Consider the following 57,671-nt stretch of genomic DNA (forward strand, 5'->3'; position numbering starts at 1 on the left):
TCTTTAGAGGGCCACCACTAGAGAAAGACCCTTATAGGGTCAGAGCAAACCACCCATTTTACGGGTGGTTATGATTTTTACATATAGTTACGTTATAATAAATGAAATTGTTCTTGTTTGTGGAGTGTGAATAGGATGTATGAAATCGTAAATGAACCCAATTTAATAATTGCTTTTGATATGGATACAGAATTATCTCAATTTGGTGTATTTGCCAAAGTTTATTGAGTTCTTTAAAGTGTTTTTAGAGAAAGAGCCGAAATAAAAAGAGTCACATCAAAGGATGCGACTCTTTTTTCTGTACCCAGTTTCTATTTACAATTATTTTTTAACAACTTTAAGATCTACAGGGATTTTAGCTTCTACAGTTTCGCCTTTGATAACTTTTTGAGCTGTATCGATAGCGATTTTACCCATTTGGTCTGGTTGTTGAGCAATTGTTGCAGCCAATGTGCCGTCTTGAACAGCTTTGTCTGCGTCAGCAGTACCGTCGAAGCCTACGATGAAGATTGCTTTGCCTGCGGATTTAGCTGCTTGGATAGCACCCAATGCCATTTCGTCGTTATGAGCGAAGATAGCTTGTACGTCTGGGTTAGCTTGCAAGATATTTGTTGCTACGTTCAAACCTTTTGTGCGGTCGAAGTCAGCGCTTTGTTTTGCTACTACTGTTAAGTCTTTGTCAGCTACGTTATGGAAACCTTGGCCGCGTTCACGAGTTGCGGAAGCACCAGGGATACCTTCGATTTCAGCTACTTTTGCAGCTTTGCCTACTTTATCAGCGATCAGTTGAGCTGCCATTTCGCCACCTTTTACGTTATCGGAAGCGATGTGAGCTACTACTTTGCCTTTGTCAGCAGAACGGTCAACAGTGATTACAGGAATGTTTTTAGCATTTGCTGCTTCTACGGAAGTAGAGATAGCTGCAGAGTCTACAGGGTTGATGATCAATACGGAAACACCGCTTTCAAGCAAGTCAGAAATATCGTTTGCTTGTTTTGCAGGGTCGTTTTGAGCATCAACGATTTTAACTTTAAGACCAAGCGCTTTAGCTTGAGCCTCAACGCCTTCCTTCATAGTCACGAAGAATGGGTTGTTCAATGTGGAAACAGAGAAGCCGATGGTGCCGGATTTTTTGTCGCCGCCGTTATCAGCGCTTTTACCACAGCCTGCTACAAGACCGATAACCATGATAGCCATCGCCAACAGTAACAATAGTTTTTTCATAGGAACCTCCTAGGCTTTCTTGCGATCTGCAAGAACCGCCAATAAAATGACAATACCTTTTACGACTTGTTGATAGAAACTGGAAACGTCGAGAATATTTAACCCATTGTTGAGGGTACCGATAATTAGGGCACCAATTAATGTGCCAACGATATGTCCACGACCACCAGCTAGGCTTGTTCCGCCAAGAACTACCGCCGCGATAGCGTCCAGTTCGTAGCCTGCACCTGCTGTAGGTTGTGCAGAGTTAAGACGAGATGTGATGATTGCACCGGCGATACCACAGAGCATACCCGTTAAGGCATACACGAAGATTTTAACACGGTCAATCTTAATACCAGCAATGTAACTAACCTTTTCACTACCACCTACGGCGTATGTTTTACGACCCAAGGAGGTGCGGCTCAATACGAACCAGAGGATGATGAAAGCTAGGAACATTGTGATAGCTGGAACTGGAAGGCCTGCGATGTCCCCTTGGCCAAAGCCGTGGAATAGAGGGTCTTGTGTAAGGCCGGAGATTGGGTTACCGTCTGTGAATACTAGCGTTGCACCACGGTAGATGGTCATGGTTGCCAAGGTAGCAATAAATGGAGCTACGCGACCATAAGTAATAACGAGACCGTTAATACCGCCCAATACGAGGCCTGCACCTGCCGCTAATACGATAGCCAATACAGGGTCAGTACCAGTTACGATGAGGTTGGCCATCACTGCACTGGAGAGGGCAAGGATAGAACCAACGGATAAGTCGATACCGCCAGTTAAGATGACAAAAGTCATACCAAAGGCGATGATCGCATTGATGGATACTTGGCGTAACAAGTTACGCAAGTTAGAAAATTCAAGGAAACTGTCGTTCATGACAGAGATAATGATAAATAATAGGATGAGGCCGATGAGGGGGCCTAATTTTTTTACATATTGCAGAGCTTTGCTGTCCATTATTGTCCTCCTGTGGCTAATGTCATAATCGATTCCGGTGTTGCATCGCTGCGGTCCAAGATGCCTGCTACGCGGCCTTCATGAATGACCATAATGCGGTCGCTCATGCCCAGCACTTCAGGTAACTCAGAGGACACCATGATAATGGACACACCATCGTTCGTTAATTCGTTCATTAAATCATAAATATCACGTTTCGCGCCGATATCGATACCGCGTGTCGGTTCGTCCATGATGATAATGGATGGCTTTTTACCAACCCATTTCGCGATAACCACCTTTTGTTGGTTACCACCGGATAGGGACGATGCCGGTTCGTGAATAGATTGTGTTTTAACGCCTAGCTTTTTAGACAATTCGTCAGCAAAGGAATTGAGCTTGCCCTTATCCAGTACATGAGATGGACAAATTTCGCCAAGGTTCGGTAATGTAATATTGGAACCGATGGAGAAATCGAGAATCAAGCCTTCGCTCTTTCTATTTTCTGTGATGAAAGCAATGCCGGCTTTGATGGCATCTTCAGGTTTTTTACAGTTGAGAACGGAGCCGTTAACTGTTACGGTACCGCCATTGTGTTTATCTACACCAAAGATAGCACGCATGATTTCTGTACGACCCGCGCCCATGAGGCCTGCTACGCCGAGAATTTCGCCTTTGCGCAAGGAGAAGGAAATGTCGTTGTCAAAACCTTCTGGTTTAAGGTTGTCGATGCTCATTACTACTTCGCCTGGTGTTGTGGTACGAGCAGGGTAGAACTCGTCGATAGAACGACCTACCATGTGACGTACTACTTCATCTACAGAAATTTCAGCAGTGGACTTCGTAATAATTGTGTGACCGTCACGCATAACCGTTATAGTGTCACACTCGCTAAACACCTCTTCCATACGGTGAGAGATATATACGATAGCCACGCCGCAGGCTTTCATTTTGCGCATCATTTTGAACAATGTCGCCGTTTCACGCTCTGTGAGGGCTGCTGTCGGTTCGTCCATGATGACTACCTTGGCATCTAACATCAAGATACGAAGGATTTCTGTCATCTGTTGGTGACCGACGGAGCAAAGGCCTGCTTCCGTTGTGAGCGGCAATTCGATGCCTAATTCACGGCAGGTGTTTTCTGCCTCGGCGAGCATCGCCTTTTTATCGAGCATACCGAATTTATTGCGTTTCGGTCTCATTAAATATAGATTTTCTAACAATGTTAGATTGGGCCAAATGTTGAGCTCTTGGTGGATGAAAGCCACGCCGTTTAGCTCGGCCTCTCTCGGGTTCGAGAAAGTGCGCTCTACACCGTCGATGGTGATCGTACCAGCGTCAGCCTTGTGAATACCGGTGAGGATATTCATGAGGGTAGACTTACCGGCGCCGTTTTCGCCCATCAAGGCGTGAACCTCGCCCTCCTTGAGGGTAATACTTACATCGCGCAGCACTTGGTTTGTACCAAATGCTTTCGCAATGCCTGACATAACAATTTCCATAACTACTCCTATATGACTGGTGAAAGTATCTCTAATCTATTGCTCTATGGACGATCGCTGAAAATACAATCGGCACGTAAGATAATGTTCGCATACGGAGATGCTTCACCAGTTCTAATAATGCATTTGCATTGTTTTGTGGCTTCTTTGAAAGCATCGTGGCTCGTTTCAATCCATTCGTATTGATCAGATGGGAAGGTAGATTCCAAGAAGTCATAAGCCTTAGGATTGTTTTCTTTAATTTCTGTTGCCACATGAATCGCTTCGGATTTCATATGCTTAGCGATGATGGATACTACCTGCTCAAAGCTCGGTACGCCAAAATCCAAAGCTAAGTCGATTTTTTGAACCCCTTCAGGTACCGGTAAGCCACAGTCAGCGATACAAATCGTATCTGTGTGACCGAGATCTGCTAGAACCTTAGCGATATGACTATTTAAAATGCCCTGTCGTTGCATAGATAACTCCTTTTTCTATTCTAATGAATGAGGTTTTAACGCTTCATTCATTAACTCTCTCTGTTATATAGAGGGCAGATGCATTCGTTACATAAGAATGTATAGCTTGTATTCAATATGTTAATTCTCTGCTAAGAATGCAGCGACCTCGTCCTTTGTTGGCATGCCACCTTGGGCACCTAAGCGTTGGATGGAGAGGGCCGCTGCTGCATTGCCGTAGTGTAGAGCGTCGGCTAAGCTTTTACCATTAACGATAGCCGTTGCAAAGGCACCGTTGAATGTATCGCCTGCGCCTGTTGTATCTATGGGCTCAACCTTGAAGCCAGGTACAATGTGAATTTCACCGTTATCGGCATATCCTACACCCTTGCTACCAAGGGTAACGATGATTTTGTTTTCGTTAGCTAGTAAAGTCTCTTCTGTAGTTTGGTTAGGGTAGAGTGCAGATAGCTCATGTTCGTTTGGCGTAATATAGGTTGCCAATTCTAACCACTCCGGATCAAGGTCGGCTGCTGGAGCCGGATTTAAGAGGACTTTCACATTAGCCTCGTGGCAACGACAAACGATGTATTCAATAGTTGGAATAGAAATCTCGTTTTGCACCATCACAAGATCGGCTTGCTCGATAGCAGACCAAGCATTATCGACTACGCTTTGGTCTACCTTAGCATTAGCGCCGGTAATAACGATGATACTGTTATCACCTTCCGCCAATGTAATGTGGGCTGTACCAGTCGTTGTATCTGGAACAGTGACGATGTAATCCGTGTTGATATGATTTTCTTTTAGATTATCTAAAATCATTTGGCCATACGCATCTTCACCGATGCAACCAACCATGGTAACCTCTGCACCTAGACGAGCAGCTGCTACCGCTTGGTTTGCACCTTTGCCGCCGTGAGCGATGTGCAATTCGTTGCCCATGATTGTTTCGCCTGCAGTAGGGCGTTTGTCCGCGAGGACTACAATATCCATGTTGCAACTGCCAATAACAACAATGCGATTCATAATAACTCCTTGATTCGCCTCCGCCCTAACTGGGACTAAAAATGACTATCATTTATTTTTATACATAAAATCTAAGGTGTTTTATACAATAAGTTGCATATATAAATATAATTGATAACCGAAGAGGCATTTGCTTTCACATACCTATAAGTGTATATTAATCATTTATTAGTATAGCCTAAATACGCGAGTTTATCTATATAAATATCTATAAAATGTAGGAATAAAAAAGGTATATCCAAAATCTATGTTACATGAGTAAAAATGTACCGATTAGATTTAGGATATACCACTTTGAAGGGTATTTAATTTTTAAAGAAGCACTGGTTTAGTTCAAATGTTATAATCCGTTTAGTATATTTACATAATCCTGTCGTTGATCAAGTATAGAGATTAAATAAATAGTTCTAGTTTCCTCTACAACTGTGTAGAAAATAATAAGCTTTTCTAAAATCAACATTCGAAAGTCACTGTCATTAAGTGCTCTAATTTTAGGTGTAGTCCCCATATATGGATGATTCATAAGATTTGAAATTGAATTTTGAATATTTTCTTTGACTTGTATAGCTGTTTCTTTTGAAAACTGCATAGCTACATAAAGTATTTGCTGATGTAGCTCTTTATTGAACTTTTCAGTAGGAATGATTGTGTAGGTTTGGGAGTCCATAGATTTACCCCATTTGCTCTAGCATTTTATCAATACTGTTGAAAGTTTCATCAAGTGTAGTGGTACGACCTTGAATGATATCGTTTTGCCCTTCTACAAGAGAGGATAGTAATTCTATTTTTGACTTTAACATATTGTAAGTATTATAGCCGAGACTTACGGTGTCTCCACGACCATTTACAGTAATAATAGCAGCCTCATCTTTAAGCTGTAAGGATTTAGAAATTTCAGGATACTTATTTCGTAAATCAGAGGATGGACGTATTGTTTCACGTAATATTCCCATAGTTATCTCCTTATAGTTTTAAAAGTGTTAGTTCATTATTTATATACCATAATTATATCATTTAAACGATATAATTGCAGTATATAAATATATATGAGGTATTTATTTAAAGGGTTTTAACTAGATACTTTAATCATAAAATGATATATAAAAAGACTATCTCCATATGTATTGGAGATAGTCTGATATTGGTATATAGTATTTTCTCTTTTCTACTAAATTTAATGTTATATATTAGTGAAAGCTTGGTTTATCGAAGTGTGTACCTGGCTCACCTACGCCGATGCTTGTGCGGTGGAAAGGAGTTTCATCCGCAGCATGTAAGATATCAAAGATGGCTTTTACCACAGCTTCGCGTGAAACTTGGGCGTCGTTGAATTGAGAGCCTTCAGGGATGAGTTCGTAATCGGTTTTTTCTGGATCATTGTAAAGCCATGTGAGACGCAAGATAGTGTAATTTAAATTGGATTCGCGCAATACGTTACGAGCTTGGCGCTCACCTTGAACATAGCTAATAGGTAAGTTATCGAAGGTCCATTTTTCGAGTGCTACAGGGAATTCACCAGAAAGGCCAGCCATGGAAACACCGATAACACGGCGTACATTTTTACGACTCAATGCTTTCACGATGGACGCCATATCACTGCCGGACTCCATAGAACCTACAAATACAACCTCCGCATTTGTTACAGCTTGTTCTAACTTAGCAGGGTTTTGAAAAGAACCTTCAATCACTGTAACACGTTCATGGTCGATAATCTCTGGAGGTATACGTGTTTTCAACTGACGACCATATAATGTAATGTGCATATCTGTATATGTTAATAGTGTAGCAGTCAACTTTTGAGCTATTTGGCCCGCAGCTCCTAAAATCGTAATATACTTATACATAAAAAAGACCTCCTATGTTCGGGCATAAATATTTGATGAAATTTTAACATACATATATGACAAATACGTGAGAAAAATTATAGAAATCTTTATAAGATTTTCATAATTTAATTGATGCTTAAAGTTTCTTTTGTTGTTTTTAACTGCGCAAATCGATTTCGCCAAATCTTTTCTTTGTAAAAGGATAGGATTTTATCGGCTGGTAGATGCTCATTGTCAAAGGTTGAGATAGCATCTTCGACGATGGTAATTTTATAACCATATTCAAAGCCTACTTTTACAGATGTATCGATGCAAAATTCCACTTGCATTCCTACGAATGTTAAATCGGTAATACTTTTGCTATCTAAATATTCCTTTAACTCACTATCTTTGAAGATGCTATTGTAATATTTGTTGAAAATCTTTTCGTTTTCTTGCGGTTTTAATTCGTGATAGACTTGCCAATTATCGCTACTTGTTGCTAATAAACCTTCATCTTCAGAGTGTCTGATAAAAACTACTTCTATATTTTGATCTCTGAAATGTTGAATGATTGCTTTTGTATTAGTGATAAGATTTTTGACATCATAAGGGTTTTCGTTAACTAAGCCTTCTTGTATATCGATTACGATTAATGCTTGTGCCATGAGGAACCTCCTTGGTAAGGTAAATAATGAGCTCATTATAATTATAGTTATAATTAAATAATAAATAGTATATGGAAATTATAATAATTATACACCAAGATAGTGGACGTATTTATTTTGTGTGCATTAATTTATTATTTAATATTAGTAGTTGAAATATTATTGACCGTAGTCAATAGCGTGTGATATAGTAATGTAAAAATAAAGGCATAATATGGAGGAGGTCTATTATGAGAGAGCGCTTATCTCCAGAGGAACGGCGAAAGCAGCTGTTAGAGGTCGCTTTTGAGTGTTTTTCGGAGCAAGGCTATGTGGCGACTACTGTTACGGATCTGGTTAAACGTGCGGGTGTAGCAAAGGGAACATTCTTTTATTATTTTCCAACGAAAGAGGATGCTCTTGTTGCCTTGATGGAAGAAGAGTGTATTGTTATTATCGATAGAGTAAAACCTCAACAGGTTGGATTAGGTGCTATCGATCGAATGAAACAATTATTGGCCTTGATTGATGAACCAAATCGATTAGAACCCATTTTTACTAAACTGTGTGAATGTGGCGAAGTGCGCATCATGCAAAGATTGTGGAAGGTATTACAAAATGCATTTTCTCCCGTCTTAATGGAGTGTATTGAATTAGGTATTGCTGAGGGGGGTATGCATTGTCAAAATGTCGAAGTAACTATTACTTATTTTTGGTCTATTATTGACTGTTTATACATCTGTAAAGAAGATGAGCAGTTAATGCGCGTATATGATGAAGGTAAGCGCATGGGATATGGTCTCATTGAACATGTTCTTGGTATGGAATCAGGTGTACTCCTATAAGTATGTGCAGTAATTTTTACTGCACATATATTTTTAAATTATACTGACCGCAGTCAATAAAGGTAATAGAAATAGATTTTGTAGAAGTTATACATGACATAGTTTGGAGCTCAGGTATATGCATAAAGAGAAAGGGTAGCTATGAAAGATTGTAAAAAATTAACGAAATGGATTGCCATTGGTGTGATTACAATAGTGTTTATTGGTATGTTGGTAAGCCGTGTAGTAGATTTGTTTGATGAACCAGATACGCAACAACAACCATTAGCAGTACATACACAGGTAGTAAAAGAAGGGGACTTGAAATCAGAGGCTATGTTGACGGGGTCCATAGAGGGGGCTACTTCATCTATTATCAGCAGTCCTATATCCGGTCAGGTTGTACAAATTTATGTGGATGATGGCTCCATGGTTTCTGTAGGTGATCCTCTCTTTAAACTTGATACGGTGGAGCTCAATAATGTGGTAATTGCTGCTAATAATGCACTTTATCAAGTAGAGGCAAAATATGACCAAGCGAATACCAACTTTCACCGATATGAAACCCTCGTTCGGCAAGGCGCGATTTCTCAGCAACAAATGGACGCAGCACGGACCGACCTCATAGCGGCCCAAACTGAAGTGGATTCCGCCCGTGCTAATGTGAGTACGGCTGCAAAACGCGTGGATGATGCAACGGTACGGGCCTCATCCGACGGTGTGGTGGCGAATCGAAATCTTACGATCGGTCAAAATGTAGGTGCTGGTGTTCAGGTCATGACTGTAGAGGCTATCAGTACTGTAAATGCAGTGATACAGATTCCGCAAAAATGGATGAAAGACATCAAGATAGGTGATACCGTAGATATTACAATTGATACCTATCCGAACCGTGTATTTAAGGGCACCATATCGGTTATTAATCCGGTGGCAGGTGTTGAAAATCGGATGTTCCGTGTAAAAGTGACCATTCTCAATTCGGAAGGCCTCATTAAACCGGGGATGTTCGTATCTGTAAAAATGACGGATGAAACACCAGTGAAAGCTATCATGGTCCCTAAGACCGCCATTGTTCAAGAAAAGGGCTTATCCTATATCTTTGTTGTGGACGGAAATCAGGCAAAACGAGTTTCTGTTGAGGTCGGTGAGCTACAAGCGGATAACATTCAAATCGTAAAAGGCTTACATGTGGGGGATCGCATCATTTTAGATCAGACAGATCGATTGCAAGATAAAGCCCTTATTTCATGGAAGGAGGAGGGCTAATGAACTTACCTGAAATAAGCATTAAACGCCCTGTCTTTGCAACGGTCCTCCTCCTAGCGCTTATTGTGCTAGGTATTATGGGGTATCAAAAGATGAAGGTAGAAGAAATGCCTGATATGGCATCTCCGTTTGTGGTGGTAAATATCACTTATGAAGGGGCCCAACCGGAGCAGGTAGATTCACAGGTCGTACAAAAGGTTGAGGATGCTCTGGCAGAGGTAAAGGGGATTAAACATATTGAATCTGTTTCCAATGAAGGCTATGCAACTATAAATGTGGAGTTCAACTTTGGTATTGATCCGAATCAAGCGGCCCAAGATGTACGGGATAAGGTAAACTCAGTTCGCGATGACTTACCTACAGGTGTTAAAGAACCTGTGATCGCTAAGTATGATTTGAATGCAACGCCTATTATGGCATTGGCCATTACAAGCGAAAAGGCGAGCATACGTGAGTTGAGTATTTTCACGAAAGATGTATTAAATCTACGCCTTCAAAAGGTGTCGGGTGTAGGTAAAATTCGTATTGTCGGACAAGAGGAACGAGAAATTCAATTGTTGCTTAACTTAGAGCAGTTGAATGGCACGGGCTTATCTCTGACCGGCGTAACTGAGCGATTGCAATGGGCAAATCAGGACATACCGGCTGGTAAGCTAGGGCAAGAGTCCGGTCAACTATCTTTGCGCAGTAATAATAAATTTACTTCGGTTGACCAATTTTATGATGTGACCGTTGGTGAACGGAGTGGTGTAGCCATTCCATATTGGCAAATAGGAACTGTGAAAGATGGTATCAAAGAACGAACGGATTTAGCCCGTTATGATGGTAAGCCGGCTATCGTTATCGAGGTGGGGAGACAGTCCGGTGCTAATACGATAGATGTGGCAAAAGGCGTTAAAGCTGAATTGGAATCAATGAAAGAATCTCTGCCAGAGGGCGTAGAAATTCATATGGTTCGTGATGATTCGGAACGTATTGTAGAGTCAATTGAGGATGTATGGTTTGACCTTACCGTAGGTGGCTTTTTTGCGGTTATAATCGTATGGTGGTTTCTCGGCGATTGGCGAAGCACGATTATCAGTGCCATTGCCATCCCTGCATCTATCGTGAGCGCTTTCTTCTTTATGAAATTGATGGGATTTTCTATTAATACTATATCCCTTTTAAGTATGTCCTTATCTGTAGGTCTTCTCATTGACGATGCCATTGTAGTTATTGAAAATATCATCCGTCATCGTGAGTTAGGAGCGGACTCATTTACAGCCACTCTCGAGGGCGCTAAAGAAATTACACTCGCCGTATTAGCTACAACTTTTACAGTTGTGGCTGTATTCTTGCCGGTAGGGATGGTAGATGGTGCTGATGGTGAACTTTATAAGCAGTTTGGTATTACCATTGTTTTTGCAGTACTCGTGTCTCTATTTATTTCCTTTACGCTGACGCCGATGATGGCGGCACGGTATTTGCCTGTTGGTGAAGCTTCGATGCCAAGACAGCTGAAGCCTTTATGGAATCGATGGAATCATTGGTTTGATAGAACTACAAAATTGTATGGAAAAACATTGGATGTGATTTTACGGACTCGTAGAAAAACGGTCCTTTTAACAGCAATCGGTCTTTTTGTAGCGAGTATGGGGCTAATACAATTGATGGGTTCATCCTTTATTCCGTCGACGGATCAATCTCAGTTTATAGTGACCGTACAAAACTTGCCGGGCGCATCTGTACAGGTATCTGATGAACGGGCGAAACAATTAACGGATATTGTGAAAACTTTGCCCGAGGTCAGTCATGTATATGCGACAGCAACAGCAGAAAATCAGCAATTATATGTACGTCTTGTTCCCAAAAAAGAACGCACTAAATCCCAAAGTGCGGTCGCCAGCGATGTTCGTGCCGCTATTAACGCAGTACCTGGTATGCGAGCCGATATAAGGGAAGGCGAAGGTAAACCTGTTGCCATTTCCGTGACCGGTCCTAATGTACATACCTTGCAAGGTGTATCGCGAGATGTGGCCGATACAATGGGTACGATTCCTGGCGTTCGAGATGTCTTGCGTAGTGGGGGTGTTATTGTCCCTGGGATGACTGTAAAAGTAGATGATAGAAAAGCTGATGATCTTGGGATATCTTCTGCAATAGTGGGGAACACATTACAAACCATGTTCTATGGTAATATTGTAGGCAAATATCGAGATGGGAATGAATTGAATGATGTGCGGCTTAAACTTGATAAAGAGGCACGTGAAAATATGAACTCTTTACAATCGGTATACGTAGCAAGCTCTAAGCTTACGGCAGATGGGAAAACACAAATGTTGCCGCTATCTCAAATATCATCTTGGAATTACTCTCAAGAACCAAGTGAGATTAGACGTTATGACCGTCAAAAAGAGGTGCGTATTACGGCAAATCTTGAAAAGACGGATTTAGGTAAATTCGGCGAAATCTTTACTGACAAAACCAAAGCCATGCAGTTGCCAGTAGGCTACCAAATCAGACAAACCGGTACGGCTACCGATATGGATACCGCTTTTGGTAACATGGGGACCGCTCTCGTGGTAGGTATTTTATTTATCTTTATGGTTATGGCTGCTCAGTTTGAAAGCTGGTCAGAGCCGATAGCGATCATGCCTGCATTACCATTAGCGGCAATCGGGGCTATTCTATTTCTATTTTTAGGGAACTATGATATTAGCTTGATATCTTTAATTGGTATTATGATGCTCATGGGACTTGTTACAAAAAATGCGATTCTTCTCATAGATTTTGCAAAACAACAAATCGGGAAGGGCCATTCTGTACATGATGCGCTCATCGAAGCTGGGCAGGTGCGGCTTCGTCCCATTCTTATGACAAGCCTTGCTATGATCTTCGGGATGATTCCAATTATGCTCGGCCTTGGACCAGGCGCTGAAACAAGAGCTCCGATGGCTTTTGCCATTGTCGGCGGCGTGTTGACATCAACGCTGCTAACACTGTTTGTAGTGCCTGTGTGCTATACTTTTATTAAAGGGGAGAAATGATTTAGCTCTGAGAAGTAATAAGAGCCTGAATCAGTTGTATATAATATCAATATTACCAATATTTTGGAGATGAATTAATGTTGAGAAAAGAGGCTACTTGGGTAGCCTCTTTTAATTTACTATCCATACCCTAGCACGTGCAAAAGTCTTCGAAGAATGTTACAATAAACAGTATATATTCATTTTTAGAAAAGAGGCTATTATGGAACGGATTCAAGATCTTGTGTATACGCATGTGCAGGGTGGCCAGTTTAGATGGGTTACTGTCAGCACATTGATGCTCGCATTGGGCACGATTTTGCATTTGGTGAGCCCTAGTGTGGCTGGGGTAACGCCGAACTGGACGATTGCTACGTACTGCGTAGCTATTTTATTAACTCGTCCTAGTTTGAGTCAAACTTTGGGGATTGGCCTCGTGGCGGCCCTCATCAATGTATTGACGTCTAAGTCAGCGTTCCCTTATGGCAACTTGTTGTCTGAGCCAGGTGGTGCTTTGACGGCGGCTCTCGTAACGCGCGCTATGTTGTCCATGAAGTTCCGTAAAATTGGTGGTTTTGATTTAACGCCTGTCGTGTCTGGTTTTTTAGCAACTGTTGTATCTGGTGGTATCTTTGTTACCATTTTGTGGCAAGTGCTTGGGTTGCCAAATAATGTGTACATGTACGGCATGTGGCCATTGGTACTCATCATAGGTGCCTTGAATGGTGCCATTACGCCAATTTTGTATATTCCGGCACAACGTCTATTTTCTAAACGTGGCATGTTGCCAAATGCGGATCAATTGACATCTGACCATAGTCGCTTGACTATCTTGCCTGAGCGCCAAGCTAAAATCTCTATTGAACACGTTAATTACTATCATCCAAAGGCGACTACCCCATCCCTTGAAAACATCAATCTCGATGTAAATGAAGGAGATTTCCTCGTTGTTACAGGTCCTGCCGGTTGTGGTAAAAGCACCCTTTGTATGGCGATGGTAGGGGCGGTGCCTAAATTCTATGGTGGACGCTTAGAAGGCATGATTTTTGTAGATGGTCATGCGACCACACAAATGGAAATCCCAGAACTAGCGAACCATATCGGTGTAGTTCTCGCCGATTACGATACACAGCTCGTAACGATGACGGTTCGTGAAGAAGTGGCCTTTGCCATGGAAAACCGTGGTTACGACCGTGAAACGATTACCTCTCGCTCTCAAGAGGTGTTTGAACAAGTTGGTCTTGTGGGATTAGAAGACCGCAAGATTACAAGTTTATCTGGTGGTCAACGCCAACGTTTGGCGATTGCTTCCGTATTGGCTACGAATCCAACTGTACTTGTTCTTGATGAACCGACTAGCTCCCTTGATCCAGATGGGACCGCCGAATTATATCGCCTCGTAGGTGATTTGAACCAAAAACACGGTATCACCGTTGTCGTTATCGACCATGATTTGCATGCTGTATTGCCGTACGCTAACCGCATGGCTCTCATGGTAGATGGCTCTATCGCATGTGATGACGATGTACCTACTACGCTTCGTTACATGTACGAGCACAACATTCACGTCGATGCATTGCCATCTGTATTTACAACCTATATGGAACTAGAACAAGCCGGTTTCCACAGTGATGAACCTTGGCTCAGCATCGAGTCTGCTATCAAGGGCTTGCATCAAATTGAAATGGCTCATGCTATTCAAACCGAGGTACATGGTAAAAGCAACTCTCCAGCTAATCAAAGAAATTTAGTAGATAATTTTGCTGATCATTCTAATATAGTAGAAAATAGACAACCAGTTCAACGTGTTGATGATGTACAAGGAAAGGACGGTGGTGCTCATGCTTAAGGTTGAAAACATCCGCTTTGGCTATGTGCCATCCGTAGATATTTTCCGAGACGTGACTTTCACCATCGAAGGAGGCGAATATATCGCCATCGGTGGTCGTAATGGTTGCGGTAAAACGACCATAACTCGTTTGCTCGTAGGCCTCGAAAAGGCTAGCGAAGGCCGCATGTATTATAACGGTAGGGACATTACGTCCATGCCGCCGTCTAAACGGGGGCAATTTATCGGCTATGTATTCCAACAGCCAGATCGTCAAATGTTTAGACCCACTGTAGCCACTGAGGTTGCCTTTGGCCCTGAGTCTTTGGGTCACACTAAATCCGAAGCGAAACGCATCGTCGATGAAGTATTGAAACGTACAGGTATTGCCCACTTGCGTGAAGCATACCCTCCGACATTGCGCCGTGGTGAAAAGCAACGCGTAGCTATTGCTTCCGCCTTGGCTATGAAGTCTAAAATCCTCATCCTTGACGAGCCAACAAGTGGTCAAGATGGTAAGGAAACAAAAGAGCTATTAGCATTATTGCGTCAGCTCAATGCAGAAGGTATCACGATCCTTCTCATTACTCATGATATGGAAATCATGGCTAGCGAATGTAGCCGTGCTATCATCATGGGCAACCAAACCGTAGCCTTTGATGGCAGTCCAGAAGAATTATTTAAAAAGTCTACGGATGAATTGCAAGATTTAGGCCTTACGAAACCGCCAAGTGTGGAACTTTCACTAGCGGTACCATCCTTGGGCTATTGCAAATCTATGGATGAATTGAAATCTAAGTTAGTGGCTCAGTTGAGCGGAAAATAGGAGGGACATATGGAACGTTTAGTACCGTTAACAAAAATCTTGATGACCCTCGCCGTATCCGTGTGGGCCATCCTGTTGCGCGACTGGGTATCGCTATTGGCATTAGTCGTAGTAGAACTTGGTGTATTGTTTGTGGCAGGGTTGCTGTTCAAACAACACAAAGCAGTGTTGGCATTAACTAGCTTCGCTGTATTCCTTGGTCTCATCCAATTCCTCGGCAGCGGCGATGTAACTTCTGCCATCGTATCTGGCTTGCGAATGCTCGCTATGACATTGATATTCATCTGTCTGTTGGCAACTACAAAATTGCAAGATCTTACAGCTGCACTCGTAACACAATGCAAAATTCCTTACGAATATGCATTTATGTTTACTGCTGCTCTTCGCTTCGTGCCTGATTTCATTGCTGAAAGCCATGCTGTACAAGAGGCTCAAGCCTGCCGTGGTTTGTCTTTAGAAGGTAACTTCATTAAACGAATCAAATCCTATGCGTCCGTTATCCAACCATTACTGCTAAAATCCTTGGGACGCTCCGAAACAATGGCGTTGTCCTTGGAACTACGGGGCTTTGGTGGTCCAACACACAGCTTTGCTGCATCCGTAGGATTGAAAAGAATAGACTATAGTGTGATTGGTGCTTTAATTGCTATTACAGTACTTTTATTCTTAGTTGTTTAATCTTTTTATAAATTAAGCAAGCGTTTAATTTTGATCTTATAGAAGTGTATTAGTTCTAATAGTTATAATAAAAAATATGATGAAAGTATATAAGTAAAATAAGAGCTTTTTACTTATATATACTTCAAAATGCATAAACTGAGTGGTAAAAATCGTTGTTTTTACCACTCAGTTTTGTTATATTGGGTGTATAAAGGTAAAATTTACAATTTTTACATTTTAATGGATTGTGAAAGGTGAAAAGCTATGTCATATGAACCTTTATATCAAGTGTTTTATAAATGCGAAGAAAAGTGGCAAGAGATTCTTGATGCACGATATACATCTGAAAATACGCAACATATAAGTATATCAATAGCACAAATCAATAGAAAAAAGAGTTTTTCTGCTTTTTTTATGTATCATAAGGATATTCTTGATATAATGATCCAATTAGAGCGGAAACATTCAGCTTTTTTAGATTTATTAAAGCAAGTTCCGTTAATTATGCATCCTCACTTACTAAACACATTTTTGGTAGAAGAAATCAAGGCTAGTAATGATATTGAAGGTGTTCATAGTAGCAGAAGAGAGATTCAAGAGGCTATTGATACAAATGTTACTGAGGTAAAAAGGTTTAGTAGCATTGTTTCAAAATACAGAGATATATTAAATACATCAGGGAAGAAAGAGTTTTATATAAATGAAGATATTAGAGCTCTATATGATGAGTTAGTATCAAATGAAATTGAAGAGAAAAATAAACTAGATGGAGTGATTTTTAGACGCGACTCTGTTTCAGTTTATGATGGTTATGATAGAGAGATCCATATAGGAACTACACCGGAATCACAAATCATCAAACTTATGACCGTAGCACTAGAATTTTTGAATAATGATGAGATACAATTACCAATTCGTGTGGCGGTATTTCATTATATGTTTGGTTATATTCATCCTTTTTATGATGGTAATGGCCGTGTGAATAGGTATATTTCTTCTTCGTATTTATCAAAGGAGTTTCATCCATTGGTAGCCTTGCGTTTATCCGCTTTAATAAAGGCTAATCGTTCTAAATATTATAAAAGCTTTGTTAATACTACGTCAGAACGCAACGGAGGTGATTTGACTCCTTTTATTATTCAGTTTCTAACTTTTTTAGTTGATACAGTTGATAATTTAAGTGAATTGCTTAATACACGGTTAGAACGATTACGTAATGCCTGTGATCAATTAGATCAGTTTTTTATAAACCAAGGAATTACAGATGAACTGGTTCAAGATATATATTATATCTTATTACAGACATCTTTATTTATGATTGGACCAGGAATTACTAGAGAAGAATTATGGAAAAATTTAGGTAAGAGTAAAAAGACCGTGTATGAACGTATTAAACATATACCACGTGAACATCTTAAAGTTCAAAAAGTGGGTAAAACAGAGCATTTTAAGTTAAAGAAATCTATATTGAGTTCTGTTCAGTAATCTATGAAAGAAGAGTTACTATGAATAATTTGAATATTCGTCGTGCTAGAATTGATGATGTACCTCTTTGTTTAATTATTTATAATTACGAGGTTGTAAACGGTGTAGCAACGCTTGATCTTGAACCGCGCACGTTGTCAGAGTGGCAGGAGTGGTATGAGAGTCATCAAAGCATTGAACACTGCATTTTTGTAGGTGTTGTGGATGACGTGGTGGTAGGCTATGCATCGCTTTCACCATATAGAACAAAAGATGCTTTCAAAAGTACCGTAGAATTATCTATTTACATCCACCAAGATTATCGTGGTAAGGGCGTAGCATCTAAGTTGATGGCATATATTCTAGAGCATGCCAAAGCGACTGACACATTACACACAGTGGTGTCCGTTATTACTGCAGGAAATGCGGCAAGCACAGCGCTACATGAACGATTTGGATTTACCTATTGTGGGTTAACGCCGCAAGTGGGATTTAAACATGGTAAATATCAGGATACCGAAACATACGCATTATTGGTATAATAATTAGTATAGGAAATCATAGATATTAATACGTTATACTAATAATGTATAGATTATAGATAAGGGTTCGCCAGGGGTTAGGGCGAATAGGGGTGATTGAATGAACATGAAAGATGAACGGCAGTTCGTTGGATACAGTAAGTATCGCAGCCGTCTCGTGGACGGTCATGTACATACGGAGTTGTGTCCACATGGTAGTGGGGACCGAACTGCGATGATGATTGAAAAGGCCATCGAGTTGCGTATCGAAAAGGTATGCCTTACAGAACATGCACCATTGCCAACAGCCTTTGCTGCAGAATACGGTGGTGATAAAAAGGCCTATGACACAGCCTCTTTGAAATTGAACCAAGTAGATGCCTATTTAGAGCTGGGCCGTCAATTACAACGTGCCTATGGCACACATATCGATATCTCTCTTGGTTTTGAAGTTGATTATATTCCAGGCTTTGAATCAGATATTCAAGAGTTCTTGGATCGCTACGGTCCGTTGACAGATGATAATATTTTATCCGTTCACTTTATGGAAGGTGTTAATAATGCCTTTTTCTGCTTAGACTACAGCCCTCAAGAATTTGAAAAAGGTTTCGGACCGTGGATTGAAAAGCAATATGAGTTGTACTACAAGTATTATTCCACAGTGCGCCAAGCCGTGAGAGCTGACCTCGGTGAATATACACCTAAACGCATTGGTCACTTTGATTTAATCAAGAAATACCAACACCACTTTAACTTTGAACGCCATTTAGATCGTCGCAATGCGCAGGTGGTGAGCGATATTTTGCATATCATGCGCGTCCAAGGTCGCGAGCTAGACTACAACATGAGCGGCTTCTTCAAACCAGACTGCCGTGAAATGTACCCAAGCCGCTTTATTCAAGGCATGGCGGCTATCATTGGTGTGCCATTTGTATTGGGATCTGATGCACATAGCGTGGCGGATATAGAAAATGTTTGGGGATAGCATCTAATCATTATTATAGTAAATACATGAAATTATAACGGTTCTATTGACAATTCTATAGAACCGTTATATTATGATTTCATACTTTAATAAAGTAAAGTGATAAAATAGAAAAAGTATCGATATAGGTAAATTTTTTCTCATAATAAACTGAATAGCTAGATGACTTAAACCGTCATATAACTTAAATGGTTAATACAGATGATATATAGCTTTCAAAAATATGAGAAATGATATAAATGAATTGACAGAAAGGATGTTTACGATGGTACAGCAGCAATTACCTACGGGTTTCCGTGATGATATAGGGATCGTAGCAGAGCGTAAGGATGATGTGAGTCAATATGTGCTCGGTCTTTGTCGAAATCGTCAATATACAAAGATTTCTACGCCTCTCGTAGAGTATAAAGATGTATTCAATGGCTATGCAATGGGGCGCGGTCAACATATGTACGAATTCATAGATAGTTCTGAAGCGTCCGTCGTAATTCGTCCCGATTTGACCATGCCTATCGGTCGTTTCTTGGCGACCACAAATATAGAATTGCCTCGCACGTTCTATTACTTGGGCGATGTGTTCATGAAAAATAAAAAGCACCGCGGCGATGTGAACCAAGTGACGCAAGGTGGTATCGAGATGGTGGGCTATGATGGGATTGAGGCAGAGCAAGAGTGCTTCAAGATCATTAAAGAGGTAAATGAAACTCAGCTAGGTGGTAGCTTGTTACTCGAAATTGGTGATGCTCGATTCTCTCGTGCTATCACTGATGCGCTAGGGCTCAGTGATGAGGAAAGAACAGAACTCCTCGAGGCTTTGTTCACCAAATATTTACCTCGTTACAACGAGTTGATTGCTGACTTTAAAAACAGTGCGTTGTTCCCATTCCTCAATGTGTGGCCTCGTTTATTTGGTACGGTTCAAGATATCAAGGATGAGCTGAACCAAATCATCTTGCCTGCAGCGGCACAGCGCATTTTAGATAATCTCGTAGATATGGCAAACCAAGTGGAGCAAACAGGGCAACAGGTTCGCATCGATGTGTCTACAGAACCGCCTCAATCTTATTACACAGGCATTACCTTTAGGGGTTATGTGGACGGCGTGTCTCAATATATCGTCAGTGGTGGTCGTTATGACGGACTGTTATCTAGCTTTGATGGTACACCGATGCCGGCTGTTGGGATGGCTTTCAACATTGACGTTTTGACTGAGATTACCTTGCAAGGTGAAAGCAAAGTTCAAGATAACGATACATTACGTATCGCTCTTACGAAGGGGCGCGTAGAAAAGGATTTTATTCCACTCCTAGAAGCATGTGGCGTTGATTGCGAGCCATTACATAATAAGGCGCGTAAGCTCATTATCTCTTTGGGCGATTTTATGGAGGTCATCCTCGCAAAGGGGCCGGATGTAACGACGTACTTGAAAAACGGCGTTGTGGACCTCGGTATCGTGGGTAGCGATGTCTTAGATGAACAAGACGATACGAGCTATGAAATGCTTGATTTACAAACAGGTAAATGCCAATTTATCTTAGCATCCTTAGCGGGCTACGACCCTAAAGAAGGTCGTCGACAACGAATTGGTACGAAATATCCAACTGTTACAAAACAATACTTTGGAGCTCAAGATGTGGAAATCATTAAAATTGAAGGCTCCGTTGAGCTGGCTCCACTTGTAGGATTAGCGGATGCTATCGTAGATATTACGGAAACGGGTACTACTTTGCGTGAGAATAATTTAGAAATTTTTGACTGGTTGCAACCAATTTCTACACGCCTCGTAGCCAATCCATTAGCTTTAAAACAAAAGAGAAATACTATTTTTAAACTCATTGATCAGCTTTCAGAAGCAATTAATAAATAAGATGTAGAGTGAATCATATATTCGGCTAGTAAGATTTAGGATTAATTGTAGATAGAACTATTAATATATGGAATGAATAATAGATTTAACTAGTGATACTGATAGCTCAAGTAGGAAGAAGGACGACAGATGAAAATATATAAAGAATCACTAGAGGCGATGCTTGCCATCGTACGGGATTATACACAGCAAACTACAGATATGGAAATTGAACGTCGCGTGTACGATATCATCGCTGATGTCCGCACTAATGGTGATGCGGCGCTCAAAGCGTATTCTGAAAAATTTGATGGCGTATCCATCGAAGATTTTAAGGTGTCTCAAGAGGAAATCGATGCAGCCTATGAGTCTTTATCTGATGAGTTGAAAGCCGCATTATTAAAGGCAAAGGCTAACATTACAGAATTCCACAGCCGTGAAATCGAGCAGGGCTTTGTGGACATGGATACACCGGGTATCATCCGTGGTCAAAAGGTGACTCCCTTGACTCGTGTTGGTCTCTACGTTCCTGGCGGCACTGCAGCATATCCATCTACCATTATCATGACTGCATTGCCAGCCAAAATTGCAGGGGTAAAAGAAATCGTCATGGTGACGCCTCCTCAAAAGGATGGTATTAGCCCTGCTGTACTTGGTGCGGCAAAGCTTGCCGGTGTTGATGCGGTATATCAAGTGGGGGGCGCTCAAGGAATAGCGGCATTGGCGTATGGTACGGAAACGATTCCAAAGGTAGATAAAATCGTAGGTCCTGGCAACATTTACGTAGCCACAGCGAAACGCCAAGTGTTTGGCCAAGTCGATATCGACATGATTGCAGGCCCAAGTGAAATCGGTGTTATCGCCGATGACAGTGCTAATCCAGTTCACCTTGCAGCAGATCTCTTATCCCAAGCGGAACATGATCCTCGTGCGCGCGCTATTATGGTGACTACCAGTGAAAGCTTAGCTAATGCCGTATCCGATGAGGTGGAACGTCAACTTAAAATGTTACCTCGTGAAAGCATCGCTCGTCCAGCCATTGAAAATAACAGTTATATTGCCGTTATGGACAGCGTGGAAGATATGTTTACCGTAATGAACGAAGTAGCGCCAGAGCATTTGGAAATCCAATTGCCAGACCCAATGAACTACATGAGCCTCGTTCAAAATGCGGGCTCTGTATTCCTCGGTGCTTATGCATCTGAACCGTTGGGCGACTACTTGGGCGGTACAAATCACGTATTACCTACTAGTGGTACGGCGCGATTTTCGTCTCCGCTCGGCGTATATGATTTCGTGAAACGTACGTCTTTCACACAATTTACAAAAGAACGTTTAGAAGAAGTGGCAAAACATATTACTACGTTGGCTCGTACGGAAGGGCTCGAAGCGCATGCTCGTGCCATCGAAGTACGATTTGAAAAATAGTTTATAAAAAATATTAGAAAATAGATTTGGTATATATTTGGCATCTATATTTATATGTATATTTTAAATATAGGGTGGAAATATAGATTACAGAAATAGATTTGGAGTATAGAGGTCGTTATGATACGCACAGGCACGGTGCAACGCACCACTCAAGAAACAGACATTACAGTAGAAATTACCCTTGATGGGGCACAAACGAGCTCCATCTCGACCGGAATTGGCTTCTTTGACCATATGTTGACGCTATTGGCGAAACACGGCCGTTTTGGCCTTGTGGTAGAGGCAAAGGGCGATACCTATGTGGATGCTCATCATACGGTTGAGGACGTTGGACTTGCCTTAGGGCAGGCCTTGGTGAAAGCCCTTGGCGACAAGGCCGGCATTGAGCGTTACGGCGATGCGTGGGTTCCTATGGATGAAGCATTGACGCAAGTTGTAATCGATTTGAGCGGTCGTCCGTACCTCGTTTTCCAAGGGGAATGGAGTACGCCGGTTTTAGGTGGCAACTTTGAAACAGAGCTGGTGGAGGATTTCTTCCAAGCTCTTGCTATGAGCGCCGCTATGAACTTACATGTGCGCAATTTATATGGTCGCAATACACATCACATTATTGAAAGCATATTTAAGGCAACGGGCCGTGCGTTGCGCAAGGCAGTTACTATTAACCCAGATATTCAAGGCGTAAATTCTACAAAGGGCGTTATTTAATACAGTTATTTAATAAAGGAGAACCTATGATTTTTCCAGCTATAGATTTACAAGAGGGGCGCAGTGTTCGTCTTTATAAAGGCGATTTCGCACAGGAGACGGTCATCAATCCTGATCCAGTAGATCAAGCGAAACAATATGAAGCAGCTAAGGTGGGGGCTTTGCACCTCGTCGATTTAGATGGCGCCAAGGCGGGCAAGCCTGTAAATGTAGACATTGTAAAAGCAGTGCGTGCAGTTTTCACAGGCATCCTTGAAATTGGAGGCGGCATCCGAGATAAAGAGGCCGTTGACCTCTATTTAGGCATGGGCGTAGATCGCGTTATCTTAGGATCTGTAGCTCTTAAAAATCCGGAACTTACAAAGCAGGTTATCGCTGAATACGGTGCGGAGCGCATTGTTATCGGTGTAGATGGAAAAAATGGCAAGGTTGCCGCTGAAGGTTGGCTCGATCAGTCCGACGTGCCGATGACCGATTTAATCGGTGCCATGGTTGAAGGTGGCGCAAAGTATTTTATCGTTACCGACGTAGACAGGGACGGTACGATGCAGGGCGCCAATGAAGAGTTACTTGGGAATTTGCAAAAAGAATTTCCTACAGCACGCATCGTTGCTTCTGGTGGCATTTGTAATCTAGGGGATATTAAATCGCTTGAACAAAAAGGCGTTATGGATAGTATTGTTGGTAAGGCTCTGTACGAGGGCACGATTACGCTAGAGGAAATCGGCGAGTACAATCAGCAGAAATAATAGAAATGACTGTGATGCTCTTAAATTAATTATTGGCTGTAACCAATGGAATATTGTGCATAATCAATAAATATATTGTACATGGTCAATGAAATATGTTGAGTATAACTGTTGAAATGTATTGGGCGTAACAGCTGAATTATATTGAGTGACACTCGATGGAAAGGAGCTTTATGTTAGCGAAACGGATTATTCCCTGCCTAGATGTAGATGATGGGCGCGTAAAAAAAGGGGTTAACTTTGTTAATCTCGTAGATGTAGGCAGCCCCGTAGATATTGCGGCATCCTATGAGCAGCAACAGGCAGATGAGCTGGTATTCCTAGATATTACGGCCACCGTTGATGCACGGACCACTATGCGCGATGTGGTACAAGAAATCTCCACACAAGTATTTATGCCACTCACCGTGGGTGGTGGGATCAAGAGTGTTGATGATATGACTGCTTTGTTGAAAGCTGGTGCGGACAAGGTATCTTTGAACTCTGCGGCTCTTGCTAATCCTGAGCTCATCACAGAAGGGGCTCAAAAGTTTGGCAATCAATGTATGGTGGTAGCCATTGATGTGAAAACAGATGAAGAAACTGGCGAATGGTATGCCTATACTCACGGTGGTCGTAAGCGTACAGAATGGAAAGCTTTAGATTGGGCAAAAGAGGCCGTAATTCGTGGAGCAGGGGAATTGCTGGTGACGAGCATGGACAAAGATGGTACAAAATCCGGTTTTGATATTGAACTATATAAGGCCATAGAGTCTGTCGTAAATGTACCTATCATAGCATCTGGAGGTGCGGGTACCGTGCAAGATTTTGTAGAGCTCTTTGAAAAAACAGGCGTTACCGGTGCTTTGGCAGCATCTATATTCCACTTTGGAGAAATCAAAATTCCTGAACTCAAGCAAGAGCTACGAGCTCACGGAATTACAGTGCGCTAAAATAGATCTAAAAAATTACTATCTCTCGTAAATCCTTTGCTAATCTATATGTTCAGAGTTAGTTAAATAGTTTGTTTATAGATAAACAGAAAATAGAAATAGCAGTAGATAGAGATACAAGCTGATATAGGATAACGGATTAATGATTACTTTTAATAAAGGGAAGAATATGAAACCAGATTTTGAAAAAGGGAATGGCTTACTGCCAACGGTTGTGCAAGATGCGGAGACTAAGGATGTCCTCATGGTGGCGTGGATGAACGAAGAAAGCTTTCACAAAACATTAGAAACAAAGGAAACGTGGTTTTGGTCTCGGTCTCGTGAGGAGTTATGGCATAAGGGTGGGTCTAGTGGCAATGTGCAGCGTGTGGTGAGTATGGCCCTCGATTGTGATGGAGACACCTTGCTCATTCAAGTTAAGCCTGAAGGTCCTGCCTGTCATACCGGGCGTACAAGCTGTTTCTTTAATGAAGTAGAGTCATAGTATTCGATAAGATCAGCATAATGGCAATGAATAAGAGAAGCTTAATAGAATGCAAATTATAAGAGGTATAACGGAGTAAGTTATGGCACAGCAAACACTGAACGAATTATATGAAATTATTAAAAATCGCAAGGCACAGCCAAAGGAAGGTTCTTATACGAATTATTTATTCGACAAAGGACTCGATAAAATCTTGAAAAAGGTGGGCGAAGAGGCTACAGAGGTAGTAATCGCCGCAAAAAATGATGATCCTCAAGAACTGATTTACGAAACAGCAGACGTGTTATATCACTTGCTCGTGTTATTAGCGGAGAAAAATATTCCTTACGAAGCCATTGAAGCTGAACTAGCGAGCCGTGAAGGAGTTGTTAGCAAGACTACGGATCGCCCAGAAATTACAAATTTATAATATATATCCTATTATGAGCTCGGACATATGAGCTCTGGTGGAGTTCATATGTGTTTTTTATGTGTTATATGAGTTATATGCGTTAAGAAAATAGTTAGAAAGGACAGCCTATGAAAGAGATAATTCGCACATTGAAACCCTATATACCTGAGGAGCCGGCTGAAGCGGTGAAAGAACGCCTTGGTATCGACAGATTGGTGCGTTTGTCGGCGAATGAAAATCCATACGGCACATCGCCATTGGTACGGGAGGCTATCCTTAGTTATGTAACACATAATGATGCCAACTACTATCCGGATGGTAATGCTACCGATTTGCGCATGAAATTAGCGAATCACTGGCAGGTGCAACCTGAGCAACTCGTCATCGGCGTAGGTCTCGATGAGGTCATCGCCATGGTCAATAAAACATTGATTACCGCTGGTGACTCTATCGTAGTAAGCGTGCCAGCCTTTTCGGAATATGCCTTGAATGGCCTCGTGGAAGGCGCTGAGATTCGCGAGGTGCCAGCTGATTTTGAAACGGGGCAGTATGATTTTTCTGCTCTCGTGAAAGCTGTAGATGAAACGACACGCCTCGTGTGGATCTGTAATCCTAATAACCCAACGGGCACCTATGAGTCTGTTGAAGATATCCGCAAATTTGTAGCAGCTGTACCAAAGGAAACCTTGGTTATCATAGACGAGGCGTATATCGATTTTGTTACCTCCGTAGCAGTTCCTACGGCACGTGCTCTATTGGATGAATTTCCTAATGTGACTATCATGCGTACCTTCTCGAAGGCCTATGGCCTTGCTAACTACCGTGTAGGCTACATGATGACACCTTTAGAATTGGCCAATTATATGCAAACTATTCGCTTGCCGTACAATTTGAATACCTTATCTCAAGTGGCTGCAGAAGCTGCTTTCGATGATCAAGAATTTGTGGCGAGAACGGTCTCTCAAAATGCAGAAGAGCGAACAAAATGGGAAAGCCTCTTTGATGAGCTAGGTATTCACTACTATAAAAGCGAAGCAAATTTTATCTTCTTTGCATCGCCTGATGCGGAAGGTCTTGCAGATGCTTGGCTCAAATCAGGTTATCAAGTGCGCCGAGGTCAACGAGAAGGATGGTTACGCCTTACAATTCCAATGCCTCAAGATGGGGATATTATGCGCAAGATATTAAGAGATTTCATGAATTAATTTGTACAGAATAAAGTATAATTTGTAATATGTTTTATTTTATCTTATCGTGTTTTACCCTATAGACTGGAGTTTATTATGATTGCCATTATAGATTATGATGCAGGGAATACCTTCAATGTCCAGAAAGCCTTAGCTTACATCGGTCTTGAGGCAGTGCTAACGGCAGATCCTGAGACCATACTAAATGCTGATGGCGTTCTCTTGCCAGGTGTAGGCGCATATGCGCCGGCGATGGCAGTTCTAAAAGAGCATGGTTTAGTTGATGTCATTTATGAGGTAGTAAAGCGTGAAATTCCTTTATTAGGTATTTGTTTAGGAATGCAACTTTTATTTGAAGAGTCTGAAGAATACGGCCCAACTCCCGGTTTAGGCCTTATTCCTGGTAAGGTAAAAGAAATTCCTAGCAACCTTGGTCTTAGCGTGCCTCATATGGGTTGGAATAAAAATGTAGTACACCAGCCTCATAGTGCTTTTAGCAATGTAGATGATCAATATACATATTTCGTTCATTCCTATTATGTGGATACAGATCCTGAATATATCATATCTACTGCAAATTATGGTATCGATGTACCTGGCATTGTAGAACGTGGTAGAGTGTATGGAATGCAATTTCATCCTGAAAAAAGTGGTGTCGTAGGTCTAAATTTGTTGCGTACATTTGGGACTATTACAAAAACTTATAGGGTAGCAGGGAAATAGAGAAATATCTATCTTTCATTACAGACGGGGTAAAGAAGACTACTAATCTATATGTCTAAAATAATAACGGCATTCTCATAGGTGGAGAATGCCGTTATTATGCTTTATAGTTATACTTAACTTTCAAAATGAGAAATTAATAATTGACACCTTGTTGATTAGTTATACAATAATGTTGTAAGTACTAACATTTTAGGAAGCCATTGTGGCATGGATACATAAGTTTTATCAGTAATATTCATATACTCCATGTCACGTGATTATTGGAGGTGTTTATATGGTTATGAATGGTATTTACTTAGTTATTGCCTCCGCGTGTATTCTAATTTTAGCGTACCGCTTTTATGGGGCTTTTATAGCGGCTAAGGTACTGACATTGGATCAATATCGTCCAACGCCAGCTATGGTTCACAATGATGGTCACGATTACGTGCCAACCAACAAATGGGTAACCTTTGGTCATCACTTTGCAGCAATTGCTGGTGCAGGTCCACTGGTAGGTCCTGTTATCGCAGCACAGTTTGGGTATTTGCCTGGCGCATTATGGATCCTAATTGGTTCTGTATTAGCCGGTGCTGTGCATGATATGGTTATCTTGTTTGCTTCTGTTCGTTATGATGGTAAATCGATTGCGGATATTGCTCGCGAAGAAATCAGTAAACTTGCTGGTTTTGGTGCTATGCTCGCTACCTTATTCCTATTGATCATTACCCTCGCTGGTATGGCTGTAGTAGTAGCTAACGCATTGCATAACTCTCCTTGGGGATTCTTCTCCGTATTTGCTACCATTCCAATCGCTATTTTTATTGGTATTTATTTGAAATGGTTGCGTCCTGGTAAAATCCAAGAGGCGACTATTATTGGTGTAGCTTTAATCTTCGCAGCTATCATCTACGGCCCAAATATAGCGGCTAGCGAATATGCATCTTGGTTCACATACGACTTGCAAACCATTGAAATTATGCTTGCTGTGTATGGTTTCTTTGCAGCTGCATTACCAGTATGGTTGTTACTTGCACCTCGTGACTATTTGTCTACATACCTTAAAATCGGTACAATCGGCGCATTGGCACTTGGTATTATCATTGTAATGCCTGAAATTCAGATGCCGGCTATTACTCCTTATATCTATGGCGGCGGCCCTGTATTGAAAGGTTCCGTATTCCCTTACATCTTCATTACTATCGCATGTGGTGCATTATCTGGCTTCCATACTGTTATTGCTACAGGTACAACACCTAAAATGCTTACTAATGAAAAAGAAATTTTACCTATCGGTTATGGTGCAATGTTAACAGAAGGCTTCATCGCTATGATGGCGTTGATTGCTGCCACTGCATTGCATCCAGATGATTACTTTGCGATTAACTCCACAGTTGAGTCTTTCAAAGCTTTAGGTCTTCAAGTTCATGAATTGCCAGCATTGTCTGCAATGGTTGGTGAAGACTTGATGCACCGTCCTGGTGGCGCTGTATCCCTTGCAGTAGGTATGGCTCATATCTTCTCCAGATTGCCTAACATGGATCACTTGATGGGTTACTGGTATCACTTCTGTATCATGTTCGAAGCATTGTTCATCATGACATTGATCGATGCTGGTACTCGTGTAGGTCGTTACTTACTTCAAGAATTATTAGGTCATTTCCACCCTAAATTCAACGACCAACATTGGGCTCCCGGGGTTTATGGCTGTGCCGCTTTAATTTGTATCTTGTGGGGCTACCTAGTTCTACAAGGTAACATCGGTATTATCTGGCCTCTATTCGGTGTATCGAACCAATTATTAGGTACCATGACATTGGCCGTAGGTACTACAGTTATCATGAGACTTGGCCGCAAACGCTATGCATGGGTAACAGGTATTCCTTGTATTTTAATGGCTATCGTGGCTATCACTGCAGACTATGAAAATGTATTCTACAGCTATATTCCTGCTGGTAAATGGATTTTAGTAGCATTTAGTGCTGCTATGTTCCTCATGATTCTTATCGTATTGGTAGAAGCTGTACGTAGTTGGATCCGCTTGTCCAATATTCCTCAAGATTATCGTACACAAGCTGAAATCGAAGCTGAAAGCCTTGTAAAATACGGTAAAGAAGCAAAAGCATAATATTGATTATTGCAATATATAAAGTGTACTCACCTTTGTGAATGCACTTTTAATTTATAAATTTGCTGCCTTTTTTATAAAATACTAAACTATATACAAATACAATTAGTATTTGTTTATGCCGATTTGTATATGTGTAATTGATAAAATATTGGAGCGTATTATGAATATTAGAATTCAATAAATTCTATAGAATTTATTGACATGAATAGAAATGTAATATACGATGTATATAGTGATATATATTACTACAATAAAATAGTTAGGTAACGGCGCCTTGCATGCAGACTTTCTGTGAGCAAGGCGCTTTTTTGTATGGAAAGGAGTTTCTTATGGTCAATATAATCGATACGGGCAACACAGCATGGGTCTTGTTATGCACTGCCTTGGTATTCTTTATGACACCTGGTTTAGCGTTGTTTTATGGTGGAATGGCTCGTAGTAAAAATGTGTTAGGTACGATCATGCAGAGCTTCTTTTTGATTGGAGTTATTTCTGTTGAGTTTATTTTGTTAGGGTATACTTTGATTTTTGGCGATGATATACATGGTATCATCGGCGATTTTAGTAAATTTGGTCTTGGTGGTGCGGAAACAACCATCTTAAGTGATACCCATATTCCTGAGCTTGCCTTTGTAGCGTTCCAATGCATGTTTGCTGTTATTGCACCAGCTATCATGAGTGGCTCTGTTACGGGGCGGATGCGCTTTGCACCCTTTGTAGTATTTGCTTTGCTATGGTCTATCTTTATATATAATCCGATGGCCCATTGGATTTGGGGCGGTGGATTCCTTAGTGATTTAGGTGCATTAGACTTCGCCGGTGGACTTGCGATACACGTGTTGTCTGGCGTATCTGGATTGACATTATGTATGCTGTTAGGCCGACGTCGCGGTTATGGGCGCATGCCTATGCTGCCACACCATTTGCCGATGACAATTCTTGGAGCCGCTATTCTATGGTTTGGATGGTTTGGCTTTAATGCAGGATCTGCCCTTGGCGTAGGCTTCCTTGCAGCTAATGCAGTGTTAACTACACAAATCTCTGCAGCTGTTGGTATTGTAGGCTGGGTATTAGTAGAAATGCTGCATCGCGGTAAACCTACTGTGTTAGGGGCTGCCTCTGGTGGTGTATCTGGGCTAGTAGCCATTACACCAGCTGCAGGATTTGTAACGTCTATGGCAGCTATTATTATTGGCTTTATCGGTGCGATCGTATGTTATCTAGCAGTAGCAATTATTAAAAACCGCCTTGGGTATGACGACTCTCTTGATGCCTTTGGTATTCATGGTGTAGGCGGTACATGGGGTGCTATTGCCACCGGTTTATGGGCTACAACCACGATTAATCCTGATGGGGCAAATGGGTTGTTCTATGGTGGTTCTTTATTAGGGCCTCAACTGCTTTCACTAGTGATTGCCTATGTATTTGCTGTTGTAGGTACGTTTATACTATTTAAAATCGTCAGCGCTTTCATGGACATGCGCGTTAGCATTGGTTCTGAGTCACTAGGTATCGATATTAGTGAACATGGTGAAGGTGCTTATAATCAATCTGAATTTAAAAGCTCAGGTCGGTTTATTTCGTCCAATCAAACATCCTTGTTATGATTTGTGACTGATAAATAGTACGTATAACTGAAAGTTAAGTTGTATAATGAGTACTTGTATTTGGTACTGCCTAGGAGATAAATATATGAAACGAATGAAAAAGGTTGATATAATCGCTCGTGCTGAGCAACTAGAGGATTTAAAAGAGGATTTAAATAGGATTGGCGTTCAAGGCATGACGGTTTCACAAGTCTTTGGTTGTGGTTTACAAAAGGGGCATACTGAAGTATATCGGGGCCAACAATATGATGTGAACCTCATACCTATGGTAAAAGTAGAAACCGTTGTGTGTGATGTGCCTGTGGATCTTGTAATGGACACGGCCCGAAATACATTACAAACTGGTGAAGTAGGGGACGGTAAAATCTTTGTATATGATGTAGAAGATGCAATGCGTATACGAACAGGCACGAGAGGTACTAAAGCCGTAACCGATGACGAAGCATAAATACTGAATACTTAAATAGAAAAGAGATGAGATGTTTTAGGGTCCCATTAAAATAAAATTATAAATGTATCGTGATATAATAATGCTATGAAATATTACGTGCATTCCTATTGGACAAAATATAAACAATTGTATAAGAAAGGCTTAAAAGGCATTGCTGCTTTTCTTGCCATTGGAGCGATTATAGTCTTTGTGCTCGCTACGATAGCAAGCCGTGGGATGGGCGTTATTTTTAACGAGGTAATGGCTCGTCAAACGATGATGAGAGGGACTGTAACGGTAGAGAGTTTAACTGCAACACCGTGGGGGACATTATCTTTTACTGACTTGGTATGGAAGGATCCAGAAGGCCGAGAGTTGCTCACAGTTCCAGATGGAAAGATTCGCGTTAATATGTGGGACGTAATAACACGGAATTTTAAGGCCTCTGCTATAAACGGAATCGAGCTAAATGATGCGACCATTGTAGTTGATTTAGACGATAACAACCGTCTTGACTTTGTGCCTGCTTCACCTGATGTAAACAAGCCACTTAATGAGGTAGAGCCGCGACCTAAACCTCCTAAAAAGACGACTCAAGAGCGGCAGGAGGAACTGGGCAAGAAGGTTCGTAACTTTAATTGGGACGGTCAACATTTAAATCTTACGATTACATTGAGAAATAACCAGCTGGAAATCTTTCAGAAAAATCGTCACTATGTAATGAGGAACGTGAATTCTAAAATACATCTTGATAGTAACCGTGCTATTCGTATTGATATGGAAACGGGTAAGTTCGGTGGCACAGCCATTGGTGATGGCCTTACACTAAAAGGTCGTGTTGATCTAAAGGATGTATTAAAGCATCGCATGCCTCAGTTAGACTTACAGTTTGATGTAAAGGGTGTGGACCCATCATCACTCGGTTTTGGCGATAATATCCACGATGCAATGACCTTGCTAACAAAGGTAACAGGTGATTTTAACCGTCCCTTTGCTAAAGGTCGTGTAACGATGCCGATTTTGCGCATCCCTGCACTTACCTTTGAGAATGTAGTAGGAGATGTGACGTATCAAGATGGTATTTTGAATTTTGAAAACGTTAGTGCTAATGTATACAGCGGTAAATTGGAGGCTAAAGGTGTATATAATTTGGACACTCGAGCCTATACGATTACTGGTGTAGCAAAAGATCTGGATAGTAGTGTGGCCCTTAAAGCGCCTGAGTTCCTTGTGCCCGTATCGGCAAATTTGAACTTTAAAAGTGAAGGCCAACCTCGAGACATGGAGGTATGGGGAAACTTCTGGTCTGGTGAAGGGCACTATATGCTGATTCCGATTCAAAGCATTACGGGAAACTTTCACAATAAAGGTCGACATTTATCCTTTAGCGATGTGAAAGTAAATACAAAATTCACCACTATTTCTACGGATGCTCTACGTATCGATGAAGGACAACTCACGATGGGACCTCTTAATATTACGTCCCACGGGGGCAGCAATTTTATTCTGTATGATGAGTCATTTGATGAAATTGATGCGCATATGGCTCGCATTAAAGATGGTATGAAACAAGCTAAAGAGAATAGTAAAAGTGCTTCTGAATCAGCAAAGGGCATCGATAAGTCTGGGTTCACATCGCCGGACATGAAAGAATCGATAAAAGACCTGAAACGGAGTATAGACTCGGCAAAAGATAGCTTAGATAATCTGTCAAAAGGCATTAAGCAATGAAAGACATTTAGTAATAAAATACATTGAGAAGTAAAAAGCAACAAGAAATAATAAGGTATCAAAGATAATAAAGTATTAAAGATAATAAAAAGAAGGCAATTCATCAGCGTGATGAGTTGCCTTCTTTACGTTATAAGGTGCTAAATTGTATGTAGCTATACGAAAGCTTTTATTATCTGTCTAATCCGCTAGAATGTTGGTATTCAGTATCTTCTGTGTCTTTGGTATCTGTTTTTGTATTAGTTCGTTTTACCGTAATAAGAGGTTTCTTTTCTTTGGTTTCCTCTTCTTCGTATGGAATTACTTTATCTCCTTGATCCGGTAAGAATGTTTCGATACCGTTTCGTTTACCTTTTTGTGTATTGGAGTCAGCGGCCAATTGACTTTGTTGTGGAACGATGTAAATTTCGTCTTTATTGATAGTTATATCATTTAACAAGAGTTTGAATGCGTTCGGACTTACATACAGAATTCCGTCTACCATACGTGCTGCAGGTAGCAAAGATTCGGATGTATCGAGGTTGATAATTTGCAATTTACCCTTGCGCACGACTTGTTTAGAGTCTGGTTGTACCGCTAATGTAGCAATGTTCATGTCGATCAATGCTGTTTTAGTAGGTGCATCCCAAGATACTTTGTAACCTAATGCTTCTGATACTTGACGTAAAGCTACGAGTGGCTGACCGTCAACATAGATGACATTTGGCTTTTTATCGATTGGCTCCAATAATAGGCCATCTACATTGATGTAATGTTGTGTTGTCACAGATGCAGGTCTTTTTAAACTCTGCGTCGGTGCAGGTGTATCCATACCGACTGCTGCCTGTGCAGGCTGTACCATTCCGCTTGTGAAAGCTAGCGCTCCAACGGCTATACCGGACAAAATCAGTTGTTTTAATTTCATGGTAACCTCCATTGTGTATAAAACGTAACGATAAATCATAATTGGTAATATAACATGGATATATGAATATTATATTATGAATTTTAATTTTATAAAACTAATAAAGAAGAAGGGATGAATTTATCGATTTTATACTTAGTCTTAATTTTAAAATATATTTATACTAGAGTCTGTTATAGATAGTGCAGCAGACTCTAATAAAAATAAACTATCCACTAAATCATTAGATGTTAAAAATATTGAAAATACGGCAGAATATACATCTCGTAATATAGGTATGAGTTATAATCACGTAGGTGATTTTAAGAACCTTAGTAAAGCAGGGAAAAATGCTGTGTGGAATACATTGGGCACATTGCCTAATTGGTTACCAGACTCAAGTAAATCTACTTCCTCTACTACAAAATCTGCTGTTTCAAATGGTACAATAGAAGTACGAGACGCTGATTTTAATATTCAAACCATTATTATAGAGATACTTTTCATAAAGGTGTAGATGCCCATTTAGAAGTATTTGATAAAAGTGGAAATCATTTAGGCGAAGCAGATCCTATAACTGGAGTGATTAGGGAGAAATCTAAAGACCCTGACAAAAAACTTAGAAAGGATTTAAGATAATGATTATGAAACCTATTAAGTCTTTATATAGTCAATATAACCAAAATGATATTTATATGTTAGAACGAATAGGACTATACAGCATAATAAATGATAATCATCAAGGGCTTATTGTGTTGGATTCCTCATGGAATGAAGTAAAAAGAATTACAGTAGATAAAAATCTATTTTTTCCTGAAGCTAGCTATATAGATTACGTTAATAATAGGATACTTTTTAAGTTGGAAGCGTTTCTATGCTTAGTTGACATTGAAAGTAGTGGGGTTAAACTAATAGAGCTTCCTGATGATCTTCAAGATATATATTTCTCAGACTTACATTGTTTCTGTAAAGATCATATTATGATAAAGACGAGTAAGGATGTAGTATATCTTGATTTGATTGATTTCAAAATTACAGAGTTAGAACTTGCCTCAGTTGATGAATATCCATTTAATGAGTATCGAAATAGATATAATGGAATAGTGACGTATTTTAGGAATAATAAATTAATCTGTCATGACTCTAAGAATATAATAATTGTAGATAGTACAAGTGTTATTGAAATTCCAGATGTAGTTTCTATTAAATACTATCAACTAATGGCAACTAATTCATATTTGTTAGCAATTGGTGAAAAACAGCTACAGCTTGTTAGCTTAGAGAATGCTAGTGAAAGTAAATTTATTTCTTTTGCATCTCCGTGCTATTGTGTTGGTGCAGATATATTTGAGGAACAGGATAAAATCCATATCTCCCTTTTATTACATAATGATTGGGAAGAGATTATGCGTGTGGAAGAATATGCTTTTACCTTTGATGAATTACATGAGCATGTAGTGCTATAAGTAATTCTTTATATGCTATAATTAAGTGTTACATGAATTATTCAATATATTTAATTATAAAGTTTATAGAAAGAGGTTCCTTATGGCATCCGGCAGATCTGAAAAAGAGTTACAAGGGGTAACGATGTTAGGTCACAAGACCGATTATCCTACTGATTATGCGCCACAGGTGTTAGAGGCGTTTGATAATAAACACCCTGACAATGACTATTTCGTTAAGTTTAATTGCCCTGAGTTCACCAGCTTGTGTCCTATGACAGGTCAACCAGACTTTGCCACAATCTATATTTCTTACGTACCAGATAAGAAAATGGTAGAGTCCAAGTCTTTGAAGTTATATCTGTTTAGTTTCCGCAATCACGGGGACTTTCACGAGGACTGCATCAACATCATCATGAAAGATCTTGTGAAGTTGATGGATCCTAAATATATCGAGGTGTGGGGCAAGTTTACGCCGCGCGGCGGTTTATCCATCGATCCATATGCTAACTATGGCAAGCCTGGTACTGAGTGGGAAAAGACTGCAAAAGAGCGCCTTCATTTCCATGACATGCAGCCTGAGCGCGTAGCATATCGTTAATATGGCATACGAATATTTAACAATGGTCACATCCTTTATCACTTGTTTTATGATTGGGGTGACCTTGTCTTTACAACCTGCATCGATAATCGTAGGGACTCACACTCATTTAAGAGAACAAAGTAAATGGACTCGCTGGAACGGATATATCATCTTTGTGTTGCTCCTATTTGTGCTAGATGTGCTCGTAACAAACGGTATATATATTGCGTTTCACGATGTGTATGGTAATCTCTTTAACGTGGGTTATCTTGATCTCGATCCTATGGACATGTTCTTTAGTGAAAGCTTTCAAATAGGTGTTATTCTAGTCTTTTCGCTCATATTGTTTCAAGTATTAGGGCTCGTTGATTTAGCCCATGGAGAACGGAATTTATCCTTTTATTATGACCAGGTAGATGCGGGTAAACAGAAGTCATCTTGGATGGAGCGGTACATGCGAAGTCAAAGAGGCTCTCTTGGAGCGAGCTTGGTGGGCTTGCTCTATATGCTGAGAATGACGATAAAAACAATGTGGTCTTATATCGTGTGCCTAGTGTGGTTTAAAATCCTAGCCATACTTGTAAATGTACTAGTGTCTCCGAGTATTAACCGAATTATGCATGTTGATAATGAAATGACTACCCTAATCATTTTCGACCCATACATTGTCACCTATGCAGTTGCTGGTTTCTTATGGGGCCATGTAGCATTACATCATGATGTAACTAAAGTATCGCACTTAGCTAGTAGCATGGCTATATCTCTTATCCCTCGTCTTACAGTTTTGGTAGGGGCAATTTTCTTTATTGGATTGGCCCTCATCATTATAATGGTACCCATTACATGGGAGGGGGTACTTGACGCACTTACAAAAAATAGATAAAGCTAGTTATTTCCTGTATTTTTAGGGTTTTAAAAGTCGTTCTCATTCTCTTGACAATGAAATGATTCAAATGTTAGAGTATGGTTGTATTAATTGGAATACATAAACGGTTATACCCCGTGTATGGTGAATAACAAGGTGCAATATAATATCGTCCTTGGGATGTTCCTAAGGGCGATTTTTATCATCTATCGCTAGAGGGAGAATTAGATGAGTATAGTAACAAACCAAACAACTGAACTTATCGGTAAAACACCGATATATCAATTGCCAAATACCAATATTTATGTAAAACTTGAAAAATATAATGTAGGCGGATCTGTAAAAGACCGTGCCGTACTCGGTATGTTACAGGCTGCAAAAGAGCAGGGTCGCATCCATGAGGATAGCATCATTGTAGAAGCCACAAGTGGTAATACGGGAATCGCTCTTGCTATGGTAGGCGCTATTCTACATATTAAAACTGTTATTATCATGCCTGAAAGTATGAGTAAAGAACGCCGTGAGCTTATTAAGGCGTATGGGGCACAACTCATCTTAACTCCAAAAGAAACAGGTATGAAGGGGGCTCTTGAGCGGGCAAATGAAATTTTAGCGAAGTATCCAAATGCTTTCACCTTGGGCCAATTCGTAAATCCTGCAAATCCAGATATGCATTACCGCACGACGGGTAATGAAATTGTAGAACAAGTGCCAAATGTCGATGTATTTATAGCGGGTATTGGTACAGGTGGTACTTTCACAGGCGTTACAAGACGATTGAAAGAACATAATCCTAATCTAAAAGCCATTGCTGTAGAGCCAGCGGGATCTCCTGCTATTACCGAAGGTAAGGGCGGCCCTCACAAAATACAAGGTATTGGGGCTGGTTTCATTCCTGAAAACTTTGACCAAAGCTTGATGGACGACGTGCAAACTGTAAGTGATGAAGAAGCTTTTAGCGAGGTGCAAACCTTTATGCGTGAAAGTGGTATCTCTATTGGTCTTTCCGCGGGGGCGGCCATTGTAGCGGCAAAACGCATGGCTCGTGAATTACCTAAGGCGAATATCGTTGTTATTGCACCTGATGGAGTAGAGAAATATTTATCCCTCTTGGACTTTGGCAACAACGAATACGTTAAATAATAGATTTCATATAGATACAATACTGAATTTTGGATTGGTAAAAGAACAGGGTCTATATAGATATAAAGCCTTATATAGGAATATAGACCAAATATGTTGTATACTAGATATATCTATATTTCTGTAGAATGTGAGTAGAGTTATTTGAGATGGAGTCACTATGATGCAAGGTTTGCGCGAATTATGGGGCAAAATTCAATATAATATTAAGCGTGTAATGGATTCTGACCCAGCTGCCACAAGTGTATGGATGGTTATATGGACATATCCTCATATTACGGCTTTGTTCTGGCATTTCTTTGCCCACCGTTTATATAAGGCGGGATGGCCAATCTTGGCTCGTCGTGTGGCTCTCCATTCTCGGCATGTAACGGGCATTGAAATCCATCCAGGTGCGACGATTGGTCGCGGACTCTTTATCGATCATGGTATGGGTGTTGTTATTGGTGAAACGGCTATTGTAGGCGATAATGTAACCTTGTTCCATCAAGTAACACTAGGTGGGATGTCTTCTAAAAAGGTAAAGCGTCATCCGACCATTGAAGATGATGTACTCATCGGTACGGGTACAAAAATTTTAGGGGACATTACGATTGGGGCGCGCACGAAGATTGGCTGTAATCTCGTTATCAAACATGATATTCCTAAGGATATGGTAATCTTTGAAACAGATCCAGAAAATATGTATGTTCGTAAACCTAGTCGCAATGCAACTGCTGCACAAGCAGAGGATAAGAAAATCCCTGATAATTACATAGAATACTATATTTAATATAGAAACGTATTTAATATATAATCATTTTTAATATAGAGTCATATTGAATATAGAATCAGACATACCTCTAACTATTGGATTAACTAGTAGTTAGGGGTTTTTTATGATTCGAAGAAACATGATTCTGTGAATTATTGGATTTAGATTTGGTATGGATTGTATTGTATTGGATTGGGGATAAGTTTGATTTAGTATGGTTATGATGTTTTTATTAAACTTTTATACAAAAATATCTATTCATATATTGACATGGAAAATCATTATTGGTAGAATATAAACATAATCAATATTGATTATAAATTAAATAAACGAATTGATGGCGTAGAAGCCAACAGTGTTTGTTCTGGTTTTAGAATAAACTATAATTGAGAATTAAGTGAAAAAGGAGTCTTATTATGAAAAACGTACAACAAGTAAATCAATATTTAGCAGATCTTTCCGTGTGGAATGTAAAATTACATAATTTACACTTCAATGTAACTGGTCCGCAATTCAAATCTATTCATGAATACTTGGAATTCATTTATGATGAAGCATTTGAATATTTTGATGCAGTAGCAGAACATGTAAAAATGCAAGGTCAATTCCCATTGGTAAATTCTGCAGAATACGCAAAATTGACTAAAATCGAAGAACTTGGTCAAGAAGATATCCCTCAAGCAAAGGTAATTGATATTCTTCTTAAAGATTTCAAATACATGAAAGATCAAGCTGTAGCAATTCGTGCAGCCGCTGATGAAGAAGGTGATTTCTTGCTCGTGAGCATGATGGAAGACCACGTTGCATACTATGTAAAACAAATCTGGTTCATCGAATCCATGTTGAAATAAGACAATTGACAATGCCTTATTGGGTATGATATGATTACTCAGTAAAGCATGGAGGATTACTCAAGAGGCTGAAGAGGACGGTTTGCTAAATCGTTAGGGCGGGTTACCGTCGCTAGGGTTCGAATCCCTAATCCTCCGCCATGTAGAGACCCCACATCACCCGATGTGGGGTCTTTTTGTATAATATAGTGATTTATTATATTATTTATATAGGCCTAAAAATCGTGAGGACTCGAGTGAGTCCAAGGCCTTATTAGTATTGAATGACACAGGTGTGTAAGGGTATAGAGTTGACGTATGTCTAGGGGTTTCATATAATAGATTGTATAAAATGTAATTTTAAGGAGACTCTTATGAATACAAAACATACACGTCAAATGAATCGTATCCGTCGAGCGTTAGGCATTGGTGCATTGTGCCTCGTTGCGTCTATAGGTTTTAGTCATGCTGAAAGTATTGCCATTCCAAGTGCACGTCCTATGGTGGATGGAGTGAGTGCTGATGTAGAGACTGTTAGTAGTTCTAGCAAAGCACAACATCATGTGCGCTCAGATGTTATTACGCCTAATGATTGGACGTATACGGCATTAAAAACATTGATTAAACACGGAGCTATTACAGATACATATGGTTTTACTTTTGATGGCGCTAGCTATACGAAGGATGAACTCATGCCACTTATTGATGCGGTTGTAGAAAAACGTGAGCAAATGAACGAAAATGATCGGGAATATGCATTGCGTATTTACCAAGAAAATATGCGTGATGTAATGGATTACCGTATTGCTCGCGATAAGAAAACTACTGAAGAGCGCCGTCAAAAATTAGACGAAAAACGAGCTGAAAAGGCTAAGAAATCTGGTAAGACTCAAGTATCTAAGGAACAACAAGAGGTACTTGATAAGGCGGGTGATGAAGTAGCGAAACCGGAAGAACGTGCTTTAACAGATGAACAAATCAAAGAAAAAATGAAGAAATTCAAAATTGATGATTCTCGCGTTAAGGTAAATAATGAAGTGCGTATTCGTTACACTGATTCCAAGGATAAAAAGTCCAAAACAGATGCTCGTATGCAGACGGAGATGACGTTCACTCTATAACTCTTAGTAAGGGGTTATAATGATTAATTTTTTAAAGAAACAGTTGTTTACTGCCCATCAAAACGGTAAGCAGCAGGTAAGTGAGGTCTTTAAATATATAGGACCTGGTATAATCGTAACCGTTGGATTTATCGACCCGGGAAACTGGGCCGCCAACTTGGCAGCTGGCGCCAGTTACGGTTATGAATTGCTGTGGGTAGTCACACTATCTACGATTATGCTCATTTTATTACAGCATAATGTGGCACATTTAGGCATTGTACGCGGTCAATGCTTGTCGGAATGTGCCTATGAATTCTTACCGCGTTATGCATCTCACTTTGTGCTTAGCACGGCAGGAATTGCGGCGGCAGCGACAGCCTTGGCTGAGTTTATTGGCGCCGCTATCGCCTTGAAGATGCTCTTTGGTATTCCTATCTTGATAGGCAGCATTTTGACGGCTCTTATCTGTACGGTCATGCTCATTACGAACTCCTATCGTAAATTAGAGCGAATCATTGCTGGCTTTGTATCCCTCATCGCATTGGCGTACCTCGTTGAGGTAAATATGGTCAACGTAGATTGGGCAGCGGCTGGTATCGGTTGGGTGGATCCTAATATTCCTAATGAATCGATGCTCGTTATTTTGAGTATATTAGGGGCTGTAATTATGCCTCATAACTTGTTTTTACACTCTGAAATCATCCAAAGTCGCCAGTTTAATACACAAGACCCAGCGATTATGAAACGGCAGTTGCGCTATGAATTCCTCGATACTTTGTTATCTATGGGGATTGGGTGGATGATTAACTCTGCCATGATTATATTGGCGGCGGCTGTCTTCTTTGCTCATGGTATTGAAGTAACAGAGCTTGAACAGGCTGAGGAGTTGTTGCGACCACTCATTGGACCCGCAGCGGGTATTATTTTTGCAATAGCATTGTTATTTGCAGGTTTTGCCTCATCTGCTACGGCAGGTATGGCGGGGGCAAGTATCTTTGCAGGAATGTTTGGCGAGTCTTACGATATGAAAGACTTCCATACGCGATTAGGCTTGGCACTAACATATGTTCCAGCATTATTGTTGATCGTGTTTATTACAGATTCCTTCCAAGCATTATTGTTCTCTCAAATGTTCTTGAGCTTGCAATTACCAATCACCATCTTCTTACAACTTTACATGACGAGTAGCCGCAAGGTCATGGGAGAATACGCAAACCGTAAATTTACAAATATTCTCTTATGGAGCATAGGTATCATCGTTACGATCATGAATATCTACTTATTGATTGTAGGCTAATAGAATATTCTTTGTTAGTTACCAAAAGGGTTATTATAAAATCATAATTAGAATACAGCATTAGAGTACAATATTAGAGTACAATATTAGAGTATAATATTAGAATACAAAATTAAAATGCAAAGGACCGCTATGGCGGTCCTTTTGTCATGTTGCTAACGTATCTATTATGTGAAAAGCGTATCTTTGAATACCCAAGAGGGGTATAAAATATGGTACAATTAAAGATAGTATAATTAAGATTAATATAATATCTGTTGAGGATATTCCTTAGCAGTGTGATATATGAAAACTAGGAGGCCCTAATGGCAAAGGAAATCAAAGTGCAAGAGACAATACAATCTGATTTTAGTGTTGTGGTTAACGACATTGCTGAAGAGTTATTGACGCGCCTCAATATGGATGAGGATGGTTCTGTTATCGATATGTTCCAAACAGGCTCTTTTGATCCTTGGCAGTTATTCGTATTTTTTGGCACTTTAGAAAAAGCTCTTATTGAGTTCAGAACAGATAAACGGAAGAAAACGGTTATCGTTCATGCACAACCTGAGGCTCTTATCGGCATAGGTCGCGTAGTGACACCTGTATCTACTATGCTTGAGCATGTATTGATGTCTCGTTTGAACGACATGAGCGAAGGCCGCTTGGAAACAGGCATGCTTACAGTATCTGCTGAAAGTATCGATTATGAAGGTGTAAACCTTAAAGGGCGTCACGTGGTTATCGTATGCGACCTTGTAGATGAAGATTCTAATTATCTCAAAGAATGTATTAAATTATGTAAAGAATTGAAAGCAAGCCACGTAGTGGCGGTGCCTCTCATGTTGTGGAACCCAGAATTGATCGATAATTTGACAGAGGAATCTATTAAGGCGGAATTATCTCATGAAAATCGTCCTCTCTCCTAGTAAGACAAAAACGATTGCCGATGTTGCTAGAAATGATGAGGCAGTACATCATGCAGTCCGAGACAGCCAATTTCAGCCGAACATCACGAAAAAGATCATAACTCATGTACAATCTCTTGATGTAGGAGCTCTTGGAAAGGTGCTAAAGCTAAAGGCTGATAAGGCACAGGCTGTCTTTGATTTTTACCAGGACTTTGAGTCCCATCCCGTAGGTCGTGCCTGTGAAAGCTACGATGGTATTGCTTTCAAATATTTGGACTGGTCGAACTTATCTGATAAAGCCAAGACCTTTGGTGAAAGCCACCTCGTTGTGATGTCCGCGTTGTACGGTGTCGTTGAACCTAATATGGGTGTGCGCGACTATCGACTCGATATGGTTGATAAGGTAGGCGTTAATTTATACGATACATGGCGTGAAGCAGTGGATACATACTTTCACAAGGAAGATTGGATCCTAAACCTAGCATCTAAAGAATATGCAAAAATGGTGAACCATCCGAAGGTGGTAACCGTTGAATTTTGGGAATTACGGGGCGATACGTTTAAGCAGATGAGTACGTCCTCCAAAATGAGTCGAGGTGTGATGGCTCACGAATGTTTAACCCGACAAGTGAAACATGTGCGGGACTTGCCGCGCGAAATCAATGGATTTACCTGTGTCACTGACATTAAATCCATTACCATACCAAGCGAATCGATGACGATTCGTTATGAAAGGAAGTGATTGTTTGCAAGTGCAAGACATTCTTGCAAAAGACCTTGTCGGCGATGAATGGCTGACCGAGGAGGAACTAAGATTTCTCATGTCTGTAAGTGATGAAGAACAGTTGCAGTTAATATATAAAAAGGCCTACGAAGTAAAGGCAAGATACGTAAAGCCTGTAGCGTATTATCGTGGCCTCATCGAGTTCTCGAACCGATGCATTAAGAATTGTAATTACTGCGGTATCCGCCGAGAAAACGATAAGGCGGAACGCTTTGATATGAATCGCGAAGACATCATCAAGATGGCGCAGTGGGCATACGACCATGAATATGGTTCCATTACACTCCAATCTGGTGAACGCTGTGATGATGCCTTTGTAGACTATGTTGTGGATTTAATTCGCGACATTAAAGCCATCGGTGATGGTTCTCTTGGCATAACGATGTGTGTAGGGGAACAAAGCGAAGAGGCGTACCGCCGCATGCGTGAAGCCGGTGCGAGTCGTTACTTATTACGCATTGAAACAACTAATATAGATTTATACCATAAAATTCATCCTCGTGATGAATTGCACTCCTTTGAGACGCGCGTAGAATGCTTACGTCGTTTACGCCGCGTCGGCTTCCAAGTTGGTACAGGCGTTATGATTGGCCTACCTGGTCAAACCGAGGAAGATCTTGTGAACGATATCTTGTTCTATCGCGATATGGATATTGATATGATCGGCATGGGTCCTTATGTAGTGCATCATGATACGCCTCTAGGTCAAGAAGCCTTGGCTATGGGTATCGATGATGAAGCAGGTAAATTGCGCCGTGTTCAACTGGGACTCAAGATGATTGCATTGACTCGTTTATTCTTAAAAGACGTAAACATTGCAGCTACGACGGCGTTACAAGCACTAGATAAACTAGGCCGCGAAAAAGGTTTAGCCGCAGGGGCGAATATCCTTATGCCTATCATCACCATTCCTGAACACCGTGCAAAATATTTGCTATACGATAACAAGCCATGCGTAGACGACAATGCAGAACAATGTAAAGACTGCTTGACACGCCGCGTAATGTCTATCGGTGATACAGTGGGTTGGAAACAAAATGGGGACTCTAAACACTACGGCAAACGGACGGGAGAATTTTAGTATTCTATGTTCGAACTAAATTATTTAGTTGACTATATCTTTGTACTTAGTATTGCCTATATATAGATGGGGCCCCGTTACATAACGACAACTTAATTAAAAAAGACGGTCTATACTTGCTTGCTCCCCGTTCCTGATGTCGCTGCACAAGTACAGACCGTCTTTTTTATAACTTTGTGAGGGCACTAGTCCCATCTATATATAGGTTTACGAATAAAGCTTTATTAATAGATCTTTAACTCCATTATAAACATAGAAATACTAAAATTCTTTAGGAATAGGAGGACAGTCGTCGAAACTATAGATGACTAGTATTGCAATATTAGTTATACTCTGTACGGATACGGTACTCTTCTAAGTCCTTATTGGTAAATTTGAGTCTTTATTCGTCGAATAATAGATTGAAGAATTATATAATCCTCTTTTTGGAGAAATTTTTCTCAGAAAAAGAGGATTTTTCTATTGTAGTGTCGAAGTGTATTAGCAAAAGCCGTAATTTGCCAGTAAGGAGGCGATTCCAATGAAAGAGTACAGTAGTGATAAAATTAGAAACGTTGCTGTTGTTTCCCACGATGGTGCGGGTAAAACAGCTCTTGTTGAATCCTTGTTGTTAACTTCTGGTGCGGTTGATTTCGTAGGTAAAGGTCAAGATAATAAACATATTATGGACTTTGAACCGGAAGAAATTAAACGTAATGTAACTATTCAATTGGGCATGGCGCCATGTGAGTGGCATGACCATAAGGTTAACTTCATAGACACTCCAGGCTATAATGAATTTCATGGCGAAGTTCGTGCCGCTTTGCGTGCCTGTGATGGCATGTTGATGGTGCTATCCTCCACATCTGGTGTAGAAACTGACACAGTTCGCGCATGGGATTATGCAGTTGAATTACAAATGCCTCGCATGGCATTTATCAATAAAATGGATGTCGATGGTGCTGATTTCTTCGGTACTATTGAAAGAATGCGGGAATTATTTGGCAAAGGCATCATGCCGTTGCAGATTCCTATCGGTGAAGGCGCCGATTTTGAAGGCGTTGTAGACGTAGCAAAAATGACTGCGTTTACTTATAAGGACGGCCAACCAACAGAGGTCGCTGTACCAGCTCACCTTATCGAAAAGGCTCAAGAAATTCGGGAAATGACCGTAGAAGCCGCGGCTGAAGGTAGCGATGAGTTGTTGGAAAAATATTTAGAAGGCGAAGAATTATCCTTAGAGGAAATCCGCCAAGGCTTGCGTGAAGGGATGATTAGTGGCCGTGTGTGCCCAATCATGTGTGGCAGTGCCACATCTCGTATTGGCTTAGATCAAGTATTGGATCGTATGATCCGTTACATGCCGGATGCAACTAAAAAAGTGATGACCGCAACTGATGCGGAAACCGGCGAACAATGTGTTGTACATGTAGATAAACCATTAACTGCATTCGTATTTAAAACATTGTTAGACCCATTCGCAGGCAAACAAAGCTTTGTACGTATCTTCTCTGGTGAACTGAAAGAAGGGGATCGCCTCTTTGATGTGAACCAAGGTGTAGAAGAAAAATGGGGCAAGATGGTTACCCTTATCGGGAAGCAACAAATCCCTGTATCCGCTGCTAAAGCTGGCGATATCGTAGTGATACCGAAATTGGCCAATGCTAAGACCGGCGATACATTAACGGCTCCTGACTTTAAAGTGACATACGATGCTATTCGTTTCCCTCAACCTTTATATACAGTGGCTATGGAGCCAGTAAAAAAAGGTGAGGAGGAAAAATTAGCTAGTGCTGTTCTTAAAGTGGCGGAAGAAGATCCTACTTGCGTAGTAGTGAAAAATGCTGAAGCTCGCCAATTACAAATTGATTGTATGGGCGAGGTACATCTCGAGCATATCCTCAACAAAATGGACCGTAAATACGGCGTACAAGCTAAACTTGTGACTCCATATATTCCGTACCGCGAAACTATCAAAGGCTCTGCTGAAACCGAGTCTAAATATAAGAAACAAAGTGGCGGTCATGGTCAATATGGTCACGTTAAGATTCAAGTGGATCCATTATATGATGGTAGCGAATTTGCATTCGTAGACAAAATTTTTGGTGGTGCTGTACCTAAACAATACATACCAGCAGTGGAAAAGGGTGCCAAAGAAACCCTAGATAAAGGCCTAATTGCAGGATATCCTATGATTGGCGTGCAAGTGACCCTCTTGGATGGATCTTACCACAGCGTAGATTCCTCAGAGTTAGCATTTAAAGTAGCTACGTCACAGGCTATCAAGGATGTGATTCCTAAGGCGAAACCAGTCCTATTAGAACCAATCTATGAAGTCAACGTGTTTGCACCAGATGCTTTCATGGGCGATATCATGGGTGATTTGAATAGCCGTCGAGGTCGTGTATTAGGCATGGAACAAAGTGAAAGAACAGGTATTTCCGTTGTTAAAGCACAAGTACCATTGGCTGAAATGTCCGATTATGTGACTGCATTGCGCTCCATTACACAAGGACAAGGCGTATTTAACCGTCAGTTCTATACCTATGAAGAGGTTCCACATAAGCAAGCGGAAGAAATTATCGCTGCTCATAAAACCCAAGAATAAGGTAATGGCCACATGCTGTATCTAATACAGTTTGAATCACTACAACTGAATAGACAATTGCATAATGTAACAATTTAATACTGTAACAATTTCATAGCGTAATAATTGACGAAAGTCATAAATTTGAATAGTATTTTACTGAGGCCCTCCATATATGTAGCGTATGGAGGGCTTTTACATAAGAGAATAGCTAGTTCTTTATGTATATATGTGCTAACATAAAAGGTAATATAATTGGTTTATTGTGGTGCCATATCCATAGATATTGTGAAAGGATTGTGTATGTTTTTCTCTAGTATTACCGCAGATTATACAAAAATGGGCTATCCTAAAGCCATTGTGCGGGCTTTGGATTTCTTGAAAAATACAGATTTGAAAGCGTTGCCTGGGGGGCGTCATGCCATTGAGGGCGACATGATGTATGCTAACGTAGACGATGTAGAAACAAAACTATTTGAAGCTACAAAACCGGAGTCGCATCGTAATTATGTAGATATTCAATTTATGGTGAACGGCGAGGAAAACATGGGCTTTTTCGTAGATAAAGGTTTCGTTAAACCTGTGGAGTCCTATCCGGATCGAGATTGCTATTTCTATCCTAATGAAGCTGTTGATGAAGGGCAAATCCATTGCCCAGAAGGGTACTACACGGTATTCTTCCCCTCTGATGTTCATCGGCCTTTGCTTGCTGTAAACGATAAACCTATTAAAATCCGTAAGGTGGTTGTGAAAGTTCACGTATCTTTGCTTGGTGACTAGCATGAAACAATATGAAGTTATTGGTGTTATTATAACCCTATTAGGGGCTGTTTTATGGGGTGTATCAGGTGCATCCGTACAGTTCTTAAGCAATTTCAGAAATATGAATTTGGAATGGCTAGTAACTATGCGATTGATTACAGCAGGTTTACTAACTGTTATTTATGCATGGTTTAGATTTGGAAATTCCGTCTTTAATGTATTTCATAGTGTAAAGGATACGCTAGGACTCATTGTTTTTGGCGTATTTGGCATGGCCTTATGTCAATATACATACTTCAGATCCATTGCTTTAGCGGGAGCTGGCATTGCAACGGTATTACAATATCTGGCGCCATCTATGATTATTATTTATCTGCTGGTTCGTTATGGTAAACGACCATCCAAGGGCGAGATGGTTTCTGTTATACTTGCTTTAGTGGGGACCATTTGTTTGATGGGCAATGATGATGGCCTTTTTATTGAAAGCTTCCCTCTAATGGTTCTCGTATGGGGCCTTTTATCTGCTATCGGTGTAGCTGTATATAGTATTTCTCCTGTTGATTTACTCTACAAATATGGTACCTTACCTATTGTAGGATTCGGGATGCTCATTAGCGGTATTGTAGCCGCTATATTATTTCATCAACCGAACTCATATGCAGTGTGGGACGTATGGACTGTTATTGGTTGTTTTAATGTCATATTTCTCGGGACGATAGTATCTTTCAATGCCTATTTAGAAGGGGTTAAACGAATTGGGGCCGTACCAGGATCTATTTTGTCATCTATAGAGCCTATTTCGGCGGCTTTCTTTGGGTGGGCTTTTTTAGGAAATGAATTTAGTCTATTAGGACTAATTGGTATGGCTATGATTATTGCTACCGTTGTTATCATCGCTTGGGATAGACAACGAACTATTAAACGAGAAGTACTGGCAAAACTGAATAAAACAATATTAGAATAAATCGATAAGAACACATCAATATAAATATATCAATAAAATATGTCGACAGGAAAACATCAAGAAGAACACATATATCACAGAAGTCGTTTCGTGGTATATGTGTTTTTTGTTGTAACATACAGTATATTTTAGATACTGTATACATGCGCCATTTAGTTGACTATTTACATATCAATTCATATAGTAAATGTATACGTGATTATTAGTTTGTTAAGGAGGTATTTATGTCTGTAAAAGATTTTGTGCAACAACGACGCGATGCGTTAATCGCTATGCGTCGCGACTTTCATATGTACCCTGAGCCTGCTTGGCTTGAGTATCGATCTGCTGCGAAGGTGGCGGATACGCTTATTTCTTTGGGCTATGATGTGGCGTTAGGGGCGGATGTACTCGATTTAGATTCTCGCATGGGATTGCCTAGTGATGAGGTTATGAAAGCTGCTATGGATCGCGCCATCGAAGAAGGTGCTAATCCTGAACTTGTAGAAAAGATGGGCCACGGTAAAACGGCCATTGTCGCAACTATGAAGTTCGGTGGCGAAGGTCCCGTAGTAGCATTTCGTGTAGACATGGACTCCAATGATGTCATTGAAGCTAAAGAGGATAACCATGTACCCGCAAAGGGAGGCTTCCGTTCTTGTCATGATAAGGCGATGCACGCCTGTGGTCACGATGCACATATGACGATGGGGCTAGGCTTAGCTGAATATTTGGCTGCGCACAAGGAAGAATTCAAAGGTACTATTAAACTCATTTTCCAACCAGCAGAGGAAGGCGTGCGCGGTGCTAAAGCAATGGCGGAAGCCGGCGTTGTGGATGATGTAGATTTGATGTTTGGCATGCATATTGGGTTTAACGAAAATCTATCCAATTGCTTTGCATGTAGCGATCATGGCTTCTTAGCCACTACAAAACTTGATGCGGTATTCCACGGTTATTCTGCTCATGCTGGTGGCTCCCCTGAAAAGGCACAAAATGCAATGCTCGCCGACTGTACAGCAGTTCTTAACTTACAAGCCATCGCTCGTCATAGTCAAGGCGCTTCTCGCATGAATGTAGGTGTTTTTGAAAGCGGTACAGGCCGCAATGTGACTCCTGATGTGGCGGTTCTTAAACTAGAAACTCGTGGTGCTACGACAGAAATCAATGACTACATGATTGAACGGTCTAAGACTATTATTAAAGGTGCCGCAGAAATGCATGATTGTACCTTTGAAATCACAAAACAAGGTGAAACTCCTGCAGGTCGCATCAGCGACGATTTAGCTCGTGAAGTACAATCTATTGTGGAACCACTTGGGATCTTTAAAGAGGTTCCCTTCGATTACAGCGGTGGCGGTAGTGAAGACTGTGCGTACTTCTTGAACCGTGTCATCGAGCGAGGCGGTAGAGCGACCTATATGGTTGTGGGTTCTGCTATTAAAGCGCCACATCACAATCCGCTCTTTGATATCGATGAAGAAGATATGCTAAATGGTATCGTTGCATTAGGTACTATTGCAGCTCACTATTTAAAATAAGCTTTATGTACTAGCATCATATGGTTTGTCAGTCATTGATGTAATAGATTGTGAGGTGTTACATGATTCAACGAGAGCGATTGGTTAAAGATTTTGAGGCTATGGCCCAATTGACGGCTCCTGGTGAGGGCATTAATCGCCTTGCTTTCACCGATGCAGATTGGGCAGGACGGCAATATATTATAGACCGCATGACTGATGCGGGTTTATCCGTTGAAATAGATGATTTTGGTAATGTCATTGGCTATAAGATTGGTAAGAAACCAGATTTACCAGTTGTTATGGTGGGGTCTCATACAGATAGCGTGCCCAATGGAGGCAATTACGATGGTGTGGTGGGTGTGTTATCTGCTATTGAAGTTATTCGTGGTATGACCGACGATGGCTATGAACATGATCATACTATAGCTGTGGTGTCCTTTATGTGCGAAGAATCTGGTCGCTTTGGGAATGCTACTCTAGGTAGTAAGGCCATGCGCGGTGAATTGACATTACAAGATTTACACCGATTGGTGGATAAACAAGGAATTTCCTTGTACGAAGCCTTGAAAGGTCGTAATTTAAACCCCGATGGGATTGAAACAATGGCATATAAACGACCTGTAAAGTCTTTCACAGAAATTCATATCGAGCAGGGCAAGGTGCTGGAGCACGAACAGAAAACGATTGGCATTGTAACTGGTATTGCAGCGCCAGAGCGATTCTATGTGACCATTCGGGGCAATGCCGATCATAGTGGAGCTACGCCGATGAACTTGCGTCATGATGCTCTATGTGGGGCCTCAAAAATCATCCTCGGCATCGAGGAGATTGCATCTATGCAAGAGGAACCACCCGTGGTGGGAACTGTTGGCGTTGTGGAGGTTACACCAGGGGCGATGAATGTCATTCCTGGTGCTGTAAAGCTAGGGGTAGACATTCGTAGCATATCTAAGGCAGCTCGTAATTCTGTAGTTACTCTTGTTAAAGAATTTATTGACATTACTGCCGAGAAACGTGGATTATCGTATACAATTGAAACAATTGCACAGGACTATCCAGTGGAGATGCACCCGGCGATGATTCGAGAAATCGAAGAGGCTGTTAAGTCTGTTGGTGTAGAGTACATGACAATGCCTAGCGGTGCCGGTCATGATGCGATGCATTGGGCGGAGGTAGTTCCGACGGGAATGATCTTTATTCCATGCCGTGACGGCATCAGTCATAATCCTGCAGAATTTGCTGAAATGGATGATATTGTAACGGGTGCAGAGGTACTTGATAAGGTGCTTAGAAAACTTAGCTTGGAAGAAACGAAGCTTGTTTAATATACTTTTTTCTATATAGATAAGTAGTTATATAGATATATGATTATACTGTATATATTTAAGTGATTATTTTATTATAGTTAGGCCTCTTAGGTGTAAGACATAGATAGGACTATTGTATTTAGTATTGTTAGTTGTGTATTGGATGTAAAGTGTTTATAGAGGGGATATAGCTATCTTGCATCCTATGTACACGGATAGGAGAGTTATGGTTATTACAGGTATTGTTATCGTAGTAGCGACGTTTATCGCTATTATTAAACAGTTTGAAACAAGGCTCGTTTTATTATTATCGGGATTATTGATGTGCTTTATTGGGGGAAACCTTGGAGCTGGTACGACGGCCTTTGTGAAAGAACTTACAAATCCAGGCCTTGTGCCTACAATCTGTACGGTGTTAGGTTTTAGCTATGTTATGGAATATACAAAATGTACGGAGCATATGGTGTATTTCATTTCTGCAGGGCTTAAAAAGATGACTAAAATCATCATCCCAGGTGCCGTTATTATTACATTCTTAATCAACATTGCACTACCTACAGCGGCAGGCTGTGCGGCGGCCGTAGGTGCGCTATTGATTCCGGCCCTCATTCGTTCTGGAGTACATCCAGCAATGGCTGGTTCTGCTATTTTCTTAGGCACATGGGGGAGCTCCTTGAGCCCAGGCCTTATGTTTAACCCTCAAGTGGCACAACTGGCGGGAGTAGACGTAATGACAGTTATTGCTAGCTTCTCCATGCAAGCCATTATTGGTATCGTAGTGGCTGCTATTTTGCTCAATATTGTGGCCATTGTTAAGAAGGAACATACAGGATATGTAATGAAAAACAACACCGTAGAGGCAGGCAAAGAGTTCAAAGTAAATTATTTCTATGCAATTATTCCAATTATTCCTCTTGTATTACTTGTATTAGGTAGTAAACAAGTAGCGGTGATCCCAGAAATCTCCGTTCCTGTATCCATGCTTATCGGTACTGCTATTGGTATCATTGCCGTGCGTCCTAATGTGGCAGAAGCTGTTAAGAAGTTCTTCCGCGGTACTGGGGATGGTATGTGTGATGTAGTGGGCCTTATGGCTGCAGCAGCATGCTTTACAGTAGGGATGCAGCTCATTGGACTTACAAGTGCCCTTATTGATGGAATGAAGAACTCTCAACAAATCGCCCAAATCGGGGCAGCCTTTGGTCCGTTCTTATTGGCGGTTATCTCTGGTTCTGGTAATGCGGCAGCCCTTGCCTTTAACGGTGCTGTCACACCTCATGCTGCAGACTTTGGTTATGGTATTATGCAACTTGGATCCATGGCTCAAATCGGTGCTGGTATCGGTCGTAGTATGAGTCCTGTTGCGGGGGCAGGTATCATCATTGCAGGACTTGCAGGTATTAACCCTATGGAAATGGCTAAACGCAATGCCGTGCCTTGTATTATTGCGACTGTAGTCATTATGCTATTGTTACTCTAGTTCTATATAAATTGACTTAGTTAATAGCATAGCTATCGCAGTTTGTAAAAGAAAACCCTTCTAGTACTGATTAGATTTTGTTATATGTTTGAATATATAACTGTTATTACTCAGATACATAGAAGGGTTTTCTTTTGTTTTATATACGTTTTATTTAAGCTTTAAACCAATCCAAAGAGCAGAGATTATAAATAGACCACCACTTACCCAGAATAAGGTAGTAAAACCTAGCCAAGCCATTAGGCTTGCACCACCAACAGCACCTAAGAAATAGCCAAGAAATAAACTTGATTGGTTGTAGGAGAATACTTGGCCCGTAAACTCACGAGGCGTTTTTGAAGAGAGATAGGTGTTTAATGCCGGTAACATACCACCTAGGCCGAAGCCCTGTAAAAATCGAATAAGTGCTAATTGGTAAACATCAGTAACATAGGCTTGAGGGATGTTAAATAAGCCTACATAAATAAGAGATACGACTAATACCTTGCGAGGCCCGATTTTATCAACTAATTTACCGAGCGGTGAACTACTTATCAATTGAGCAATACCCATAGCTGAGAAGACAGCGCCTGCAATAAATGCTAGATTTTCAGTGTTGCTCGGAACAATACCTTTGATATATACGGAGATAACAGGTTGTAAGGACATGATGCATATAGCATAAATAAATGATGCTATACACAATGCTACAATACTATTAAATTCAGGAATTTGTTCTTTTAGCTTGCTAAAAGACAGTTTTTCAACATTAGGCTTTGGTACATAATTTTCATGGATAAAAATAGTAGCTAGCAAACCTGCAAAACCCATGAGAATGCCAACTAAGATGAAGCCATTACGAATACCTATGGTATCCGCAATATATCCGCCTAATAAAGGTCCAATTAGAGAGCCCGCTAGATTGGCCGAAGCTAATAGGCCAAGTGCCCAGCCAGTTCGTTCGATGGGGGACTCTGACGCTATTAATGTAATGGTTGCAGAATAAAAACCACTCACTAAACCTTGTATGAGACGAATGATTACAACCCCTTCAGGTGTTGTTTGAAAGGCGAGCAATAAATTACATAAAGCCATACCAAAGCTAGATCGTATTAATGTGATTTTACGACCTTTCTTATCGGCTACACGCCCCCAAAAGGGTGCCACTAAACATACGACTAAATAGGTTGCACCGGTTGCTAAACCTGACCAGAGAGACATAGCCGATGGCGTTTGAACTCCTAAATCATGAAAATACAGAGGGAGAATAGGTGCTAATTGGCTCACCCCAAAGGATGTACAGAATACACATATTAAACTTATATACACCGTACGTTTCCACGTTTCCATGCAGATCCTCCTTTAGTATTGAATGGTAAATATGTGTGGATGTATTGAAATATCTTCATGATACATTTATTGTCAGTATACTACTATCTTTTAAGAGAAAACAATATCAATCGATGAGATTTATATAAATGTAACTTCATGTATATCTCATTTGATTTCATGAAATAATCACCATATAATAATTACAGAATGTGTATACTATGGTTATAGAAAGAGAGTTTTATGAAATATAGACAACTATTGCTGGGAATTACAGCTGTAATGAGTCTTCCATTATCCATACAAGCACAAATTATGGATCAAATGGAACCGTTGGAACGGGCAAAAGAAGAACAGATAGCGAGAGAGGCGCGGCTAGGAGAGGAACGTATACATTTACAAGAGGATGCTATAGCATCGTCAAGTACATTATCAGATGGTCATACTATACCGGCAGAGCAGCCAGTACAGGTAGGACCCTCTTTTTTTGTGTCTCATATTCGCATTGTGGAGGAGCCGATACATGAGGAAACCGTTATATCCCGTGATTCTATTGCAGCCTCTACAATGGAGACCACCACTTTCCTGGATAACAGTGTGCCGGCGAGTACGCGTCTAATAAAAGGCCCTTTGTTTTATGAAGCACAGCGTACATCGTTAGTCCTGGATGTACCTAAGGAGTTTTCATTTTTAAGTAAAACGGCACGTCCGTTTGTCAATCGGAAAATGACTATTGAGGATATTAATACATTAGCAGAACGGCTAAATCTGGCATTAGTTTCTCATGGGTATATCACGTCACGAATTGGCATTCCTGCACAGTCGTTAGCATCAGGTCAGCTACAATTTAATTTGCAGGTAGGCCGTATAGAATCTGTTGTATATAAAGAAAAGAGTCCCCATTTACCATGGGAAAATGCATTTCCGTTACGTCCAGGGGATATATTGAATATTCGGGATATTGAACAAGGGCTGGAACAGATGAAACGAATCGGCTCCCAAGATGTGTCGATTGAGCTGGAGCCGGGAACCAGACCGCTATCTTCCCGTATTATTTTACAAACAACGAAACGCCCACCGATTCATGGTGTTATTTCTGTGGATGACTCGGGAATGAAGGATACGGGTAAACTGCAATGGAATGCGTCTATTGGTGTTGATCGACTTTTTAATGCTAACGATGTATTGCGTATCAGTGCTAATCATGATGGTGCCAATGAAGGGTATGTAAAGGGAACGAAAAACCATAGCATCAGCTATTCTATTCCACGTGGTAAGGATACCTTTAGTATCGGATATAGTAATTTATCGTATCATCAATCGATTCAGTCTATAGTGGGGCCTGTGATTAGTTCCAGTCGAGTGAAATCCGTTAGAGGTACTTGGCAGCATGTATTCCATCGCAATCGAACGACTAAACGTAGTTGGGATGTGAGTATCCGCAAACGTAATTCACATAATTACATTAATGATGTGGATATTGCTGTACAACGGGCTGATACGGCCGCTGTGGAAGTGGGGGTGTCGGAACGGCGCTATATAAAGCAAAATACAGTATACTCTCGTATAGGCGTTAAGCAAGGTGTAGGTTGGTTCGGCTCCCAGCCTGATTTTGGCGGGGGTGCACCTAGCACTCGATTTACCCAAATTCTTGCCGATGTAGATTATCAAATACCACGTCGGTGGGGACATCGTCCGGCCAGCATTACTACATCCTTTCACGGTCAATGGACCTTAGGCGGTAAGCGGTTATTTTCTCGGGATATGATGAGTATTGGGAATCGCTATACGGTACAAGGTTTTGATGGGGAACGAACGCTTTTAGGTGAAAGCGGTTGGTATGTACGGAATGAAGTGGCTAGCTATATTCCTCGTATTCATTCCAGTGTATATGTTAATTTAGATGTCGGTGCAGTATATGGGCCTAGTACGGATATATTAACAGGACGATTTATAGCCGGTACAGCATTAGGTATACGCGGTCAATTTAAGTCCGGTTTGTTTTATGATGCTTTTGTTGGAGTCCCTTTATATAAACCGAGCGGATATGTAACTGATCATGTAACGACCGGGTTCCAAGCCGGCATTCGATTTTAAGCATTGACAATATAGTTGTATATGTGTGAATGCAATTGTATTTGTTCAGTAGTCGTTATGTATTTTGAACTGGCGGTATGCTATAGTGTATGCCGCCATGATATATAACGTATAGTGTGTTATTATGTGTGGAGAATTGTATGAAACAGAAATCATTACAATATAAAATTGCTATATGGCTCACGATGGGATTATTGGTTGTGGATCCTGTTGTGATGCCTTTTTCGTATGCGGAACATCCGATTGAAGTGGATCGCCAGGCCCCTCAAGACCGTCAGGCTCAAGTCACTCAGGCCGGTAATGGTGTGACACTAGTTAATGTAACAGGTCCTACGGCTGGGGGTGTATCTCGCAACGATTATACGAAGTTTAATGTGCCTGAGTCCGGGACTATTTTAAATAATTCGTATGGTATGTCCAATACTACGCTCGCCGGTTATGTACCGGGTAATGCTAATATGGCTCGTGGTGTGGCACGTGTGATTCTTAATGAGGTAACTTCTACCAATCCAACTGCTATGAAAGGGTTTCTTGAGGTAGCAGGACAAAAGGCATCTGTTGTGGTGGCGAATCCGAATGGTATCAGTGTCGATGGCGGCGGGTTTATTAATACAGATCGTGCTGTATTGACGACAGGGAAACCAGAGTTCAATGGGGACGGTAATATTCAAACTTATCGTGTAGAACAAGGTGCGGTATCAGTTAATGGAAAAGGGTTAAACGCCAAAGGGGCTAATGCATTACAGAT

General features: G+C 40.8%; 53 protein-coding genes and 1 tRNA gene (1 of these 54 running past the window's edge). 43 read left to right on the forward strand and 11 right to left on the reverse strand.

Annotated elements, in window-relative coordinates; translation table 11 throughout:
* Positions 1 to 321 precede the first annotated feature (321 nt).
* The 9 genes from rbsB to Q7O55_RS01740 all read right to left on the reverse strand — a co-directional run bounded on the left by rbsB (position 322) and on the right by Q7O55_RS01740 (position 7,589).
* Complete coding sequence (gene rbsB, locus Q7O55_RS01700) at positions 322 to 1,224, reverse strand: ribose ABC transporter substrate-binding protein RbsB (protein ID WP_303927840.1); 903 nt, start codon at positions 1,222 to 1,224, stop codon at positions 322 to 324.
* A gap of 9 nt (positions 1,225 to 1,233) precedes the next feature.
* A complete protein-coding gene (locus Q7O55_RS01705) occupies positions 1,234 to 2,169 on the reverse strand; it encodes an ABC transporter permease (protein WP_004697939.1) in 936 nt (311 codons plus the stop codon).
* Positions 2,169 to 3,650 (reverse strand): sugar ABC transporter ATP-binding protein, encoded by a 1,482-nt coding sequence (locus tag Q7O55_RS01710; protein WP_303927842.1) that lies wholly within the window; start codon positions 3,648 to 3,650, stop codon positions 2,169 to 2,171. The genes Q7O55_RS01705 and Q7O55_RS01710 overlap by 1 nt, the downstream gene beginning before the upstream one ends.
* A gap of 44 nt (positions 3,651 to 3,694) precedes the next feature.
* On the reverse strand, positions 3,695 to 4,108 hold the full coding sequence (gene rbsD, locus Q7O55_RS01715) for a D-ribose pyranase (protein WP_303927844.1): 414 nt from the start codon (positions 4,106 to 4,108) through the stop codon (positions 3,695 to 3,697).
* Positions 4,109 to 4,228: 120 nt separating this feature from the next.
* On the reverse strand, positions 4,229 to 5,116 hold the full coding sequence (rbsK, locus tag Q7O55_RS01720) for a ribokinase (RefSeq protein ID WP_303927846.1): 888 nt from the start codon (positions 5,114 to 5,116) through the stop codon (positions 4,229 to 4,231).
* Between the two features lie 340 nt (positions 5,117 to 5,456).
* Positions 5,457 to 5,783: a type II toxin-antitoxin system RelE/ParE family toxin gene (locus tag Q7O55_RS01725; protein WP_303927847.1), complete on the reverse strand. Its 327-nt coding sequence runs from the start codon at positions 5,781 to 5,783 to the stop codon at positions 5,457 to 5,459.
* Between the two features lie 4 nt (positions 5,784 to 5,787).
* Positions 5,788 to 6,069, reverse strand: a complete 282-nt coding sequence (locus Q7O55_RS01730) for a type II toxin-antitoxin system Phd/YefM family antitoxin (protein ID WP_278472901.1) — start codon at positions 6,067 to 6,069, stop codon at positions 5,788 to 5,790.
* A gap of 234 nt (positions 6,070 to 6,303) precedes the next feature.
* Positions 6,304 to 6,960, reverse strand: a complete 657-nt coding sequence (locus Q7O55_RS01735) for an NAD(P)H-binding protein (protein ID WP_303927849.1) — start codon at positions 6,958 to 6,960, stop codon at positions 6,304 to 6,306.
* A 107-nt stretch (positions 6,961 to 7,067) separates the two neighbouring features.
* Positions 7,068 to 7,589 carry a cysteine hydrolase family protein gene (locus tag Q7O55_RS01740; protein ID WP_303927851.1) on the reverse strand — a complete coding sequence of 174 codons (522 nt, stop codon included), beginning with the start codon at positions 7,587 to 7,589 and terminating at the stop codon, positions 7,068 to 7,070.
* Positions 7,590 to 7,819: 230 nt separating this feature from the next.
* On the opposite strand from Q7O55_RS01740, the gene Q7O55_RS01745 reads away from it, so the two are divergent.
* The 22 genes from Q7O55_RS01745 to Q7O55_RS01850 all read left to right on the forward strand — a co-directional run bounded on the left by Q7O55_RS01745 (position 7,820) and on the right by Q7O55_RS01850 (position 33,279).
* Complete coding sequence (locus Q7O55_RS01745) at positions 7,820 to 8,413, forward strand: TetR/AcrR family transcriptional regulator (RefSeq protein ID WP_303927852.1); 594 nt, start codon at positions 7,820 to 7,822, stop codon at positions 8,411 to 8,413.
* Between the two features lie 141 nt (positions 8,414 to 8,554).
* On the forward strand, positions 8,555 to 9,658 hold the full coding sequence (locus Q7O55_RS01750) for an efflux RND transporter periplasmic adaptor subunit (RefSeq protein WP_303927853.1): 1,104 nt from the start codon (positions 8,555 to 8,557) through the stop codon (positions 9,656 to 9,658).
* Positions 9,658 to 12,684, forward strand: coding sequence for an efflux RND transporter permease subunit (locus Q7O55_RS01755; RefSeq protein WP_303927855.1), 3,027 nt, complete (start codon positions 9,658 to 9,660; stop codon positions 12,682 to 12,684). The genes Q7O55_RS01750 and Q7O55_RS01755 overlap by 1 nt, the downstream gene beginning before the upstream one ends.
* Positions 12,685 to 12,886: 202 nt before the next feature.
* The gene (locus Q7O55_RS01760; RefSeq protein WP_303927857.1) at positions 12,887 to 14,512 is read left to right on the forward strand and encodes a tryptophan transporter; all 1,626 of its coding nucleotides are present in this window, start codon (positions 12,887 to 12,889) and stop codon (positions 14,510 to 14,512) included.
* Positions 14,505 to 15,317 carry an energy-coupling factor ABC transporter ATP-binding protein gene (locus tag Q7O55_RS01765; protein ID WP_303927858.1) on the forward strand — a complete coding sequence of 271 codons (813 nt, stop codon included), beginning with the start codon at positions 14,505 to 14,507 and terminating at the stop codon, positions 15,315 to 15,317. Before Q7O55_RS01760 ends, Q7O55_RS01765 begins: the two co-directional genes overlap by 8 nt.
* Before the next feature lie 9 nt (positions 15,318 to 15,326).
* Positions 15,327 to 15,995, forward strand: a complete 669-nt coding sequence (locus tag Q7O55_RS01770; RefSeq protein ID WP_303927860.1) for an energy-coupling factor transporter transmembrane protein EcfT — start codon at positions 15,327 to 15,329, stop codon at positions 15,993 to 15,995.
* A gap of 246 nt (positions 15,996 to 16,241) precedes the next feature.
* Complete coding sequence (locus tag Q7O55_RS01775) at positions 16,242 to 17,462, forward strand: Fic family protein (protein ID WP_303927862.1); 1,221 nt, start codon at positions 16,242 to 16,244, stop codon at positions 17,460 to 17,462.
* Between the two features lie 20 nt (positions 17,463 to 17,482).
* The gene (locus Q7O55_RS01780; protein WP_303927863.1) at positions 17,483 to 17,983 is read left to right on the forward strand and encodes a GNAT family N-acetyltransferase; all 501 of its coding nucleotides are present in this window, start codon (positions 17,483 to 17,485) and stop codon (positions 17,981 to 17,983) included.
* A 100-nt stretch (positions 17,984 to 18,083) separates the two neighbouring features.
* Positions 18,084 to 18,947 (forward strand): histidinol-phosphatase HisJ, encoded by an 864-nt coding sequence (gene hisJ, locus Q7O55_RS01785; protein ID WP_303927865.1) that lies wholly within the window; start codon positions 18,084 to 18,086, stop codon positions 18,945 to 18,947.
* Between the two features lie 265 nt (positions 18,948 to 19,212).
* Positions 19,213 to 20,814 (forward strand): ATP phosphoribosyltransferase, encoded by a 1,602-nt coding sequence (gene hisG / locus Q7O55_RS01790; RefSeq protein WP_303927866.1) that lies wholly within the window; start codon positions 19,213 to 19,215, stop codon positions 20,812 to 20,814.
* Between the two features lie 129 nt (positions 20,815 to 20,943).
* Positions 20,944 to 22,221, forward strand: coding sequence for a histidinol dehydrogenase (gene hisD, locus Q7O55_RS01795; RefSeq protein ID WP_303927868.1), 1,278 nt, complete (start codon positions 20,944 to 20,946; stop codon positions 22,219 to 22,221).
* A 120-nt stretch (positions 22,222 to 22,341) separates the two neighbouring features.
* A complete protein-coding gene (hisB, locus tag Q7O55_RS01800; protein ID WP_303927869.1) occupies positions 22,342 to 22,932 on the forward strand; it encodes an imidazoleglycerol-phosphate dehydratase HisB in 591 nt (196 codons plus the stop codon).
* A 26-nt stretch (positions 22,933 to 22,958) separates the two neighbouring features.
* Positions 22,959 to 23,681 (forward strand): 1-(5-phosphoribosyl)-5-[(5-phosphoribosylamino)methylideneamino]imidazole-4-carboxamide isomerase, encoded by a 723-nt coding sequence (hisA, locus tag Q7O55_RS01805; RefSeq protein ID WP_303927870.1) that lies wholly within the window; start codon positions 22,959 to 22,961, stop codon positions 23,679 to 23,681.
* Positions 23,682 to 23,854: 173 nt separating this feature from the next.
* On the forward strand, positions 23,855 to 24,613 hold the full coding sequence (gene hisF, locus Q7O55_RS01810) for an imidazole glycerol phosphate synthase subunit HisF (protein ID WP_303927872.1): 759 nt from the start codon (positions 23,855 to 23,857) through the stop codon (positions 24,611 to 24,613).
* Positions 24,614 to 24,782: 169 nt separating this feature from the next.
* Positions 24,783 to 25,097, forward strand: coding sequence for a phosphoribosyl-AMP cyclohydrolase (gene hisI / locus Q7O55_RS01815; RefSeq protein ID WP_303927874.1), 315 nt, complete (start codon positions 24,783 to 24,785; stop codon positions 25,095 to 25,097).
* A gap of 82 nt (positions 25,098 to 25,179) precedes the next feature.
* Positions 25,180 to 25,506, forward strand: a complete 327-nt coding sequence (hisE, locus tag Q7O55_RS01820; RefSeq protein ID WP_287550004.1) for a phosphoribosyl-ATP diphosphatase — start codon at positions 25,180 to 25,182, stop codon at positions 25,504 to 25,506.
* 110 nt (positions 25,507 to 25,616) lie between these two features.
* Positions 25,617 to 26,693 carry a histidinol-phosphate transaminase gene (gene hisC, locus Q7O55_RS01825; RefSeq protein ID WP_303927876.1) on the forward strand — a complete coding sequence of 359 codons (1,077 nt, stop codon included), beginning with the start codon at positions 25,617 to 25,619 and terminating at the stop codon, positions 26,691 to 26,693.
* Positions 26,694 to 26,771: 78 nt separating this feature from the next.
* Complete coding sequence (hisH, locus tag Q7O55_RS01830; RefSeq protein ID WP_303927878.1) at positions 26,772 to 27,398, forward strand: imidazole glycerol phosphate synthase subunit HisH; 627 nt, start codon at positions 26,772 to 26,774, stop codon at positions 27,396 to 27,398.
* Positions 27,399 to 27,675: 277 nt separating this feature from the next.
* Positions 27,676 to 29,508: a carbon starvation protein A gene (locus Q7O55_RS01835; protein ID WP_303927879.1), complete on the forward strand. Its 1,833-nt coding sequence runs from the start codon at positions 27,676 to 27,678 to the stop codon at positions 29,506 to 29,508.
* Positions 29,509 to 29,840: 332 nt separating this feature from the next.
* Positions 29,841 to 31,118 (forward strand): ammonium transporter, encoded by a 1,278-nt coding sequence (locus tag Q7O55_RS01840; RefSeq protein ID WP_303927881.1) that lies wholly within the window; start codon positions 29,841 to 29,843, stop codon positions 31,116 to 31,118.
* A gap of 85 nt (positions 31,119 to 31,203) precedes the next feature.
* A complete protein-coding gene (locus tag Q7O55_RS01845; RefSeq protein ID WP_369691699.1) occupies positions 31,204 to 31,566 on the forward strand; it encodes a P-II family nitrogen regulator in 363 nt (120 codons plus the stop codon).
* An 87-nt stretch (positions 31,567 to 31,653) separates the two neighbouring features.
* Complete coding sequence (locus tag Q7O55_RS01850) at positions 31,654 to 33,279, forward strand: membrane biogenesis protein AsmA (protein ID WP_303927883.1); 1,626 nt, start codon at positions 31,654 to 31,656, stop codon at positions 33,277 to 33,279.
* Positions 33,280 to 33,451: 172 nt separating this feature from the next.
* Here Q7O55_RS01850 and Q7O55_RS01855 read toward each other — a convergent pair whose 3' ends face one another.
* Entirely contained in the window at positions 33,452 to 34,183 is a 732-nt protein-coding gene (locus Q7O55_RS01855; RefSeq protein WP_303927885.1) for a copper amine oxidase N-terminal domain-containing protein, read from the reverse strand.
* Positions 34,184 to 34,460: 277 nt separating this feature from the next.
* Here Q7O55_RS01855 and Q7O55_RS01860 point away from each other — a divergent pair, with 277 nt between their 5' ends.
* The 19 genes from Q7O55_RS01860 (at position 34,461) to dcuC (ending at position 53,518) form a co-directional block, all read left to right on the forward strand.
* Positions 34,461 to 34,679, forward strand: a complete 219-nt coding sequence (locus Q7O55_RS01860) for a hypothetical protein (protein ID WP_303927886.1) — start codon at positions 34,461 to 34,463, stop codon at positions 34,677 to 34,679.
* A 178-nt stretch (positions 34,680 to 34,857) separates the two neighbouring features.
* Positions 34,858 to 35,628: a hypothetical protein gene (locus Q7O55_RS01865; RefSeq protein ID WP_303927887.1), complete on the forward strand. Its 771-nt coding sequence runs from the start codon at positions 34,858 to 34,860 to the stop codon at positions 35,626 to 35,628.
* Positions 35,629 to 35,710: 82 nt separating this feature from the next.
* Positions 35,711 to 36,208, forward strand: a complete 498-nt coding sequence (queF, locus tag Q7O55_RS01870; RefSeq protein WP_004697960.1) for a preQ(1) synthase — start codon at positions 35,711 to 35,713, stop codon at positions 36,206 to 36,208.
* Position 36,209: 1 nt separating this feature from the next.
* Positions 36,210 to 37,073, forward strand: coding sequence for a hypothetical protein (locus Q7O55_RS01875; protein WP_303927888.1), 864 nt, complete (start codon positions 36,210 to 36,212; stop codon positions 37,071 to 37,073).
* Between the two features lie 210 nt (positions 37,074 to 37,283).
* The gene (cysK, locus tag Q7O55_RS01880) at positions 37,284 to 38,198 is read left to right on the forward strand and encodes a cysteine synthase A (protein ID WP_303927889.1); all 915 of its coding nucleotides are present in this window, start codon (positions 37,284 to 37,286) and stop codon (positions 38,196 to 38,198) included.
* Between the two features lie 160 nt (positions 38,199 to 38,358).
* Complete coding sequence (gene epsC / locus Q7O55_RS01885) at positions 38,359 to 38,970, forward strand: serine O-acetyltransferase EpsC (RefSeq protein WP_303927890.1); 612 nt, start codon at positions 38,359 to 38,361, stop codon at positions 38,968 to 38,970.
* Between the two features lie 398 nt (positions 38,971 to 39,368).
* Positions 39,369 to 39,803, forward strand: a complete 435-nt coding sequence (locus Q7O55_RS01890; RefSeq protein ID WP_303927891.1) for a DNA starvation/stationary phase protection protein — start codon at positions 39,369 to 39,371, stop codon at positions 39,801 to 39,803.
* A gap of 50 nt (positions 39,804 to 39,853) precedes the next feature.
* Positions 39,854 to 39,944, forward strand: a tRNA-Ser gene (locus Q7O55_RS01895).
* A gap of 212 nt (positions 39,945 to 40,156) precedes the next feature.
* Positions 40,157 to 40,903, forward strand: a complete 747-nt coding sequence (locus Q7O55_RS01900; RefSeq protein WP_303927892.1) for a hypothetical protein — start codon at positions 40,157 to 40,159, stop codon at positions 40,901 to 40,903.
* Between the two features lie 19 nt (positions 40,904 to 40,922).
* Positions 40,923 to 42,182, forward strand: coding sequence for an Nramp family divalent metal transporter (locus Q7O55_RS01905; RefSeq protein WP_303927893.1), 1,260 nt, complete (start codon positions 40,923 to 40,925; stop codon positions 42,180 to 42,182).
* 305 nt (positions 42,183 to 42,487) lie between these two features.
* The gene (locus Q7O55_RS01910; protein WP_303927894.1) at positions 42,488 to 43,090 is read left to right on the forward strand and encodes a hypothetical protein; all 603 of its coding nucleotides are present in this window, start codon (positions 42,488 to 42,490) and stop codon (positions 43,088 to 43,090) included.
* The gene (locus Q7O55_RS01915; RefSeq protein WP_303927895.1) at positions 43,068 to 43,814 is read left to right on the forward strand and encodes a YaaA family protein; all 747 of its coding nucleotides are present in this window, start codon (positions 43,068 to 43,070) and stop codon (positions 43,812 to 43,814) included. The genes Q7O55_RS01910 and Q7O55_RS01915 overlap by 23 nt, the downstream gene beginning before the upstream one ends.
* A complete protein-coding gene (hydE, locus tag Q7O55_RS01920) occupies positions 43,801 to 44,937 on the forward strand; it encodes a [FeFe] hydrogenase H-cluster radical SAM maturase HydE (RefSeq protein ID WP_303927896.1) in 1,137 nt (378 codons plus the stop codon). Before Q7O55_RS01915 ends, hydE begins: the two co-directional genes overlap by 14 nt.
* A 520-nt stretch (positions 44,938 to 45,457) precedes the next feature.
* Positions 45,458 to 47,524: an elongation factor G gene (fusA, locus tag Q7O55_RS01925; RefSeq protein WP_021147620.1), complete on the forward strand. Its 2,067-nt coding sequence runs from the start codon at positions 45,458 to 45,460 to the stop codon at positions 47,522 to 47,524.
* A gap of 282 nt (positions 47,525 to 47,806) precedes the next feature.
* Positions 47,807 to 48,283 (forward strand): YhcH/YjgK/YiaL family protein, encoded by a 477-nt coding sequence (locus Q7O55_RS01930; RefSeq protein ID WP_303927897.1) that lies wholly within the window; start codon positions 47,807 to 47,809, stop codon positions 48,281 to 48,283.
* 1 nt (position 48,284) lies between these two features.
* Entirely contained in the window at positions 48,285 to 49,229 is a 945-nt protein-coding gene (locus Q7O55_RS01935; RefSeq protein WP_303927898.1) for a DMT family transporter, read from the forward strand.
* 224 nt (positions 49,230 to 49,453) lie between these two features.
* Positions 49,454 to 50,749: an amidohydrolase gene (locus tag Q7O55_RS01940; protein ID WP_303927899.1), complete on the forward strand. Its 1,296-nt coding sequence runs from the start codon at positions 49,454 to 49,456 to the stop codon at positions 50,747 to 50,749.
* Positions 50,750 to 50,811: 62 nt separating this feature from the next.
* A complete protein-coding gene (locus Q7O55_RS01945; RefSeq protein WP_303927900.1) occupies positions 50,812 to 52,056 on the forward strand; it encodes a M20 family metallo-hydrolase in 1,245 nt (414 codons plus the stop codon).
* Between the two features lie 208 nt (positions 52,057 to 52,264).
* On the forward strand, positions 52,265 to 53,518 hold the full coding sequence (gene dcuC, locus Q7O55_RS01950; protein WP_303927901.1) for a C4-dicarboxylate transporter DcuC: 1,254 nt from the start codon (positions 52,265 to 52,267) through the stop codon (positions 53,516 to 53,518).
* A 150-nt stretch (positions 53,519 to 53,668) separates the two neighbouring features.
* Here the strand turns inward: dcuC and Q7O55_RS01955 are convergent, their stop codons facing one another.
* Positions 53,669 to 54,847, reverse strand: coding sequence for an MFS transporter (locus Q7O55_RS01955; protein WP_303927902.1), 1,179 nt, complete (start codon positions 54,845 to 54,847; stop codon positions 53,669 to 53,671).
* A 222-nt stretch (positions 54,848 to 55,069) separates the two neighbouring features.
* Between Q7O55_RS01955 and Q7O55_RS01960 the strand changes: the two genes are divergently transcribed.
* Both Q7O55_RS01960 and Q7O55_RS01965 read left to right on the forward strand, forming a co-directional pair.
* Positions 55,070 to 56,923 carry a ShlB/FhaC/HecB family hemolysin secretion/activation protein gene (locus Q7O55_RS01960; RefSeq protein ID WP_303927903.1) on the forward strand — a complete coding sequence of 618 codons (1,854 nt, stop codon included), beginning with the start codon at positions 55,070 to 55,072 and terminating at the stop codon, positions 56,921 to 56,923.
* A gap of 140 nt (positions 56,924 to 57,063) precedes the next feature.
* Positions 57,064 to 57,671: the 5' end (the start) of a hemagglutinin repeat-containing protein gene (locus Q7O55_RS01965; protein WP_303927904.1), read on the forward strand. The gene runs 6,196 nt beyond the window's last position; 608 of the gene's 6,804 nt are visible here — the first part of the coding sequence; its start codon is at positions 57,064 to 57,066; its stop codon lies off the right edge, out of view.

Source organism: Veillonella parvula (assembly GCF_945949885.1).
GTDB lineage: Bacteria > Bacillota > Negativicutes > Veillonellales > Veillonellaceae > Veillonella > Veillonella parvula_B.

Excerpts from the sequence above, each read along its gene's own strand:
- rbsB (WP_303927840.1), bottom strand. The coding sequence starts at position 1,224 with ATGAAAAAACTATTGTTACTGTTGGCGATGGCTATCATGGTTATCGGT.
- Q7O55_RS01705 (WP_004697939.1), bottom strand. The coding sequence starts at position 2,169 with ATGGACAGCAAAGCTCTGCAATATGTAAAAAAATTAGGCCCCCTCATC.
- Q7O55_RS01710 (WP_303927842.1), bottom strand. The coding sequence starts at position 3,650 with ATGGAAATTGTTATGTCAGGCATTGCGAAAGCATTTGGTACAAACCAA.
- rbsD (WP_303927844.1), bottom strand. The coding sequence starts at position 4,108 with ATGCAACGACAGGGCATTTTAAATAGTCATATCGCTAAGGTTCTAGCA.
- rbsK (WP_303927846.1), bottom strand. The coding sequence starts at position 5,116 with ATGAATCGCATTGTTGTTATTGGCAGTTGCAACATGGATATTGTAGTC.
- Q7O55_RS01725 (WP_303927847.1), bottom strand. The coding sequence starts at position 5,783 with ATGGACTCCCAAACCTACACAATCATTCCTACTGAAAAGTTCAATAAA.
- Q7O55_RS01730 (WP_278472901.1), bottom strand. The coding sequence starts at position 6,069 with ATGGGAATATTACGTGAAACAATACGTCCATCCTCTGATTTACGAAAT.
- Q7O55_RS01735 (WP_303927849.1), bottom strand. The coding sequence starts at position 6,960 with ATGTATAAGTATATTACGATTTTAGGAGCTGCGGGCCAAATAGCTCAA.
- Q7O55_RS01740 (WP_303927851.1), bottom strand. The coding sequence starts at position 7,589 with ATGGCACAAGCATTAATCGTAATCGATATACAAGAAGGCTTAGTTAAC.
- Q7O55_RS01745 (WP_303927852.1), top strand. The coding sequence starts at position 7,820 with ATGAGAGAGCGCTTATCTCCAGAGGAACGGCGAAAGCAGCTGTTAGAG.
- Q7O55_RS01750 (WP_303927853.1), top strand. The coding sequence starts at position 8,555 with ATGAAAGATTGTAAAAAATTAACGAAATGGATTGCCATTGGTGTGATT.
- Q7O55_RS01755 (WP_303927855.1), top strand. The coding sequence starts at position 9,658 with ATGAACTTACCTGAAATAAGCATTAAACGCCCTGTCTTTGCAACGGTC.
- Q7O55_RS01760 (WP_303927857.1), top strand. The coding sequence starts at position 12,887 with ATGGAACGGATTCAAGATCTTGTGTATACGCATGTGCAGGGTGGCCAG.
- Q7O55_RS01765 (WP_303927858.1), top strand. The coding sequence starts at position 14,505 with ATGCTTAAGGTTGAAAACATCCGCTTTGGCTATGTGCCATCCGTAGAT.
- Q7O55_RS01770 (WP_303927860.1), top strand. The coding sequence starts at position 15,327 with ATGGAACGTTTAGTACCGTTAACAAAAATCTTGATGACCCTCGCCGTA.
- Q7O55_RS01775 (WP_303927862.1), top strand. The coding sequence starts at position 16,242 with ATGTCATATGAACCTTTATATCAAGTGTTTTATAAATGCGAAGAAAAG.
- Q7O55_RS01780 (WP_303927863.1), top strand. The coding sequence starts at position 17,483 with ATGAATAATTTGAATATTCGTCGTGCTAGAATTGATGATGTACCTCTT.
- hisJ (WP_303927865.1), top strand. The coding sequence starts at position 18,084 with ATGAACATGAAAGATGAACGGCAGTTCGTTGGATACAGTAAGTATCGC.
- hisG (WP_303927866.1), top strand. The coding sequence starts at position 19,213 with ATGGTACAGCAGCAATTACCTACGGGTTTCCGTGATGATATAGGGATC.
- hisD (WP_303927868.1), top strand. The coding sequence starts at position 20,944 with ATGAAAATATATAAAGAATCACTAGAGGCGATGCTTGCCATCGTACGG.
- hisB (WP_303927869.1), top strand. The coding sequence starts at position 22,342 with ATGATACGCACAGGCACGGTGCAACGCACCACTCAAGAAACAGACATT.
- hisA (WP_303927870.1), top strand. The coding sequence starts at position 22,959 with ATGATTTTTCCAGCTATAGATTTACAAGAGGGGCGCAGTGTTCGTCTT.
- hisF (WP_303927872.1), top strand. The coding sequence starts at position 23,855 with ATGTTAGCGAAACGGATTATTCCCTGCCTAGATGTAGATGATGGGCGC.
- hisI (WP_303927874.1), top strand. The coding sequence starts at position 24,783 with ATGAAACCAGATTTTGAAAAAGGGAATGGCTTACTGCCAACGGTTGTG.
- hisE (WP_287550004.1), top strand. The coding sequence starts at position 25,180 with ATGGCACAGCAAACACTGAACGAATTATATGAAATTATTAAAAATCGC.
- hisC (WP_303927876.1), top strand. The coding sequence starts at position 25,617 with ATGAAAGAGATAATTCGCACATTGAAACCCTATATACCTGAGGAGCCG.
- hisH (WP_303927878.1), top strand. The coding sequence starts at position 26,772 with ATGATTGCCATTATAGATTATGATGCAGGGAATACCTTCAATGTCCAG.
- Q7O55_RS01835 (WP_303927879.1), top strand. The coding sequence starts at position 27,676 with ATGGTTATGAATGGTATTTACTTAGTTATTGCCTCCGCGTGTATTCTA.
- Q7O55_RS01840 (WP_303927881.1), top strand. The coding sequence starts at position 29,841 with ATGGTCAATATAATCGATACGGGCAACACAGCATGGGTCTTGTTATGC.
- Q7O55_RS01845 (WP_369691699.1), top strand. The coding sequence starts at position 31,204 with ATGAAACGAATGAAAAAGGTTGATATAATCGCTCGTGCTGAGCAACTA.
- Q7O55_RS01850 (WP_303927883.1), top strand. The coding sequence starts at position 31,654 with ATGAAATATTACGTGCATTCCTATTGGACAAAATATAAACAATTGTAT.
- Q7O55_RS01855 (WP_303927885.1), bottom strand. The coding sequence starts at position 34,183 with ATGAAATTAAAACAACTGATTTTGTCCGGTATAGCCGTTGGAGCGCTA.
- Q7O55_RS01860 (WP_303927886.1), top strand. The coding sequence starts at position 34,461 with ATGAGTTATAATCACGTAGGTGATTTTAAGAACCTTAGTAAAGCAGGG.
- Q7O55_RS01865 (WP_303927887.1), top strand. The coding sequence starts at position 34,858 with ATGTTAGAACGAATAGGACTATACAGCATAATAAATGATAATCATCAA.
- queF (WP_004697960.1), top strand. The coding sequence starts at position 35,711 with ATGGCATCCGGCAGATCTGAAAAAGAGTTACAAGGGGTAACGATGTTA.
- Q7O55_RS01875 (WP_303927888.1), top strand. The coding sequence starts at position 36,210 with ATGGCATACGAATATTTAACAATGGTCACATCCTTTATCACTTGTTTT.
- cysK (WP_303927889.1), top strand. The coding sequence starts at position 37,284 with ATGAGTATAGTAACAAACCAAACAACTGAACTTATCGGTAAAACACCG.
- epsC (WP_303927890.1), top strand. The coding sequence starts at position 38,359 with ATGATGCAAGGTTTGCGCGAATTATGGGGCAAAATTCAATATAATATT.
- Q7O55_RS01890 (WP_303927891.1), top strand. The coding sequence starts at position 39,369 with ATGAAAAACGTACAACAAGTAAATCAATATTTAGCAGATCTTTCCGTG.
- Q7O55_RS01900 (WP_303927892.1), top strand. The coding sequence starts at position 40,157 with ATGAATACAAAACATACACGTCAAATGAATCGTATCCGTCGAGCGTTA.
- Q7O55_RS01905 (WP_303927893.1), top strand. The coding sequence starts at position 40,923 with ATGATTAATTTTTTAAAGAAACAGTTGTTTACTGCCCATCAAAACGGT.
- Q7O55_RS01910 (WP_303927894.1), top strand. The coding sequence starts at position 42,488 with ATGGCAAAGGAAATCAAAGTGCAAGAGACAATACAATCTGATTTTAGT.
- Q7O55_RS01915 (WP_303927895.1), top strand. The coding sequence starts at position 43,068 with ATGAAAATCGTCCTCTCTCCTAGTAAGACAAAAACGATTGCCGATGTT.
- hydE (WP_303927896.1), top strand. The coding sequence starts at position 43,801 with ATGAAAGGAAGTGATTGTTTGCAAGTGCAAGACATTCTTGCAAAAGAC.
- fusA (WP_021147620.1), top strand. The coding sequence starts at position 45,458 with ATGAAAGAGTACAGTAGTGATAAAATTAGAAACGTTGCTGTTGTTTCC.
- Q7O55_RS01930 (WP_303927897.1), top strand. The coding sequence starts at position 47,807 with ATGTTTTTCTCTAGTATTACCGCAGATTATACAAAAATGGGCTATCCT.
- Q7O55_RS01935 (WP_303927898.1), top strand. The coding sequence starts at position 48,285 with ATGAAACAATATGAAGTTATTGGTGTTATTATAACCCTATTAGGGGCT.
- Q7O55_RS01940 (WP_303927899.1), top strand. The coding sequence starts at position 49,454 with ATGTCTGTAAAAGATTTTGTGCAACAACGACGCGATGCGTTAATCGCT.
- Q7O55_RS01945 (WP_303927900.1), top strand. The coding sequence starts at position 50,812 with ATGATTCAACGAGAGCGATTGGTTAAAGATTTTGAGGCTATGGCCCAA.
- dcuC (WP_303927901.1), top strand. The coding sequence starts at position 52,265 with ATGGTTATTACAGGTATTGTTATCGTAGTAGCGACGTTTATCGCTATT.
- Q7O55_RS01955 (WP_303927902.1), bottom strand. The coding sequence starts at position 54,847 with ATGGAAACGTGGAAACGTACGGTGTATATAAGTTTAATATGTGTATTC.
- Q7O55_RS01960 (WP_303927903.1), top strand. The coding sequence starts at position 55,070 with ATGAAATATAGACAACTATTGCTGGGAATTACAGCTGTAATGAGTCTT.